This window comes from Deltaproteobacteria bacterium RIFCSPHIGHO2_02_FULL_44_16 (genome assembly GCA_001798185.1).
GTDB lineage: Bacteria > UBA10199 > UBA10199 > 2-02-FULL-44-16 > 2-02-FULL-44-16 > 2-02-FULL-44-16.
Genome location: MGRM01000006.1, coordinates 28976 through 84796 on the forward strand (window position 1 = coordinate 28976; position 55821 = coordinate 84796).

At 44.7% G+C, this 55821-nt stretch carries 63 protein-coding genes, 2 tRNA genes and 2 pseudogenes (2 of these 67 only partly in view); 34 read left to right on the forward strand and 33 right to left on the reverse strand.

Going from position 1 to position 55821, the window contains the following annotated elements; all coding sequences use genetic code 11:
• The 6 genes and pseudogenes from A3C46_03350 to A3C46_03375 all read left to right on the forward strand — a co-directional run.
• Positions 1–208, forward strand: a pseudogene (locus tag A3C46_03350) (hypothetical protein) (it extends 1325 nt beyond the left edge of the window).
• 112 nt (positions 209–320) lie between these two features.
• The gene (locus tag A3C46_03355; GenBank protein ID OGQ23162.1) at positions 321–683 is read left to right on the forward strand and encodes a hypothetical protein; all 363 of its coding nucleotides are present in this window, start codon (positions 321–323) and stop codon (positions 681–683) included.
• 9 nt (positions 684–692) lie between these two features.
• Positions 693–2141 carry a hypothetical protein gene (locus A3C46_03360; protein OGQ23163.1) on the forward strand — a complete coding sequence of 483 codons (1449 nt, stop codon included), beginning with the start codon at positions 693–695 and terminating at the stop codon, positions 2139–2141.
• Positions 2142–2171: 30 nt separating this feature from the next.
• A complete protein-coding gene (locus A3C46_03365; GenBank protein OGQ23164.1) occupies positions 2172–3029 on the forward strand; it encodes a membrane protease subunit, stomatin/prohibitin in 858 nt (285 codons plus the stop codon).
• 51 nt (positions 3030–3080) lie between these two features.
• Positions 3081–3290, forward strand: a complete 210-nt coding sequence (locus A3C46_03370) for an antitoxin (protein OGQ23165.1) — start codon at positions 3081–3083, stop codon at positions 3288–3290.
• Entirely contained in the window at positions 3287–3640 is a 354-nt protein-coding gene (locus tag A3C46_03375) for a ribonuclease (protein ID OGQ23166.1), read from the forward strand. Before A3C46_03370 ends, A3C46_03375 begins: the two co-directional genes overlap by 4 nt.
• On the opposite strand, the gene A3C46_03380 is transcribed toward A3C46_03375, so the two are convergent.
• From A3C46_03380 to A3C46_03390, 3 genes are all read right to left on the reverse strand, one after another.
• On the reverse strand, positions 3637–4104 hold the full coding sequence (locus A3C46_03380; protein ID OGQ23167.1) for a hypothetical protein: 468 nt from the start codon (positions 4102–4104) through the stop codon (positions 3637–3639). The two genes, A3C46_03375 and A3C46_03380, sit on opposite strands and share 4 nt — an antisense overlap.
• Before the next feature lie 51 nt (positions 4105–4155).
• On the reverse strand, positions 4156–5298 hold the full coding sequence (locus A3C46_03385; protein OGQ23168.1) for a hypothetical protein: 1143 nt from the start codon (positions 5296–5298) through the stop codon (positions 4156–4158).
• 179 nt (positions 5299–5477) lie between these two features.
• Positions 5478–6302, reverse strand: coding sequence for a methylisocitrate lyase (locus A3C46_03390; GenBank protein ID OGQ23169.1), 825 nt, complete (start codon positions 6300–6302; stop codon positions 5478–5480).
• 295 nt (positions 6303–6597) lie between these two features.
• On the opposite strand from A3C46_03390, the gene A3C46_03395 reads away from it, so the two are divergent.
• Both A3C46_03395 and A3C46_03400 read left to right on the forward strand, forming a co-directional pair.
• Positions 6598–6792: a hypothetical protein gene (locus A3C46_03395; GenBank protein OGQ23170.1), complete on the forward strand. Its 195-nt coding sequence runs from the start codon at positions 6598–6600 to the stop codon at positions 6790–6792.
• A gap of 53 nt (positions 6793–6845) precedes the next feature.
• The gene (locus A3C46_03400) at positions 6846–7109 is read left to right on the forward strand and encodes a hypothetical protein (GenBank protein OGQ23258.1); all 264 of its coding nucleotides are present in this window, start codon (positions 6846–6848) and stop codon (positions 7107–7109) included.
• A 158-nt stretch (positions 7110–7267) separates the two neighbouring features.
• On the opposite strand, the gene A3C46_03405 is transcribed toward A3C46_03400, so the two are convergent.
• Positions 7268–8239 (reverse strand): hypothetical protein, encoded by a 972-nt coding sequence (locus A3C46_03405; protein OGQ23171.1) that lies wholly within the window; start codon positions 8237–8239, stop codon positions 7268–7270.
• 65 nt (positions 8240–8304) lie between these two features.
• On the opposite strand from A3C46_03405, the gene A3C46_03410 reads away from it, so the two are divergent.
• Positions 8305–9057, forward strand: coding sequence for a hypothetical protein (locus A3C46_03410; GenBank protein OGQ23172.1), 753 nt, complete (start codon positions 8305–8307; stop codon positions 9055–9057).
• Here A3C46_03410 and A3C46_03415 read toward each other — a convergent pair.
• Both A3C46_03415 and A3C46_03420 read right to left on the reverse strand, forming a co-directional pair.
• Entirely contained in the window at positions 9023–9958 is a 936-nt protein-coding gene (locus tag A3C46_03415; protein OGQ23173.1) for a hypothetical protein, read from the reverse strand. The genes A3C46_03410 and A3C46_03415 overlap by 35 nt on opposite strands.
• Positions 9942–10691: a hypothetical protein gene (locus A3C46_03420; protein OGQ23174.1), complete on the reverse strand. Its 750-nt coding sequence runs from the start codon at positions 10689–10691 to the stop codon at positions 9942–9944. The genes A3C46_03415 and A3C46_03420 overlap by 17 nt, the downstream gene beginning before the upstream one ends.
• 53 nt (positions 10692–10744) lie before the next feature.
• On the opposite strand from A3C46_03420, the gene A3C46_03425 reads away from it, so the two are divergent.
• The 8 genes from A3C46_03425 to A3C46_03460 all read left to right on the forward strand — a co-directional run bounded on the left by A3C46_03425 (position 10745) and on the right by A3C46_03460 (position 15859).
• On the forward strand, positions 10745–12061 hold the full coding sequence (locus A3C46_03425; GenBank protein ID OGQ23175.1) for a glutamate-1-semialdehyde-2,1-aminomutase: 1317 nt from the start codon (positions 10745–10747) through the stop codon (positions 12059–12061).
• Positions 12048–12296 carry a hypothetical protein gene (locus tag A3C46_03430; GenBank protein ID OGQ23176.1) on the forward strand — a complete coding sequence of 83 codons (249 nt, stop codon included), beginning with the start codon at positions 12048–12050 and terminating at the stop codon, positions 12294–12296. The genes A3C46_03425 and A3C46_03430 overlap by 14 nt, the downstream gene beginning before the upstream one ends.
• Positions 12274–12633, forward strand: a complete 360-nt coding sequence (locus tag A3C46_03435; protein OGQ23177.1) for a hypothetical protein — start codon at positions 12274–12276, stop codon at positions 12631–12633. The genes A3C46_03430 and A3C46_03435 overlap by 23 nt, the downstream gene beginning before the upstream one ends.
• 57 nt (positions 12634–12690) lie before the next feature.
• Positions 12691–13350, forward strand: coding sequence for an ATP synthase F0 subunit A (locus A3C46_03440; protein OGQ23259.1), 660 nt, complete (start codon positions 12691–12693; stop codon positions 13348–13350).
• A gap of 197 nt (positions 13351–13547) precedes the next feature.
• Entirely contained in the window at positions 13548–13874 is a 327-nt protein-coding gene (locus A3C46_03445) for an ATP synthase F0 subunit C (protein ID OGQ23178.1), read from the forward strand.
• Between the two features lie 6 nt (positions 13875–13880).
• Positions 13881–13954, forward strand: a tRNA-Arg gene (locus A3C46_03450).
• A 114-nt stretch (positions 13955–14068) separates the two neighbouring features.
• Entirely contained in the window at positions 14069–14527 is a 459-nt protein-coding gene (locus A3C46_03455) for a hypothetical protein (protein ID OGQ23179.1), read from the forward strand.
• Between the two features lie 195 nt (positions 14528–14722).
• A complete protein-coding gene (locus A3C46_03460; GenBank protein OGQ23180.1) occupies positions 14723–15859 on the forward strand; it encodes a hypothetical protein in 1137 nt (378 codons plus the stop codon).
• A 67-nt stretch (positions 15860–15926) separates the two neighbouring features.
• On the opposite strand, the gene A3C46_03465 is transcribed toward A3C46_03460, so the two are convergent.
• Positions 15927–16622 (reverse strand): hypothetical protein, encoded by a 696-nt coding sequence (locus tag A3C46_03465; protein OGQ23181.1) that lies wholly within the window; start codon positions 16620–16622, stop codon positions 15927–15929.
• Between the two features lie 199 nt (positions 16623–16821).
• Between A3C46_03465 and A3C46_03470 the strand changes: the two genes are divergently transcribed.
• The 4 genes from A3C46_03470 (at position 16822) to A3C46_03485 (ending at position 22686) form a co-directional block, all read left to right on the forward strand.
• The gene (locus A3C46_03470; GenBank protein OGQ23182.1) at positions 16822–17283 is read left to right on the forward strand and encodes a hypothetical protein; all 462 of its coding nucleotides are present in this window, start codon (positions 16822–16824) and stop codon (positions 17281–17283) included.
• A complete protein-coding gene (locus A3C46_03475; GenBank protein ID OGQ23183.1) occupies positions 17280–20366 on the forward strand; it encodes a hypothetical protein in 3087 nt (1028 codons plus the stop codon). Before A3C46_03470 ends, A3C46_03475 begins: the two co-directional genes overlap by 4 nt.
• A gap of 171 nt (positions 20367–20537) precedes the next feature.
• The gene (locus A3C46_03480; protein ID OGQ23184.1) at positions 20538–21386 is read left to right on the forward strand and encodes a hypothetical protein; all 849 of its coding nucleotides are present in this window, start codon (positions 20538–20540) and stop codon (positions 21384–21386) included.
• A 13-nt stretch (positions 21387–21399) separates the two neighbouring features.
• Positions 21400–22686, forward strand: coding sequence for a hypothetical protein (locus A3C46_03485; protein OGQ23185.1), 1287 nt, complete (start codon positions 21400–21402; stop codon positions 22684–22686).
• A 6-nt stretch (positions 22687–22692) separates the two neighbouring features.
• Here the strand turns inward: A3C46_03485 and A3C46_03490 are convergent, their stop codons facing one another.
• The 11 genes and pseudogenes from A3C46_03490 to A3C46_03540 all read right to left on the reverse strand — a co-directional run bounded on the left by A3C46_03490 (position 22693) and on the right by A3C46_03540 (position 31902).
• Positions 22693–23013: a hypothetical protein gene (locus A3C46_03490; GenBank protein OGQ23186.1), complete on the reverse strand. Its 321-nt coding sequence runs from the start codon at positions 23011–23013 to the stop codon at positions 22693–22695.
• Positions 23010–23411, reverse strand: a complete 402-nt coding sequence (locus tag A3C46_03495) for a nucleotidyltransferase (protein OGQ23260.1) — start codon at positions 23409–23411, stop codon at positions 23010–23012. The genes A3C46_03490 and A3C46_03495 overlap by 4 nt, the downstream gene beginning before the upstream one ends.
• A 56-nt stretch (positions 23412–23467) precedes the next feature.
• Positions 23468–24013 carry a hypothetical protein gene (locus tag A3C46_03500; GenBank protein ID OGQ23187.1) on the reverse strand — a complete coding sequence of 182 codons (546 nt, stop codon included), beginning with the start codon at positions 24011–24013 and terminating at the stop codon, positions 23468–23470.
• Between the two features lie 101 nt (positions 24014–24114).
• Entirely contained in the window at positions 24115–24615 is a 501-nt protein-coding gene (locus A3C46_03505) for a hypothetical protein (GenBank protein OGQ23188.1), read from the reverse strand.
• 175 nt (positions 24616–24790) lie between these two features.
• Complete coding sequence (locus A3C46_03510) at positions 24791–25414, reverse strand: hypothetical protein (GenBank protein ID OGQ23189.1); 624 nt, start codon at positions 25412–25414, stop codon at positions 24791–24793.
• A 125-nt stretch (positions 25415–25539) separates the two neighbouring features.
• Positions 25540–26228, reverse strand: a pseudogene (locus tag A3C46_03515) (hypothetical protein).
• Positions 26186–26950, reverse strand: coding sequence for a hypothetical protein (locus tag A3C46_03520; GenBank protein ID OGQ23190.1), 765 nt, complete (start codon positions 26948–26950; stop codon positions 26186–26188). The pseudogene A3C46_03515 and the gene A3C46_03520 overlap by 43 nt, the downstream one beginning before the upstream one ends.
• Positions 26951–27166: 216 nt before the next feature.
• The gene (locus A3C46_03525; protein OGQ23191.1) at positions 27167–30100 is read right to left on the reverse strand and encodes a hypothetical protein; all 2934 of its coding nucleotides are present in this window, start codon (positions 30098–30100) and stop codon (positions 27167–27169) included.
• Positions 30101–30300: 200 nt separating this feature from the next.
• Entirely contained in the window at positions 30301–30648 is a 348-nt protein-coding gene (locus tag A3C46_03530) for a hypothetical protein (protein OGQ23192.1), read from the reverse strand.
• Positions 30645–30872: a hypothetical protein gene (locus tag A3C46_03535; protein OGQ23193.1), complete on the reverse strand. Its 228-nt coding sequence runs from the start codon at positions 30870–30872 to the stop codon at positions 30645–30647. The genes A3C46_03530 and A3C46_03535 overlap by 4 nt, the downstream gene beginning before the upstream one ends.
• The gene (locus tag A3C46_03540; GenBank protein OGQ23261.1) at positions 30856–31902 is read right to left on the reverse strand and encodes a glycerol-3-phosphate dehydrogenase; all 1047 of its coding nucleotides are present in this window, start codon (positions 31900–31902) and stop codon (positions 30856–30858) included. Before A3C46_03540 ends, A3C46_03535 begins: the two co-directional genes overlap by 17 nt.
• A 107-nt stretch (positions 31903–32009) precedes the next feature.
• On the opposite strand from A3C46_03540, the gene A3C46_03545 reads away from it, so the two are divergent.
• Both A3C46_03545 and A3C46_03550 read left to right on the forward strand, forming a co-directional pair.
• On the forward strand, positions 32010–33011 hold the full coding sequence (locus tag A3C46_03545; GenBank protein ID OGQ23194.1) for a hypothetical protein: 1002 nt from the start codon (positions 32010–32012) through the stop codon (positions 33009–33011).
• A gap of 7 nt (positions 33012–33018) precedes the next feature.
• Positions 33019–34749, forward strand: a complete 1731-nt coding sequence (locus A3C46_03550; protein ID OGQ23195.1) for a hypothetical protein — start codon at positions 33019–33021, stop codon at positions 34747–34749.
• Here the strand turns inward: A3C46_03550 and A3C46_03555 are convergent.
• From A3C46_03555 to A3C46_03565, 3 genes are all read right to left on the reverse strand, one after another.
• On the reverse strand, positions 34716–35363 hold the full coding sequence (locus A3C46_03555; protein ID OGQ23196.1) for a ribulose-phosphate 3-epimerase: 648 nt from the start codon (positions 35361–35363) through the stop codon (positions 34716–34718). The genes A3C46_03550 and A3C46_03555 overlap by 34 nt on opposite strands.
• A 139-nt stretch (positions 35364–35502) precedes the next feature.
• The gene (locus A3C46_03560; GenBank protein OGQ23197.1) at positions 35503–36429 is read right to left on the reverse strand and encodes a methionyl-tRNA formyltransferase; all 927 of its coding nucleotides are present in this window, start codon (positions 36427–36429) and stop codon (positions 35503–35505) included.
• Complete coding sequence (locus A3C46_03565; GenBank protein OGQ23198.1) at positions 36426–36926, reverse strand: peptide deformylase; 501 nt, start codon at positions 36924–36926, stop codon at positions 36426–36428. Before A3C46_03565 ends, A3C46_03560 begins: the two co-directional genes overlap by 4 nt.
• Positions 36927–37071: 145 nt before the next feature.
• Between A3C46_03565 and A3C46_03570 the strand changes: the two genes are divergently transcribed.
• Complete coding sequence (locus A3C46_03570; GenBank protein ID OGQ23199.1) at positions 37072–38238, forward strand: hypothetical protein; 1167 nt, start codon at positions 37072–37074, stop codon at positions 38236–38238.
• 4 nt (positions 38239–38242) lie between these two features.
• On the opposite strand, the gene A3C46_03575 is transcribed toward A3C46_03570, so the two are convergent.
• Positions 38243–40303, reverse strand: a complete 2061-nt coding sequence (locus A3C46_03575) for a hypothetical protein (GenBank protein ID OGQ23200.1) — start codon at positions 40301–40303, stop codon at positions 38243–38245.
• 174 nt (positions 40304–40477) lie between these two features.
• On the opposite strand from A3C46_03575, the gene A3C46_03580 reads away from it, so the two are divergent.
• From A3C46_03580 to A3C46_03620, 9 genes are all read left to right on the forward strand, one after another.
• Positions 40478–40819: a hypothetical protein gene (locus A3C46_03580; GenBank protein ID OGQ23201.1), complete on the forward strand. Its 342-nt coding sequence runs from the start codon at positions 40478–40480 to the stop codon at positions 40817–40819.
• Positions 40820–40826: 7 nt separating this feature from the next.
• A complete protein-coding gene (locus tag A3C46_03585) occupies positions 40827–41756 on the forward strand; it encodes a hypothetical protein (GenBank protein OGQ23202.1) in 930 nt (309 codons plus the stop codon).
• A 292-nt stretch (positions 41757–42048) separates the two neighbouring features.
• Positions 42049–43314, forward strand: a complete 1266-nt coding sequence (locus A3C46_03590) for a hypothetical protein (protein OGQ23262.1) — start codon at positions 42049–42051, stop codon at positions 43312–43314.
• Positions 43314–44033, forward strand: a complete 720-nt coding sequence (locus A3C46_03595; protein ID OGQ23203.1) for a hypothetical protein — start codon at positions 43314–43316, stop codon at positions 44031–44033. The genes A3C46_03590 and A3C46_03595 overlap by 1 nt, the downstream gene beginning before the upstream one ends.
• Positions 44034–44187: 154 nt before the next feature.
• Entirely contained in the window at positions 44188–44613 is a 426-nt protein-coding gene (locus tag A3C46_03600; protein ID OGQ23204.1) for a hypothetical protein, read from the forward strand.
• On the forward strand, positions 44607–45113 hold the full coding sequence (locus tag A3C46_03605) for a hypothetical protein (GenBank protein OGQ23205.1): 507 nt from the start codon (positions 44607–44609) through the stop codon (positions 45111–45113). The genes A3C46_03600 and A3C46_03605 overlap by 7 nt, the downstream gene beginning before the upstream one ends.
• Positions 45094–45738 (forward strand): hypothetical protein, encoded by a 645-nt coding sequence (locus A3C46_03610; protein OGQ23206.1) that lies wholly within the window; start codon positions 45094–45096, stop codon positions 45736–45738. Before A3C46_03605 ends, A3C46_03610 begins: the two co-directional genes overlap by 20 nt.
• Positions 45739–45740: 2 nt before the next feature.
• A complete protein-coding gene (locus A3C46_03615; GenBank protein ID OGQ23207.1) occupies positions 45741–46304 on the forward strand; it encodes a hypothetical protein in 564 nt (187 codons plus the stop codon).
• A 13-nt stretch (positions 46305–46317) separates the two neighbouring features.
• On the forward strand, positions 46318–46935 hold the full coding sequence (locus A3C46_03620) for a hypothetical protein (protein OGQ23208.1): 618 nt from the start codon (positions 46318–46320) through the stop codon (positions 46933–46935).
• A gap of 4 nt (positions 46936–46939) precedes the next feature.
• Here the strand turns inward: A3C46_03620 and A3C46_03625 are convergent, their stop codons facing one another.
• The 7 genes from A3C46_03625 to A3C46_03655 form a co-directional block, all read right to left on the reverse strand.
• Positions 46940–47494 carry an ATP:cob(I)alamin adenosyltransferase gene (locus tag A3C46_03625; GenBank protein OGQ23209.1) on the reverse strand — a complete coding sequence of 185 codons (555 nt, stop codon included), beginning with the start codon at positions 47492–47494 and terminating at the stop codon, positions 46940–46942.
• Entirely contained in the window at positions 47478–47981 is a 504-nt protein-coding gene (locus A3C46_03630) for a hypothetical protein (GenBank protein OGQ23210.1), read from the reverse strand. Before A3C46_03630 ends, A3C46_03625 begins: the two co-directional genes overlap by 17 nt.
• Positions 47918–50251 carry a hypothetical protein gene (locus tag A3C46_03635; protein ID OGQ23211.1) on the reverse strand — a complete coding sequence of 778 codons (2334 nt, stop codon included), beginning with the start codon at positions 50249–50251 and terminating at the stop codon, positions 47918–47920. The genes A3C46_03630 and A3C46_03635 overlap by 64 nt, the downstream gene beginning before the upstream one ends.
• 10 nt (positions 50252–50261) lie before the next feature.
• Positions 50262–51578 (reverse strand): hypothetical protein, encoded by a 1317-nt coding sequence (locus A3C46_03640; GenBank protein OGQ23212.1) that lies wholly within the window; start codon positions 51576–51578, stop codon positions 50262–50264.
• An 11-nt stretch (positions 51579–51589) separates the two neighbouring features.
• Positions 51590–52777, reverse strand: a complete 1188-nt coding sequence (locus A3C46_03645) for an SAM-dependent methyltransferase (GenBank protein ID OGQ23213.1) — start codon at positions 52775–52777, stop codon at positions 51590–51592.
• A 111-nt stretch (positions 52778–52888) separates the two neighbouring features.
• Complete coding sequence (locus A3C46_03650; GenBank protein OGQ23214.1) at positions 52889–53227, reverse strand: hypothetical protein; 339 nt, start codon at positions 53225–53227, stop codon at positions 52889–52891.
• Between the two features lie 12 nt (positions 53228–53239).
• Positions 53240–53614 carry a hypothetical protein gene (locus A3C46_03655; protein OGQ23215.1) on the reverse strand — a complete coding sequence of 125 codons (375 nt, stop codon included), beginning with the start codon at positions 53612–53614 and terminating at the stop codon, positions 53240–53242.
• Between the two features lie 65 nt (positions 53615–53679).
• On the opposite strand from A3C46_03655, the gene A3C46_03660 reads away from it, so the two are divergent.
• Positions 53680–53901, forward strand: a complete 222-nt coding sequence (locus A3C46_03660) for a hypothetical protein (protein ID OGQ23263.1) — start codon at positions 53680–53682, stop codon at positions 53899–53901.
• Positions 53902–54213: 312 nt separating this feature from the next.
• Here A3C46_03660 and A3C46_03665 read toward each other — a convergent pair whose 3' ends face one another.
• The 4 genes from A3C46_03665 to A3C46_03680 all read right to left on the reverse strand — a co-directional run.
• Positions 54214–54504: a hypothetical protein gene (locus A3C46_03665; protein ID OGQ23216.1), complete on the reverse strand. Its 291-nt coding sequence runs from the start codon at positions 54502–54504 to the stop codon at positions 54214–54216.
• Positions 54501–54914 carry a hypothetical protein gene (locus A3C46_03670; protein ID OGQ23217.1) on the reverse strand — a complete coding sequence of 138 codons (414 nt, stop codon included), beginning with the start codon at positions 54912–54914 and terminating at the stop codon, positions 54501–54503. The genes A3C46_03665 and A3C46_03670 overlap by 4 nt, the downstream gene beginning before the upstream one ends.
• A gap of 502 nt (positions 54915–55416) precedes the next feature.
• Positions 55417–55506 (reverse strand) — tRNA-Ser (locus A3C46_03675).
• A 112-nt stretch (positions 55507–55618) separates the two neighbouring features.
• A protein-coding gene (locus A3C46_03680) for a hypothetical protein (GenBank protein ID OGQ23218.1) crosses the window boundary here: on the reverse strand, positions 55619–55821 show its 3' portion. The gene runs 1450 nt beyond the window's last position; 203 of the gene's 1653 nt are visible here — the last part of the coding sequence; its start codon lies beyond the right edge, outside the window; the stop codon is at positions 55619–55621.

Consider the following 55821-nt stretch of genomic DNA (forward strand, 5'->3'; position numbering starts at 1 on the left):
TAATTCAGCTCTCGTCTATGAACACGCTGTGCTCAAACCCTTCTCGGAACGTTTTTTGATGGAAGTTCCTCGCAATCATCCTTCGTTTATTGAAGCGATGCGTCTTGCTCGTTTTTTCAATCTTTTCATTCCCATCCTTCCGATCGAAGTCCCGCGAACATCGATCATACGTGAGTTTATTGGCGATAGCGCTTTTCGATACGGATAAAAAATTTCTCAAAAAAATAGCACGAGAAGAAACTTCAGCTCCTTTCTCAACCGATAATAACAGTGAGAGTGAAGTTCACATACACTGCTTGGGGAGAGATAAAGGAGCTCCTATGAGCAGAACAAGGATTCTCACCACCACGCTTCAAAAAGAGAAGATTCAAATCGAAGTCACGGAAATTCCTCGAAATAAAATCGAAACAACAAGTGAAGCAAATGTCTGGAACGGCGCTTATGACCTCTATTTATGCGCTGAAGAGAGTTGTTATCACGCAACTGTACCCAAAGGATCACTTTCTATGGCCAAACTCTTTCAAGCTTTTAGCGCTCAAGTAGAACAACGGCGTTCAGAAAAAATTACTTTCTATGATGAAGAGGGGAAAGCGTACCGACTTCTTCAAATGGATAATGGCGCAGAACTTTCGACCGAGAAAAAGCGCCAGCTTGAAGAACTTGAAGCCATGATGAAACGATAAAGGAATCTTATGTCAGTGCCCAAGCCAGGACCCATCAACAGCTTGGGGGGAGAAGCCACATCGGTTTCGGTAGAGAGTGACGCTCTTTTGATAAAAGAAAGAGCTTCGAAGGAAGAAGAGAGTTTTCCACCGACTGTGCAAGGAACGCTCACCTCTTCACTTTCAGCACGTGTCAGACGCTTTCGTGCTGAAGCAGCCTGGATGCTCCAACCTCTCCTTCGACTCGCAGAAACTTATTACGCACAAGCCACAAGTTATCGCGCCATGCTCGATCAAGGATATAACATGATCTATGGTCCCTCTGTCGATGTCGCTTCAGGAAGCAAAGAAAAACGAGAACAGTCCACACTCTGGAAACAAAATCGCATTCATACATGGCGCCCCGATATCGCCACTCTTTTCGGAAGTCTCACGGTTGCATCGACGCAGAACACCAAGAATCCCGGATTTTTCATTCTCAAACATGCTCCAGGATATGGAACACTAACAGGAAGCCTGGAATCGTGCATGAACTTTGCCGTCGATGCTCGAAGCAGCGATGAAATCCTACGTGACGTGACACCCTTTCGAGAGATGGTCGAGCGCTTTGGACCACGACACGTGGGGGTCATGGTTTCAGGTGTGGTCGTTCCCGAACTTCATCTCGAAGAGAGTTCAGGAGGACCGACTCCATTCGCTCTCTCCTCCCGTGGCATCGCATGGCTCCGAAAAGAACTTGGAGCGTACGGGAAAGAGGTCGTGGTGATTACGGATGACATGGGCGCTCCCGTATTTTTTCCTTATTATAAAAAGATGCTCGGGAAAAAATCGAATGAGTTTGTGTTTCAACAAGAGCGATGGCGCTATCTTCTCAAACAACTCACGAACGCGGATGTGGATATGATGGTGTATTTCGATGCGCCTCCCACGCAGCGCTTGCAAACCTACCTTGATATCGGACGTGAGCTGCTTGCTTCTGGTGAGATTACTCGAGAACAATTGGAAAAATCGGTCTTTCGCATTCTTGCGGTCAAACGACGCATGTATCCCTCTCATTCGCGATTACAAGACCTCCATCAAACGGTCAAAGCCATGAGGGTCGAAGAACTCTTAGCGCAAAAACTTGTTCTTGCGGGAGCTTGGGAGGGGAGTTCAACGCCCGAACGTCTTCGAGAAATCAAAGAGGCAACAGTCATGGGCCTTGGGGGGCTCAGTTTTGAAGGAACACAGGCCCTGATTCATCTGGTTCAGCCGATGATACTCAAGATGAGTGAAGAGGGAGTCATCCCCCCTTTTCTTGCAAACAATGCCTCACGAGAGCTCGAAGATCATCTTCATGGGGATGAACCGGGATACGTTTCAGAAAGTGTGGTCATCCGTGAATTCACCGCCATCATGGATCGTTATTTTCCAAATGCTTCACCCTCTTCTCTTCTTCACGAGATCTTTCTCGATATTGCCTCGTCACCTCCAAAATGAATTTCGGATTCTCCTTGCAGGACCAGAAGCATTCTCCTAAAGATCAGCTTCATCCATCTTCAAGGAGGAATTATGATGCCAGCAGGAATCAATCTTACACGGAAGCAAATTGGCTTTATCTCCATCGCGATCGCTCTTTTTATTCTCTTCACCAAAGCAGTGGTGGTCATTCCTGCAGGACATGTCGGTGTCATGACACTTTTCGGAAAAGTCTACGAACAGAGTCTGCGGGAAGGTATTAATGTCATTAACCCTCTCGTCAAAGTGCATAAAATGAGTATCCGCACAGAACAAATTACTGAGGATGCTACAGTCCCCTCGAAAGAAGGCTTAACGGTTGGTGTTGATTTCTCGGTTCTCTTTTCTCTCGATCCGGTCAAAGCGCCGGAAGTCTATCGTACCGTGGGACCAAACTACGTGAGCATCATTGTCACACCACAAATTCGTTCCGTCATTCGTGGGGTGACCGCAGAGTATGAAGCAAAAGCGCTCTATACTGCTGAGCGAGAAATCGTCACCGAAAAAATGTTCACGCAACTTCAACCGATGATTGAACAACGTGGTATCCGAATTGAAAAGGTTCTTATTCGTGCTGTGAAGCTCCCACCAATTCTTTCCACTGCAATTGAAAAAAAATTAGAAGCAGAACAGCAAGCGCAGCAGATGCAGTTTGTTTTGCAACGCGAAAGCCAAGAAGCAGAACGAAAACGAATTGAAGCCAAGGGTATCTCTGATTTCAATAGTATTGCATCACAAGGACTTTCAGAATCCATTTTAAAACTCCGCGGTATTGAAGCAACCCAAGCGCTTTCGAAAAGCGACAATACAAAGGTTGTTATTATTGGATCCGGGAAAGAAGGTCTGCCGATCATTTTAGGACAACAATAAAGAGAAAAATCTCTCCTTGACGATATGCATAAAATATGCATAATGATCTGCATGAGAACAACCCTCAATCTCGATCCGGAACTCATCGAAAAAGCCAAATCTTTAACAAGAATCCGCGAAAAAACAGCGCTTATCCACGCTGGCCTTGAAGCGCTTATCGCGAAACATGTGCGGGAACGTCTTATCTCTCTTGGTGGTAGCGAACCATTGCTTCGGCCTGTCAAACGTCGCCGACGTTCAAAACATCAAAGGACATCATGATCCTGGTTGATACGTCGGTGTGGATCAATCATTTTCGGCGTACCGACTCAAAACTAGTTTTTTTGCTTCAGAATGATGGAGTGCTCATTCATCCGTTGATCATTGGAGAAATTGCGTGTGGTCATCTCAAAAACCGTTCTGAAATTCTTGACCTTTTAATGCGACTTCCAAAAACCCTGATAGCCACTGATGAAGAAGTCTTAGCCTTTATTGAACATCAAAAACTTTTTGGAAAAGGACTTGGATTTATTGACATTCATCTCCTTGCTTCAGCCAAGATGACCAAAGTGAAACTTTGGACGTTCGATCAGCTCCTTCATAAATACGCGGAAGAATTTGCATCGATCTAATTTGATTTTACTAACCGTATCCTTTGACGAAGGCCGTAATCAAAGGGACGTAAAATCGGAATGTCGATCATGAGAAGACGCTGCATCACTGGATCTCCGCGAAACTCCGACTTGATCTCCTGAGCGTATTCAAAACTCATGAGCACTTCTTCGATGCAGTAATCAATATATTCATGTTCATCTTCATCGCTCTGTCCACACTTCTCAGCTCGTTCAAGAAGAAGGGTTGCAAGGGTGGCACAAAAATGCGCTTCGCGTTCGCGTTGAAGTTTTAAAAAATGATCGGTTAAAAGCCGGCCAATAATGGTTCGGAGATCACCGATAATGTCACGAAGCACAACGATCGATTTTCCAAAACCTCTTTCCACTAAATAAAATTCAAACATCTCGAGAAGATTTTTGACTTCGTCTTCGGTCGAGAGAAGAGAGCTATCGAGAACCACTTTTTGGAGTTTCCCTGACACGGCGCCAGTATAACACGAAGTGCTTTCCGTATGAGAAACATTTTTACCAGTTTATTTTCGTTTGTCGATGGAGACATACGGCTGAAGTTCAGGACCTTCATAGATCGATTTTGGTCGAATGAGCCGATTCTTATCGAGCTGCTCAATAATATGAGCGGTCCAACCGCTCATACGCGCAATGGCAAAAATCGGAGTATACAAAGGAATCGGAATTTCCATTTGATAGTAAATCCAAGCCGATGGCAAATCGACATTCGGATAAATTTTCTTTTCACGCACCATGACCTCTTCCATGGTTTGCGCCATGTCATACCATTTCATTTCTTTCTTTGACGTCGCATAAATCTTTCCGAGTTCTTTTAATGTGGGAACGCGGCTATCCCCTGTTTTATAAACGCGATGTCCAAATCCCATGAGCTTTTCTTTTTTTACAATCGCCTCCAAAATATATTTTTCCGCTTTTTTGGGATCGCCAATTTTCAACATCACTTCCATCGCTTTTTCATTGGCTCCGCCATGCAGCGAACCTTTGAGCGTTCCAATGCCTGCCACAACCGCACAATACATATCTGCAAGCGTTGATGCTGTCACACGACACGCAAACGTCGAAGCATTAAAACCGTGTTCTGCATAGAGAATGAGAGAAGCATTAAAAACTTTTTCTGTTTCAGGTGTTGGAATTTCGCCATGTAACATCCAAAGAAAATTTGCGGCATAGGAAAGATTTGGATCGGAAGAAATGGGTTCTTTTCCATTTTGAATTCTCCATCCTGCTGCAACGATTGCTGGCGTAAATCCCATAAGTCGTGTTGCTTTTCGGATATTCGCATCGTGTGAAAGATCATCGAGATCCGGATCACTTCCTGATAAAAATGAAATGCCCGTGCGAAGTCCATCCATGGGATGTTTTGTTTTGGGAAGTAAACCGAGCATATCAATCAGTTCACGATGAAGATGCATGTGTACTTTGATTCGCGCTTTAAAATCATTCAGTTCTTTTTTTTTGGGAAGATGACCGACAATTAAAAGATATGCCACTTCTTCAAAAGAAGCTTTCTTCGCGAGCTCTGTCGCATCATAACCACGCAGTGTTAAGACCTGTTTTTCAGGATCAACGCGTGAAATGCTGCTCACGCCTGCAATGACTCCCTCGAGTCCGGGACTATAGTTAGGATATTCTTTCTTTTCTGGCATTTCTTACTCCTTTTCAAAACCGCGCGAGGGTAAGGCTTTCGCAGGGTATCTCGAGGCAAATTTTATCAGCCGGGATATCATAAATAAAATTTCCGAGAGCTAAGCAAACGCTGTGGGACGACCCACAGCGGAGCGGCCCGAGAAAGCTTACCCGAAGCAGGTTTTGAACATGTAATACCTTATGGATTATATTTCAAGAGTTTATACAGCTCTTGTCGTGTCTGCATCTTTTCTAATATCCCTTTTTGCGTCCCTTTTTGCTTCAGCTCGACAAGAGCCTGCTGCATGGACTTGGCAGCGACCCGAAAAAGGGTCATGGGGAAAATAACCATGTTCATACCAAGCGCTTCAAATTTTTTAATCGACAGATACGGGGTTTTTCCAAACTCAGTCATATTTGCCAGGAGAGGAATTTTTATGGCTTGGCGAAATGCAGCAAATTCTTTTTCACTCGTCAGAGCTTCCGTAAAAATCGCATCTGCTCCTGCATCTTCATAGAGTTTCGCTCTTTTGAGAGCCGCATCAAAGCCTTCAACAGCCGCGGCATCAGTCCTTGCGATCACCAGAAAATTTTTATCTTTTTTCGTTGTGATCGCTTTCTCAATTTTTTTCCCCATCTCTTTCGCAGAAATAAGCTTTTTTCCTTCAAGATGACCACAACGTTTGTCGGTTTGCTGATCTTCAAGATGAATACCGGCAACACCACTTGCCTCAAATGTTTTGATCGTTGCTGAAATATTTTCAAATCCTGTATCCGCATCGGAAATGCCGGGGATGGAAACAGTCTGATCAATACGGCGTGCATGCTCGGCCGCTTCTGGAAGCGTCGGAATGCCGATGTCCGGGACACCGAACACAGCGTTCGCAAGGCCCGCACCTGAAATGTAATAGGCCGAAAATCCTGCTTGTTCGATGAGTAAAGCGGAGTAAGCGTTAAAGGCCCCGGGCATGATCACGAGACCTTTGTGAAGCAACTTTCGAAATTGAGACGTTTTAGTGTTCATTTTTCTTCTTTTAGCGTGACAGGATCTGAACGCAAGCAAAAGTAACCGATGGGGGTAGTCAGGGGGAGAGCTAGGATCTCCCCCTGACTTTAGCGAGTCGCGGATTCACTCCGCGCGAGCGAAAAGTGGAGCGAATATGTACAGAATGTTAAAAAACGCTCCACTTTTGAAACAGCGGTTCGCACTCCTCTTCAAATAACTTACCGAAAAATCAGGCTCTTGCACATTTGGCATGTTGGCACGCGATTTGCTTTTCTCCATTTCACAAGAAGCATCACACAGAAAGGAGTTTGAGATGTCAGAACAAAACATGAAAGACGTTTTTCAAGTTTTAGATGGTCAAGGAAAAGAGGGAAAAGCAAAATGGATTCGTATTGGAGCAGCATTTGTCAATCGCGATGGCTCGCTCAATGCCTTTCTCGATGCATTTCCCCGAGACGGAAAAATTCACATTCGTGATCGCAAACCAACTCAAAAGGAGGAGTCATGAGGTACAACGTAAAACGATGTTTCATTATCAGTACAGTTTTTCTGTTTGTCGGAATTGCAACATTTGCACAGGGAGCACAAAACAAAAGTCTTACAGGGCAAATTAATGTGAATACTGCATCTCTCGAGCAACTGATGCAACTCCCCGGCATCGGTCAAGCAAAGGCTGAAGCCATTACAAAAGGAAGACCCTACAGCCAGGCTTCTGATCTTCTCAATGTCAAAGGCATTGGAGAAAAACTTTTAAGCCAACTCAAACCGTTTGTAGTTGTGACCGGAAATACAACGCTCGCAACATCTTCCACTCCTACTCCGTAAACCCTGGCGCAGCAAGGACGGGGGAATGCATCCTCCTCCTTGTAAGAGCATTTCACGGTGACGAGCAAAAGCTCGTCACCTGATGCTCGTTTTCTTTCTCCTTACTTGTGAGGAAAAAGAAGAACTGGTCACAAATTGTGACCGGTTCAACGTGTTGATTAATCCGATCGGTTCACAGCATAATCAGCAACAGCAACAAGAGCTTCGCGCTCAATGGAGGGTTTAAAAAGAGCCAAATGGGATTTGGCTTTTTCGGCATATTGTCTGGCAAGATCAAAAGTAGCTTCGAGTGCATTATATTTTTTGAGAATAGAAAGGACGAGCGCGAATTGAGTATCAGAGAGATGATCCGAAATGAGGGCTTCTCGAATAATATTGGATTCCGTAGCATCGGTCTGTGTGAGCGCAACGATCAACGGATACGTGAGTTTTCCTTCACGCAAATCTCCACCAGCTTTTTTGCCAAACGTTCCTTCATCAGAATCATAATCAAGAGCATCATCCGCAAGCTGAAATGCGATGCCCAAATCCACACCGTAACCTCGAAGAGCAGACGAAAATTGTTCGGAGACATCAGCCGCGATCGCTGCTCCTTCAGAACAACTCGCAAAAAGAGCGGCTGTTTTATGGCGTACGATTTTTAAATATTCTTCATGGCTCATCGTCAGATCGTGATGACGACCGATCTCTAACAGTTCACCTTCCGTAAGCGCGGAAATAGAACGAACCACAAGTTCTAAAAGTTTTTGATGTCCATAAAAAACCAGAAGCGATGTTGCTTTCGTCCAGAGAAAATCTCCCACCAACACGCTGACTTGGTTTCCCCACTTCGCTTTCGTGGAAGGTTTTCCACGACGAAGAAGAGCGTCATCGACCACATCATCATGAAGAAGACTTGCGGTATGCAAAATTTCAAATGAAGCTGCGAGTCGGGGTCTCGCTTCATCATTAAAACCGACGAGTCGCGAACAGAGTAAAAAGAGCGCTGGGCGAAGACGTTTGCCACCGTTTTGAATCACATACTGTGACACATCCGTGATGATCGGAAGTTCAGAGCGAAGATGAGTTTTTAAGACCTCTTCCACCGCCACAAGTTCATTCTTAATCGAAATGTAGAGCGTTTCAAGCATGGGGGGTTTCGTGCCGCACCATCGTCTCCTTGTCAATCAGCAAAAGGAATGTTATTTCAAACACAATGAAAGCATGTCTTGTGGTCCACGGCCTCACCGGAACACCAGCAACTGTTGCGAGTCTCTCTGTAAAACTTGCTGCACATGGTTTTAACGTGGTGACGCCGCGGCTTGCTGGACATGACACTCTTAAAAACCTCGAAAGAGTTACGTGGCAAGAATGGTATCAATCTGTTCTCGATGCCTATCAGAGCCTTCGACAAGAAACCGATCAGATCTCTTATGCAGGTATTTCTCTTGGTGCGCTTCTTGGTCTTCATCTTGCCGCAAACGAAGGGAAAGAACTCCGAGCTTTAGCTTTACTCTCAACCCCTTTCCATCTCAATTTTTTGAACACATTTCTTATTTATTTGGTCCGTTATACACCTTTGAGATTTTTGATCACATCAGTGGCAAAGGATCCCCTACGAAGTGTTGCAGATCCTGAAGGACGAAAGTTTTATATGGAACATTCACTGAAACGTATACCTGCTCATGCAACCTATGAACTTATCGATCTTCAACGAAAAATACGGGAAGAACTTCCACATATTAAAAATCCTCTCCTTCTGGTGCATGCTGATCATGACCAAGTCTCTCCTTCTTCAAATGTTCGCATCATCAAAAAATTATGTGGTTCACAGCATATTGAAATCGCTCGTTTCCCACGATCACACCACGTCATGACACTCGACTTTGAAAAAGAATTGGCGGCAAATGCTACTTTAGAATTTTTTAACCGATTTACTTCGGCAATCCATGTCCCCACAACGCGATAAGCGGCGAAAGATCTGCTGTCATCTGAAATGTCGTCCCTTCTGAAAAAAGAACAGTAGAATTGAGCACAGAAGTAATGGATGGATTGTCTTGATGTTGAAGAAGAAGGAGTGATTTAAAACCGGAAAGGAAAAGTTTTAACGCCTCTACTTCTTCGAAGCTGCTACAAGGAACTTCGGCTTGCAATTGTTTTCCATCATTGGAAAAAAATCGTGCTTCATGCAGCGAAGCAAATTGATGAGGAAGAATTTTTTGGAGTCGCGGCACAAAAAGAATGCGACCAAAAAGAAACGCATTTCCTTTTTGTTGAAAAAGAGACTTCTTCGGGATATCAGAAAAAAGTTTTAAGATAACATCGTGCGATCCAATAGCCCAGTGGGCTCGATCCAGAAAAGCAAATGCGAGAGGCGCTTCAGATTCCTTTTCAAAATAAATTTCTGCTTTTCCGACGTCATGTTTTTCAAGAGTAATTCCTTCGGCAGTTGCTGCTTCTTCAATCATTTTTTTCAACTGATCCGGATCAAAAGCTCCTTGCATGACGACCGCTGCTTGCGGTTTATCCGCTTCATCATAATGCGCAATGACTGCAAGCATGCCAATATCCGTCGATTCCAAAAAAGGTTGAACAACACCGTTTGCAAAACTATCTCGACGCATCACATCGCTCAGAAGCGCAGAAAGAAAGGTGTCTGCTCGAATGAGATTTAAATCTAAGACCGTAACCAGAGCAGTATGATCTGGAATCCAGCGATGTAAACGCTTCAGTTTTTTTTCAGTCGACTGATGAACCAGCTCAGAACCATCTTTGAGATAATCACGGGCATTACGAAACACGAGCAGCGTCGCACCAAGCAGAAAAATGGCGAGAAGAATTCGGACAAAAATCTTACGTTGGTTTTGCATAAATCCATGCCTCCACAAAATGAGTCAGAACTTCTCGCGCTTTTTTGGCACTATACATGAGTTCGGGAAGTTTGAAGATCTGTTTTGGATCTGCAGCTAAAAACTTCAGAAATGGGAGTGGTTTTGGTCGGCCCGCACTGTCAAGCGTCCCCTCAACTGCAGGCAATTCACATTCAAGAGGATCAAAAACAGAACGGACAACACAGGCAGGAATGTCATATTGAAGCGTTAACTGGAGAAGAGAAAAACTTTCCATATCGACCGCAATGGCGCTCTCCGAAGTTCCAAGAAAAGCTTTTTCGTGTTGACGGCGAACCACGTGAGGACTGGTCACAATTTTTCCTTGTCGATAGCGAAAACGATGTTCTTCACAAAGCGACACAGCTTTTTTTACCTGCAACGCATCGAGAACGATCTCTTCTCCTTTTGGAAGAACACTGATGGTGTCAGCAATCACCAAATCCCCAACATTCAGTTCTGGATCGGTTGCCCCGCAAAAGCCGATTCCAAGAAGAAATCCGGGATGATAACGTTCAAAAAACATCGGAAGCGCTTTTTCGACTCGATGAGATCCCACACCACTTCGCACTAAAACCACATCATGTTCACCCATCCGTCCTTCAATGAATTGGCACGACTCGTCATCGTGAGAAATTTCAATTTGCATCTTCTCCCGAAGCGATCGAATCTCCTCTTCAAGTGCGCCCACAATGGCAAAGGCAACTTTCTGCATGCAGTCCTTGTAGAGGTCTCCGGCTGAAGAGTCAATGAGGCTTGCAAACTCTTATGGGCTATGAACGTATCTTCACTATTATGCAGCACACAAAATCAAAACAAGCCTATGAACATGCGAAGCGTTTTTTCCCAGGTGGCGTGAACTCTCCTGTTCGCGCTTTTGGATCTGTCGGTGGCACGCCCCCTTTTATTCTCAAAGCACAAGGTTCGCATCTTTGGGATATCGATGGAAATGAATATATCGATTACGTGGGATCGTGGGGTCCTGCGATTTTAGGACACGCGCATCCCAATGTCAGCGCCGTGCTCACGCATGCAGTGACAACAGGAACGAGTTTCGGTGCGCCAACGCTTCTGGAAACAGAACTTGCCGAACTGATCACACAAGCGCTCCCTTCGATGGAGATGCTTCGTTTTGTCAACTCTGGAACCGAAGCGACGATGAGCGCCCTTCGACTTGCGCGCGGTGTCACAAAACGAAAGAAGATTTTGAAATTCGAAGGATGCTATCACGGTCACGCGGATAGTTTGCTCGTGAAAGCGGGCTCTGGAGCTGCAACTTATGGTGAGTCGACATCCGCTGGTGTGCCGGATATGCTCGCTCATGAAACGATTGTCTGCAGTTATAATGATCTCGAACGCGTCACAACCATCATGACGGAGATGGGAAATGAAATTGCCGCGATCATTGTTGAACCTGTGGTCGGAAATATGGGCTGCGTTCTTCCAGCATCGGGATTTCTAAAAGGGCTGCGCGATCTCACGACGAAACACGGCACGCTTCTTATCTTCGATGAAGTCATGACCGGTTTTCGTGTGGGGTTCACGGGAGCGCAAGGAAAATATGGGATCACTCCTGATCTGACGTGCCTTGGCAAAATTATCGGAGGCGGACTTCCTGTGGGTGCTTATGGGGGGAAGCGTCAATTCATGGAACAGATAGCCCCGCTAGGGGCTGTCTATCAAGCAGGGACACTTTCGGGAAATCCACTTGCCATGAGTGCTGGCATTGAAACGTTAAAACTTTTGTCGCATCCAGAAACCTATACAACACTTGAAGAGAAAACAGTGAAGCTGACTTCTGAAATCAGCCGTGTCCTGACACAAGCTGACATTGCACATCAGATCAGTCAGTGTGGATCGATGTGGACCCTCTTTTTTACAAAAAATCCTGTGATTGATTTTGATTCCGCATCAAAGGGAAACAATGATCGCTTCAAACGTTTTTTTCATGCCATGCTTGATGAAGGCATTTATCTTCCTCCTTCACCTTATGAAGCAGCGTTTATGTCGCTTGCTCATACGCAAAGTGATATTGAGAAAACATTAGAAGCTGTACAAAAGTGGATTTCGCATGAATCAAAATAGAAATTCGACTTATGTCGCCTTTGGCATTTACGGAGCTGTCGGTTTTCAGCTTGCAGCTTCTGTGATTGTTGGACTTCTGGGTGGAGCATGGATCGATAAAAAAATCGGCTCCTCTCCATGGCTCGCCGTCCTCGGACTCACTCTCGGTTTTGTCGGAGGGCTTTGGAATATGATCCGCATTCTTAATTGGCATAAGCAAAAGAAGGATTCAGATGACAGTTCTCAAACCTCTTGAACAAAGATCCCTCCTCTTTGCCCTGATCGCTATCATTATATGTGCTCTCAGCGGTGGAACGCCTTCGGCGCTTTCAGCTTTAGCTGGCAGTAGTCTCATGTTGATGAGCCTCCTTTTCTGGCGCTATGCGATTACGCAGTTTTTATCTGGCCAAAACTCCTCAAAAATCCTCGTTTTTTTCCTTTCTCTCTTAAAAATGGCCGGAATGACATGGGCTATCTGGTATCTCATCATAAAAATCTCGATTGAACCCCTTGCTTTTTTAATTGGCTTATCCTCTATAGTGGCCTCCCTTTTCTTCAGCATGTTCCAATCACAAGGAACAAAGGAGTCGTAAACCGTGTTTAATTTGTTTCTTTGGCTCGGCACCCATCTCGGAATTTCTCACACCTGGATGGAACATCATCTCCATCAAGTGACGGCTACATTTGTCACGAGCGTCATCGCTCTTTTGAGTTTCATTGCCTGGCAACGTCTGCGGCATCCTGAAAAGTGTCTCGTTCCTCAAAAGAAACTGACTCTTTCAGGACTTTTTGAGTTTATGGTTGCATCACTCCTGAAACTGATGCGCGATGTGATGGGAGAGCGAGCTGATCGCTATTTCCCACTGATCGGATCTCTCTTTATCTATCTCCTTTTCTCAAATCTTTTGGGACTTATTCCGGGATTTTTGCCACCAACGGAAAATGTAAATACCAATCTCGCATGTGCCTTGGTAGTTTTTGTTTATTACAATGTGGTTGGCATTAAAGAGCAGGGAATTAAAAATTACATTAAGCATATGGCTGGCCCGATCATCTGGTTAGCGCCTTTGATGCTGGCGATTGAAATTATTAGCCATCTCGTACGACCGGCGTCACTTTCAATTCGTCTGTTTGGAAATATTACTGGAGATCATCTCGTTTTAGAAATCTTTAGTAATCTCGTGCCGCTGGTTGTCCCCATCATTTTTATGCTGCTTGGAATTTTTGTCTCGTTTATTCAGGCCTTTGTCTTTACGCTTTTGTCGATGGTCTATATTGCACTGGCAACTGAGCATGAGGCACATCATTAATAAGAGGATTACCAAAACTGATTCACATTTTCTCTCGGGGTACAGACGCTGCGGTTACGCTCCTCGCGTCTTCTGTTTCCATCGGCGCGATCTTTTAAATTTGCATCGACGCGCCTCAGTCAAAGGCCCCCTGCGAAAAAATCTTCACCAGTTTTGGTAAAGATAACAATTAAAACTTACTTACAAGGAGGAGAAGGATGAAACGAATGTTCACGTGGTTAGGGGGAGTTGTGGTATCGATGTTTGCATCAAGTGCAGCTTTTGCTGAAGAAGCAGCAGCTCAAGCAAGCAGCGGAAACATGGGATCAGCATTGGCAATTGCTGCTGGATTTGGCATCGGCATTGCTGCTTTCGGTGGCGCGCTGGGACAAGGCAAAGCAGCAGCAAGCGCCCTTGAAGGCATTGCTCGTAATCCAGATGCTGCTGGAAAAATCCAGACACCGATGATTATCGCATTGGCACTGATCGAATCACTCGTCATCTACGCTCTCGTCATTGCATTCTTATTGATGAACAAAATTTAGTTCAGTGCGCTCGTAGCTCAGTGGATGAGAGCATCTGACTACGGATCAGAAGGTCGCAGGTTCGAATCCTGCCGAGCGCGCAGAAAATTTGGCGCAGACAAATTTTCCCCGACGAACGAAGAACGTCAACGAATAACGGCGCCAAATTTCGTTTTTCGCTCACGTAATTCGTTCTTCAAGAAGAGAAAGTTCCTTTGTTATACAAAGCAACACTCATTGAGTTTACTCAGGCCTTCAAGGGCAGAAGAACATGGCTGCACGCAGATGTGGATGAGTCGGTTTCCCACTATCCCGGTGATCATGATTCAGATGCCATACACGTGGGAGTTTTTTTCAAACAAACCCTGTTCGTAGGAATCGGCTCATTATTGCCGGATTCCAATCATAAGCTCGTACGTCCAGGTGCTTGGCGTGTGCGTGGCATGGCGATAGCGCCGGAACATAGGGGGCACGGAGCTGGCGCTGTTTTGATGCAGCATCTGCTTGCCATAGCGAAGCAGAAAGGTAGGAGCGGATTGTGGCTAACCGGTCGCGAAGATTCCACCGGGTTTTACAAAAAATTTGGTTTTGAGACACAAGGCAAACCGGTTTCGCATGTTGTTGGCAAACTTTTTTTTATGCAAATGTCTTTATCGACAAAAACGTCCGAATGATCATAAAAAATCAGGCCGCCAGCTTGGCCATTTCAGCACACACCGCTCTAAAATCGTCGCCGAGCACGCAATCTTTATATCGAAATCCCAAAGCTCACCTTAAATTTCTCTTGCGACTTCCAATAAAATATGAGTAAATTTCGCTCTATCACAAAAAACTCATGTGTTTTTTACGATAAGGATTAAAAAATACATATGGAAAGATATATTAAACAAGGTGTTTTCAAGGATTTAAACAGAAAAATGGTTTTTGTCGGTGGTCCACGGCAAGTGGGAAAAACAACCTTTGCAAAGAACCTCTTAGAAACCTGGCCAGATCAACTCTCTTCAACCGTGCAACGTTATTATAGTTGGGATGATGATCGTGATCGCGAATTTTTGCTCGCTAAACAGCTCCCTTTTTCTCCTGGTCCAGTCATCCTCGATGAACTGCACAAATATCAAAGATGGCGTTGGCTTCTCAAAGCACTGTATGACAAGCGGGGAAATGAGTTGCAGATTTTAGTGACGGGGAGTGCAAAGCTTGATTATTACCGACGAGGGGGCGATTCTCTTCAGGGACGATATCATTATTACCGCCTCCATCCCCTTTCGCTCAAAGAACTCTCTTCGCAAACAACATCATCGCTTCGCGATCTGTTGATGTATGGCGGATTTCCCGAACCTTTCTTTTCAGCTTCAGAAACAGAAACGAGACGTTGGAGCCGAGAATACCGGTCTCGTGTCCTGCGCGAAGAGCTTCGAGACCTTGAAAAAGTGAATGATATTTCGCTGATCGAACGGATGGCGATACGCTTGCCGACGCTTGTTGGAAATCCTCTTTCACTCAATGCTCTGAGAGAGGATTTGCAAGTGTCGCATCAAACCGTCGTACGCTGGATGAATATGCTCGAACGACTCTACAGTATTTTTCGCATTTATCCCTTCGGAGCTCCCCATATTCGCGCCGTAAAAAAAGAAGCAAAACACTACCACTTTGATTGGGCACAAATTCCGGAAACAGGATTTCGTTTTGAAAATATGATCGCCTGTCACCTTTTGAAATGGTGCCATTTTTTTGAAGATACCGAAGGATGGGACATGGATCTTCGATATTTTCGAGATACGGATAAACGAGAAGTCGATTTTGTAGTGCTCAAAGAACGAACACCGATCCTTTTTGTGGAGTGTAAAATATCTTTTCAGGAAGCAAGCGGTCATTTGAAGTATCTCTCCAGAAAGTTTCCCGGTGTCGAGGCTGTGCAGATTCACTTCGACGGGGACGAAGATATCAAAACGGATGAGGGTATTCGACTTTGTCCAGCAGCAACATTTTTGAAGCGCTTTGTTTGATCCTGCTTGAAGCAAATATGGCGTGGCAATCCTGCCGTGCGCGCAAAGAAATTTTAAGTATTAAAACTCATCTGTCTTGTTGCGTTTTTTTCAAACACCTTTTTCGCCAACCATCCCCGTGAGAAAAACCAAAAACTTCTGCTCCAAGACAGAGGTCGCGTTGCATGCGGGTGTCATAGGTGTCGGAAGAATCAAGAAACAATCGAATTTCGTCTGCAGTGACTTTTCCGTCATTCTTGCCTTTTTGCGCTTCAGCATTTGCGTCGTTTGGTCGCTTTGCCTTGTCAATTCTTGTGAGGTAATCAACTTTTATAGGGAGTTTGGAACGATATGATACGAGGCCGTTAAGGGCAGCAATGATGTCGTCTCTTATATCAAATTTGTTTTGGGCAGTGATACCTCTGGAAAGCCTGTCCACTTCACGAACTTTACCGATCATGTGGAGAACGATTTTTAGAGGAGGAGAAAATTCATCGTTGAATTGAAATGCTTCATCGAGCGAAAGCTTTCGATCTCCATCTCCAAAGAATGATTCATACGTACGAAGCGCTGAAAAAGTTCCCGCTGGTGCGGAGGGAAATTTTTGTTGAAATGTTTCAGCATTTTTCAGGCTTATCCCCTCAACGCCTGTGTACTGCGTAAGGTCACTTCTAGAAAGATAGCCATCTGATTGGCCGGGACGTCTTTTCCCATTTACTCCATCAGGTGCTTTATCAAGCACATCAAGCATCGATGCAAACTGTCGGATAACGATATCAACCATTGGGTTTCCTCCATGCATTCTCGAATCATAATCGACCCTCTCTTAAAATAGTTGCTCCTTTTATCTTCTCGAGAAGACTGATTTCAAAAAGATTCCAACAAGTTAGATGAAAAAAAGATTTTTAAAATGATTCTTGAAGAGAGAACGAATCTGCATCATATTCTGCGCAACTTCTTGGACGCAATCACGATAAACGGATATGGCTGATAAAGTTCAAAATACAGTCATCATCGCAACAACCCTTCCTCCTCGTCAGGAACCAATATCAATCGAGGTTCCCAATGCCTTTACAGGAGAGCTCCAACAACAACCAACTCCTGAACAATGTCTTCAAATTTGTCAAAATGCTCTGGCGCAAATAAAAAAATTACGACTTCCAAATACTCCACCAGGGAAACTTCTCTCGCTTCCAGCTTTTGAAGCTTTGAGTTTTCCCGAGATACCAGTCGTACTAACGCCAGAGGATTTTTATGAATGCTTGCGCGGTCACCCCCAATTTACTCAGATCAATACATCTACTCAGGCCAATGTAGCAGATACTTCAGCACAGATTTGCTTTGGAATCAGTAAGGTACCCGAACCTCGGGAACCTGATCTCTTCCCTTTGAAAGATTTGCCCATAAGAGAAGTGCATCCGGAAAGAAAAAAAGAGGGAAAATGATTTCACACTTGTTTCAAAAACTGAGTCTTTATTTTTTCCTCCTCTTCTCCATCTCATGCGGATCAGGATTGATGTTTGACGAGGAACAAAATCCTGAAGTAGTTGAAGATATCTCTTCTGCAGCTGACGAACCTGTCTCCATGACGGCAAAAGACATGATTCCCTCAACGGAGGCAGATTTCTCCCTCAACACGGTCATCGGCATTGAAACCTCCAATCGTTTTTTGGCGGTTGCCCTCAAGCTTGAGGCAACGGATCAAGATTTTAGAGAAATCCAGACAAGCGTCCCTGAGTGTCGTGTGGGAGGCATGGTTCCTCTGGCAAAAATATTTCAGCTCGATTGCCAGTCGATCGTAGGCAACTTTGAGCAACTGAAAACAATACGCGATCGACTTGCGTCTCATCCAAAAATTTTAGCTGCAGCATTTGATTCAAGGGTTCATGGGAACTCTCTTCCTCCACATCCTCCAACGGTCTACCGAAACTGGAAAGATCCAAGTGGCCCAACATGGGGGCTTCGGGCCATCGGTGCTCCGCAAGCTTGGAGTCTCAATAATCAACTCAAAAAATTGAACCGCCCTCTGACGGAAGTCATGGTCATCGATATCGGCTTTTATCCTCATCCCGATCTTCTTCATCTTACTTCCATCGGAACTTCTGTTACGGAAACGTGTCCCCATCCTGCCGGCGCATCAGGTCTCGATAGGTGCGAGCATGGAACACTTGTCAGTGGGATCATTGGAGCGAATTGGGAGAACAAAAAAGATGTGGTGGGAGTCAGTCCTTTTGTCAACGTGCAGGCAGCGGACATAAGTTTGTTTGATGATCCAAATGCTTCAATAGGAGATTTTAGTGCTCCAAGCTTTCTTGACGTGGCCTCTGCAATTTCTGTTATTCATATCCTTCCATCCCGCCCTCGGATTGTAAATATGTCCATCAGCGATTTTCCCGATTGGAATACTTCCTGTTTTACCGTTCCAGGTTCTTCTCGCAAAGCTCGCTGTGACCCGCGCTTCATCAATCGCGTTCAGGATGGTGATGCCTGTGATCCGCATCTGGTGGAACAGGAGATACAAAGTAAGGCAAACATATTTGCACAAGTTATTGATCAATTGAACTTTAACTCTCCCAAAACTTTTTTTGTGGTTTCAGCTGGAAACGAATCGGGAATCGACTTTGCGCCAACCGAAATTTACTGTTCCGCTCAATGCGTCTCGGGAGGATCATGCCTCAAAAAAGGACTTGGCAATTTTCCTGCGGATTTGAATTCCTCCTTTACGAATGCCTTAATTCATCTTCCTGCAGGACAACATGGAATCGTGGTGGAGGCGCTTCAACCACTACGAAATCGATCTGCCTACAGTAATGTTGATAGCGGCGGTGTCTTTGCTCCAGCTGATGAAATCGCAAGCCTTGGGAAGAGTGGCAATACTTTCACTACTGTCATTCGTCCCTATGGCGGAACGTCGAGCGCCGCTCCTCACGTCAGTGGAGCAGCTGCCTTTTTGCTCGCAATTGAACCTGAGTTAAAGAATCAGGATATCAAGATTCTTTTAAAACAAAATATTGGAGGATTTTCCTGCGCCACAGCTCTTTCTCAAGCTGGAACATCGACCGCCACCATGGTCAATCTCTTCAAAGCTTCGCACTGCATTGATCTTCTTCTTCGTTTTCAAAATCCTACCGGCCGTCTCAGTGTTGGAGAGATGTATGCAGATGTCAGCGATGGAAGTGCTGATGGAAATGAAATCATTCCTCTTGATGACAACAGCTCTCCCATTTCCAACCGTTATCATGTTCCGACCTGGGGTGATGATGTCATTTCCATTCGCGACTTTCGTGTCTTGCGTGATCATCTTCTGCTTCATGAAGATGTTTCTTATCAATCTTCTGCGCAGGTTGTTGCCGCTCTTGCCGCCCAGAGCGATCGCCTTGATCTGAATGAAGATCTTGAAATCATCGATCTCACTTTTAATCCCGATGGAGAAAACTACTCACGCGCTGATTTTAATGGAGACGGGAAAATCAGCAGTTCAGCAACAACCTCTTTTGCGGGAAATCAACTCACTGATCTCGATGTTTTTCTTTTAAGTTACCGAAAAAATAGGGGCTATCAAAACGATCTTCCGTCATGGCCACCTGATGCTCTTGCGGGACTTTTGAAATCAGCAGATATCTGGATACGTCCGGATAGAGGTGTTGGAGATCTTGAAATCGAAATACAAGGAGATAGGGGAGTGATAGAGCCTGCTGATGTAAGTCCGCTCCGAGGAATTCGCATTCCATCGGGAACAACTGAGGCTGTTCTCACCACTCCAAGGCTTCTGAATCCAAAACTGCTTGTCACACAAGATTGTGATGATGTCCCGCGTCAAACAACGTATGAAATAGCACTGAATGATCTTGCACCTGGAGAAGACAGAGTCGTTCCGATTCCCACAAAAAACTGCAGCCGCTGGACGAGAAGGCGTGATGCCCCGAGCGGTAATCCGCGGTCTGTGGCCGTCGATTACAACGGCGGTGCTCAGACCATCAACATGGAAGAGCATCAATTCTTCCCCCCTTCCGGTTCATTTCCTGCCTTTGATGTTCTTTGGGACACCGACATCGATTGCGCTGCCAATACCTATACGAAAGTTGAATATGTCAATGGTCGGCCGAATAATCGACACTTTTTTTCGAACTACAGTCCCGGATGTCCCGTGCCTGATCTCCCCGGACTTCAGAGGGCCAATACCTTTAACGTTCACATAAGCTGCGACGGAGGATTTCAGAATAATCTCACTTTCACTCAGGATGACGGACAAAGCTATTCGTATACTTTGCCCAATGGGGTAAGCGAAACCTATCAGTGCATCGGGTGCCAACAACCCGACCTCTCACAAGCCTGTCACTGCGATCCCTCGCTTGCTGTGGGAAGTCTTGATCCATCCTTTATTAGCTGTCCCACATGCACGAACTGCATCCCGGAATTTCCTCGGCACCGGTGCACCTTCCAGAAGACCGTCGGTATACGAGCACTCGAACCGATCTGGTCCTTTTATAAGGAATTGTGGGCAGTCAGCTGTACTCCGCTTCCTTAAAGAATCATTGTTCTTTCCCATGTGCTGTCCGAAGGAAACGATTTCCTACAGACATTTTGTCTGCGATTACTCTTAATTTTACAGACATGTCGTCTGTATTTTTATGTTATTTACAGACACTTTGTCCGTAAAATACTTGCGCTTGTTTTCAAAGAGCGTAGAGAAATAGTCATGATTCCAGGAACACTTTTTCAATATACCGATCCTCGAGAAATTCTCGTTCAGATTTTTCAGGATAAAAAAGAGCGAAACCCAGCTTACTCGATTCGCGCATGGGCTCGTCAGCTCGGATTCAAAACGCCTTCCTATCTTTCTGATGTTCTACGAGGTAAAACTCCACTCAAACCGGAACTTGCCCTCAAAATTGCACGAATACTTGATGTCCCTGAAGACGAACGCCGCTATTTTGAAACACTTGTCTTTCATGCAAGTGCTTCAAGTGATGGTGAACGTGAATTCTACGAAGCGACACTGAAAAAATATCGACCAGATGAACAAATTAAAGAATTCAGCAATGACTTTTTCGATCGCGCAAAAAGTTGGGTTTATTGGCTTACCGATGAAATGATCTTTCTTAAAGATTTTCGAGAAAACTACGCATATCTTGCAAAGCGCATCGGCGATGATGTGACACCCCAGATGGTGGAAATTGCCATGAAGGAAGAAGAAGAAATTGGACTTCTTCAACGCAACAACAAAGGGGAAATCATTCGTAAGGAACGTTATTGGGTTCCCCTTCGAGATACCGTACGCAAACAAAATATCTATCACGAAAAAGTAAGACGAAAATTTGCTGAGCGCGCAGTAGATGCTTGTACATCGCAGCCTCCTGAAGAAACTTTTTTTCTTTCGAGTGCGCGACCGATTCGAAAAAAAGATATCCCAAAAATAAAAGAATTTTTGATGCAGATGATTCGTGATTTGACACAAGAATTTCAGCCAAAACAGGGAGATGCAGATGAAGTCTTTGCCGTAGATGTTTCATTCTTTCGTTTAACGCTTGGCGAACCAGAAAAATAAAAAGGGAGGAATGATGAAACGACATATAACTCTTCCAAACGCAATCGCACTGGCGGTGAGCCTCGTCGTGGGGACCGGTATTGTGAGTCTCATGGGACTCGCGCTTGAAGTAGGTGGACCACACGGTTCCATCTTTGGATGGCTCGTTGCTGCCCTTGTGATTACCCCTTTTCTTGTCATCTTCAGCCATTTAAGCGGGCGTTCCCAAAATAAAAATGGGCTCTCCGATTGTGCTGCTGAAGCACTCGGTGAAAAAGTTGGTCGAGGTTTTCACCTTCTTCTTCTCGTTCTCATCTTCATTCTTCTTCCTGTTATTGCGTTGATCGGTGCAACATATCTTCAGGAAGCTCTTGGGCTCACTGAAACGTGGCGTTCATTTCTTGCGATCGCGCTTCTCTTTGCTGCCACACTGATCAATCTTTTAGGAGCGTGCAAAGCGAGTCTTCTCAATAAACTTTCGGTTACCATTCTCCTTCTCATGCTCCTTTCATTGATCCTCTATTACCACAACTATGCCGTTCTTGGGATTCAGGCGCTCATTTATCCAGAAGAAAACAGTGTGCCCATTGATTTGAGTCATGTCTGGAAAGTAGCAGCCCTTGTGATCTTTGCCTTTTTGGGTTGGGAAAATGTCATGCTTGCCGCACCGGAAATGAAGAATCCACAGAGAACGATACCACTCACCTTTGCAGGGAGTTTTGTCATCGTCGCTCTCCTCTATCTTCTTCTTGCACTTATCATGCTCGGAGCATCGATTGCAGGTCTGAAGACAACAGGACTGGCTGGTATGGCGATCCTTTTCAAAGGAATGCCAGGAGGGTTCATTCTTTCAGCAAGCATTGGGTTCATCAGTCTCGCGAATGCTTCATCATGGATGTATGGCTTAAGCCGCACAATACAAACGTCGAGCCAAAAAGGAGAACTTCCTGTTGCGCTAAGCGAAGTTTCACGAACAGGGGTTCCGTGCTTTGCGCTTCTCACGATTTACTTCATCTGTTCTTTGATGCTCTTCGCTTGTTATTCCGCAAAATGTTCAATCTCAAATCTTTTTCTCATCGTTGTTCAGTTTGAACTCGTCATTTATGGAATCAGTATTTTGACCTTTGTAAAACTTTTCAAAGGATGGAAGGTTTGGGTGACATCAGCGTTTGCAAGCATTGCGATGATCTTCCTCGTCTCAGGATTCAGTCTTGCCATGATTGCACCGATAAGTGTTGTTCTGCTTGGTGCATTTCAGCCCTGGAGAAAAGGAGAAAGAGCAACAAAACTCACTCGTCATGTCAAAGAATGTTCTTCATGATGTTCTTCATGATTCCGAAGGTTGGCGCTGATACAATATCTGTCCAACTTCTTCTATATGTTTGCGAAACTCGGGACGTTCGATGGTGACAGCATCGACAACATCAAAGTGATAAGGAAGAGGCAACTCCTGATTCAAAATCGTGCTGACGCGGGTCGTGCATACAAGCGAACCATCTCCATAAAGAGCAAGATCAACATCCGATCCGGGCTTAAAATTGCCAATCGCCCGGGAACCAAAAATACGTACCTCACGGACTTCAGGAAACTCTGCAAACGTCTTTCGCAACATTTCCAGATGCGACGGTTTAAGCCCCCATGGCGTCATGACGTCATCTTCTGCCGAAAGTAGCCCACCAGTTGCGATAACGCTGGCGCATAGCCCTTTCGAATAATGGTTAACGCCCGCTCTGCAGCAGCTTCATCATAGGTATGAGCCATCTGATTTCGCTTTTCGAGCATATCCATCCAGATATCGCCATCAACAATGAGTTGATAGTGAAACGCCTCTTTCATAACCTCGCGAGGAAACTGGACGGTAACATTTTGACTCTCCAGATAGTCCTTGAGAGTCTTCCATGCCAGTTCAAAGGTAAACTCAAAACTCTGAATGATCCCCTGTTTCTCGACGTCATTGGGAGTGATGATTGCAAGCCCTTTTTCAAGCTGAGCAAATGCATGTTGCAAATTGGTAAAGCGTTGTTGCCAGCGTATTTTTTTATTCATCGTTTCTTTCACTTTTCATATTCTATCTCTTTATTCAACGATTCTTTATTGAGCCCTCAATTGCTGATCTTGCCATGATTGCTTCTGCCTTCAAGTATCTCCTCTAATGCATACAATGTTTTCTGAGGAATACGGTCGAGGGGGTAATAGTGCTGAATGACGTCGAGCGCTTGCTGATAAGAATCGATATTCAGATATCGTAATAAAAAACGGACATCCTCGATATCGTAAAACTCTTCTCCAATACGCATCGCTAAACATTTCATGGCGAGAAGATATTCTGGCTTTGCTGTATAAACCCGAAGATGACTGAGCTCAAGATAAGGGGCATATTTTCCTTTATCAGATAAGTATCCTTTTACGGCATCGTTCAACCAGTTCCCATCAAGATTCATCTGATGTGCGACACGGAGAGCAGCTTGACGCATTTTTGCTGCAGGTTCAAAAAAACCATCAATGTCTTTTGTGGACGAACGAACTTTAAACACGAGACACATCACAGCGCCACCTACAAGATAAAGCTCACCTTGTTGATCGTCGCGTTTGAGTTCTTCATTTAAACGCTCAAATAATTTTTCTATGTCGTGTGAAGAGAGCGCCATCTCTAGATCCTCCCAAAAATCAGATGTCATTCCCGCGAAGGCGGGAATCTACTTGTTTATCAGCTTTTCTGGATCCCCGCTTTCGCGAGGATGACATTCATCTAGATCCTTTCTCCAATCGTGGCATCTATAAAAATATTTCGTCGTCGAAAAGGCACAGGACTATGTGCGAGAAGATAGAGCTGTAAATTTTTGAATGAACTTCCAAAATAAGGTTGTGGAAGTGGTGCAATTTCTTGAGTCCATGTTGGGACTTGAATTCCCTTCTGATGTGCGGCCACTTCGACCATTGCCACAACATAGTTTTGTTCAAGTTCTGACAATGAAGATAATTTCGGTTTGAAAAAAACTGCTTGCTCGAACTCCATCGCAGAAAGATTCTTTAAAAAATCGTGCAGTTCAGCATATGCCATTTTCTGCTCTGACAACTTCGCAAGTTGCTCCACAAGATGTTCAAATTTTTCTTGAAGTGGAGGAAAGAGACGAAGAAAAATCCACTCCGACATTCCAAGGCCTGCCTTTTGCGCTGCTGTCTGAATTTTTTTCTTGATCGATAATGAAATACGGATTTGAAGATATTCCGATTTTGCGTTCTTTTTCATGAGGTTACACTAACACCAATATCCATTGGTGTCAATACACATGTAGTGACAATAACAATCTCTCAAACAACTCCAAGTTCAAATCCTGCCAAGCGCGCAAAAAGAGAAGGAGAAAGTTCTTCCAAGCTGGTTCCCAAGTTGCGCTGTATGGCGCGGCGGCATGTTACATGCATCATTATTTTGGTGATGGTTCAACAGTTGTCGTTGTTGGGCTTCTCTCTACAGTATTTGTTGAGGGACCTCGTGCTGCTCTAAAACAACAGTGAGCTTCTGTTCCGTAAGCTAAAGGAGGTCGAGAGGTATATTCACCCTTCGTAATCACAACACTTTTTTGATGCTCTGAATAATCAAGACTACACGGACCTTGAACCGTCGGAGCAAAAGCAGCATTTCCCTTTTTTGCCCATACACAGCTATAGGCAACATCTGGTGCGGAGGCATTTCCTTGACAAACATTTTTCTTGTCATTGCCAACATACGCTTTGAAACCGGTGACACAAAGAGAATCGGACATCTTTTTTAACGCATCAGCATCTAACACTTTTCTGAGATCCCCCTCTTTGGTGGTCGAGGTTGTTGTATTTGATGTTGTCGTGGTCACTGGTATCTCTTTTTTCGCGGGACGAACAGCCGGCGCTGTTGACCTGGTTTGAGTGGTCGTCTGCTCAATCGTTGTTGTTTTCTTATTATTGTAAGTATCGGCCGCATGTGAAAGAGGACCACTGAACAAAACCCCTAAAGATAGGCCCACAACAACAAGTTGCACTTTATTCCACCTGAATATATTTTTTTGTGTCATTTTATTTCTCCCTTTTTGTTGACGTTTATCTCTCTTCGTCTCGAAGACCAGTGTAGAAGAATGACCTCTCATAACCAGCGGGGGAGATGGGATTTATAAATGGGGAATTTCCCTAAGATTATTTCCTATTTTTCCGACAGGCACCATTTCACGGCATGTCGAATAAGATCATGAGAATTTTTTAAATCGAGTTTATTTTTAATATTGGCATAATGAGATTCGATCGTTTTCACGCTTACATGAAGATGCTCTGCAATTTGGCGAGTAGAATAAGCCTGGCCGGTAAATTGGAGTACCTCCAGTTCACGGTCGCTCAAGCTGACCGCATAAGAATCATTTGTTGCCGGCGCTTTACCCACAAACTTATACATGAGTTTCTCTTTCCAATTGTCGCTCACATAAATACCGCCCTTAAGCACCTTACGAATAGCCAAAATGATCTGATCGCTTGCCTCTCGTTTTGTTAAATATCCTTTCGCTCCGGCTCGTAAGACGCGCTCTACGTAGACAGACTCGTCATACATCGAAACAATCAGCACTAACATGTGGGTTGTTTGGCTAAAAGAGTCTTGGTTAATTCAAGCCCGCTTGTTCCTTCTAAAGAAATATCCACGATCACGACATCAGGTTTTTTCTTCTCAATGCCGATGAGGGCTTCTGTTGCATCTCCCGCCTCTCCCACAAAGAACATATCCTCTTCATGATTGACAAGCTGGGCGATACCTTGCCTGAGCACGGGATGATCATCGACGATAAATATCCTCGCTTTGTTCACACAACACTCCTTTGGTTTGCAGGTCTTTTTAAATGACATTCTAAAAGAGACCCTTGAGGCAAATTGGGTTTAATGTGAAAAGAGGCGTTCATCATATGAGCTCGATATTTCATGATCTTCAAACCGATTCCCTTTGAATCTTTGAGATCATCCATCATTCCTATTCCATCATCTTTTATGGAGAGCGTTATGATTTCTTTATTTCGAGTAAGGCTCACTTCAATATTTTTGGCTTTTCCATGCTTGATGGCATTACTTATTCCCTCTTGTACGATTCGGTAAAGATGGGTGGCAATATTATTATCATCGATAAGGATCGGTTCCGGGCAATGAAACACACACAAAGCGCCTGTCGTTCGAGAAACCAATTCTTCCAGAGAATACATGAGAGACTCTCCTTCCAGCTCTCCGGGATATAACCCTCGCGCTGTATCTCTCGCCTGATCAACTGCGTACAGAAGCATATTTGAAATTTTCTTTAATTCGGCAAGTTCGAGTGTGTTATTCTTTTCCATCTTTTCGGCGAGAGCTTTAGAAAAAACCAAAATCGCGGTCAGTTCTTGACAAAGCCCGTCGTGAAGTTGTGATCCAAATCGTCGTTGTTCGGCGAGGGTAACCTCTAATATTTCTGCTTCTACTCGTTTACGTTCGGCAACTTCCGCCTTGAGCAGTTTGTTACTTTGAATGAGATCAAGCGACAACTGACGTAACTCCGCTTCAGTTTTCATTTTTTCTTTTGTTTCGCTTGTTGTGAGAGGCATAAAATACCTTCCTGTGTATACTGCTACTGGAGCCCAAGGGGAAGAACTATCAGGGAATATCGCATTCTTGACCGTTGGATTTCCCTCGTTCCACTTTACGTTTGTACCTTTCATCTTGTAAGCTGTTGAAAACTCTGTGAAAAGAAGAAATCGAAGAAGAAAAAAACCGCGGGGGTTTATTCCCGCGGTTTCTCTTTTCTCCTACCGTTGACTCTCCTATGGAAGGACAGTCGTTGGTTCAGACGCACTCGCCTGGTATGTATTCATTGGATCTACTAACCCCACAGAATCCCAGATATAGCTCGTGGTGTAGAGCCTGTTGGTTGTCGTCCCACTTGGGATTAAAGTCTCGTGCACCACATAAAGTGCTGTGTTTGGTTGCAGAACAACACTTGAGGTCATGTCAATCAACTGCAATCCAGCAGTACTATCATTGACCGTGTAATCACTCCCCGCTGTAAGAAGCACTGCTGTTGGGCTTGATGCATCCGATACAATGGAACCCGTGGCTGGATCTCTCACAGGAGCTGTGTCGAGATAAATTCTCGTCGAGACTGCTTGGAAGAGACCAGGAATTCCTAAAACAGTCGGACTCACAAGACCGAAACTATACTTCAGTCTATTCGAATTCACTCCCTCGTTGGAGAGTGATTCAACATAAAGTACCGAGAAATACGTAACGTTACTGTTCACCGCAATCGGATCACTGAGATCAACAAGTTGGGTTTGAAGTGCCGAGAAGGCCGGGACATTGACACAATCCGAAGCCTGCACGCTCGCAGCATTGCTGCTCGTAACCGTTGCTGTATCGCAGTAAATTCCACTTGCTGCGCCAAACGGGATGCGGCTTACCACAATAAAGGTCAAACTCTCTCCTGCGAGAACATTCATAGTGCTAGGAGACGTAACAACATTTCCGGAAAGCGCGCCGACCGCACCGTTCAAATTCGAACTCACGTAAATAACCTGCACATTGGCAGCAGAATTCAAACCGAGAACATCGCTGATGACAACGTTTTGAGCAGGAGCACTGCCGCTATTTTGCACGACGATCGTTGATGTATAGCTGGCACTTGGGATCACACTTTCTGGAGCGTTGACTTTTGTAATCTCAAGATTTGGCGTCGCTACGGTCAAACACGCGATATCGCTGCCAATCCCGATGGTCCCGGAAGTAGCCGAAAGGCTCGCAGTGTCACAATATATCCCATCAACTGATGCTTGAACTGTAAAGAGCATGGTCGATGTGGATCCTGCAGCAAGATCGCCGATGTTGTTGTCAAAACCATCGCTGCTATTGAGCGTTCCGCTTGAAATACTGTTTATCTGGAATGGGGCCATGTCGCCGCTTGTAAGTTCATCGTGAACCATGACACCTGTCGCAGAGCCTGTACCACTGTTGATCACTCGCACGCGGAGTCTTGCAGGCATATTGGCTGATACAGTCATCGACTCGCCAAGACTCGTCACATCATCAGCAGCAACAAAGTCTTTGATGATCGATACATTTGATTCGAGAGCAGTAAAGCATGCCTCTGCACTCAGATCGACTGGAGCCCACGAATTGTCACTATCACGATACAAAAGAATCTGCGATTTGTTGCAGTAAGTTCCGGGCGCTGTGACCGTGGCGGTGAAGGTGAGAATCTGCGTATTGTCCCCAGCAGGGGCAAGTTGAGATGGAAGCGCAAAGGAATATGTGAAACCATCACCGACTGCAGTACTCCCTGCAGGACGTGAGTTAAGCGAGTAACTTGCTTCTGCGCCTGATGACAAGATGTCACTCAGATCGATGTTGGTGGCGTCACCATTGCCAACGTTCTGAATTGTAACCGTCCAGGTGGCTGAAGCCACACCTCCAACGAGGTGCACGATATCCGAGTTAACGGTCTTCGTAATCTCGAGTTCCGGTGCTGGTGCAAATTTCTTGTAGAAGATCTGTTTTCCAATCTCTTCTCCGTTGATAGTCGCTACAGCTGTAATGCGAGCTTCTGATCTTGCATCCGGTGAAAAGAGAGTCACCCAAGTGAAGCCATCGACAAATGGAGTACCAATGCCGCTCTGGTTGTAGAGTGGGTATTCAGTTCCGATAAGAGGGAATCGTTCTGCGGTCAGTCGAGCATTATTCGTGCGCGTATCGGCCTGGTCATCGAAAATTCCGTACCCAAGCGCGACTCTGTTATCATCAGATGTACCAAACTGCATGCTGTTGACTCTTCCAAACCACCACTGATCGATCTCCCAGCGGACATCGGCACCAATCACTGGACGAACAACCCCTGTGGAATCTGTGAAACCAACCCATGCGACAGCAAGATTCTGGGTAAAACTCGGAGCAGTTTCCATCTGCTCGATGGCCAAAGGTCTTCCGGGGTCACTCACCATGGAGGAAGTCAAATTGGCGGGAACAATCCCGTTTGGTTTATCTTGCTCCCAAGCGTAAAATACAAATCGACCAGACTGGAGCGTGCTCGAGTCGATCGGAATAAGATTTCCCTGATCGTTGCGGTAGACTGCGCGCGGCGCCTCGGAGATAATTGGCGTTGCGATGAGGACTAACGAAAGACTCGATGTATTGCCGGCAACAACATTGATTTGACCAACCGCATCGCCGAAAGCAGGCGCGGTTGCTGTCGCAACATACTGACCCGGCGCTAAATCGATGAGAAGCTGGTTACCGGTAAAAGTCTGTGTGAAACCATCTGGTCCTGTCACAACCACCGTAGCCGATGATGGATAGACGTTGATATTGAGAGAACCGACTGTAGATTCCGAAACTCCCGCACTCATAGCAAGAGAGGTCGACGCAAGGATTAATGAAATACTCGAGATCTGACCAGCAGCGACATTGATTTGACCAACTGCATCACTGAAAGCAGGCGCGGTTGCTGTCACTCCATACAGGCCTGGAACTAAATTGGTGAAAAGCTGGTTCCCGGTAAAAGTCTGTGTGAAACTCTCTGGCCCTGTCATCACCACCGTGGCTGATGTCGGATGAACATTGACTTGAAGAGAACCAACTGCAGTGGCCGTTCCGAGAGAACCGACCGCCGAAGTTGTCGTTCCGAGAGGATCGCCCGGAGTTGTCGTTGCTCCTCCGCACCCCAAAAACGTCATGGCGCATATGAGCCCCACGATGAACCCTCTCATAGTTCGCCCTCTATCTCTTCTCCATCTTCGTGATCTACTTTCATATTGCAACTGCGTATGTGTGTGGTTCTTCATTTTTGTTCTCCTTAGTTTCTGGTTGCTTTCATGGAGGGAGATTATGAAAGCATTGAAGGATGAACAATCGGGAGGAACTACATTTTTTACTGGGGAATTTCTCTACCAGAAAAGATGGAGGACAATTATGGGAGTTTGCGAAGGGTGAGAATATGGTGATTTTCTTTTTTTTCTTCAGACTCAAACGAAAACCGACCTTCAGCAGCACTCATCACTTCGCTTCGAAGGGAACCGGTTGCTCCTTGTTTTAACGTTCCAGATAATTCGATGACATCTCTCACTTCTCGCACGATCGTCATATTTTCAATCAAGGATGAACGACGCAGCGCTCGCATCAGCGCGTCGACATCAGAAAAGTGATGTGACTCAAGAAGCAAAAGTGTAAACGAATTTTTTGTTTCGCCATAAACGTGGAGCGAAAGCAGCGACAAGAAAAACAAGAGAACAAAAGAAATGAAGCGCAGCTTCTTCATGAGGAGATAAGCGAGAGTGAGGTGATACGTTCAAGTTCGATCATCGCGCGATCTTCATCGTCGACAATCACCGCAAGCCCATTATCAATATCGACGGATTCAAGTTTTCCAATATAGCTCACTCCAAATGCAAGGATTTCTACTTTTCGACCAAGGGCTTCGATGAGTCCCCGAAGAAGTGGATCCTCGGCAACAGCGGCATCCATATCACTTTTCTTCTTCATGGTTCTCTCCTTCTTGCAAAATTCCACTCAGTTCATCGCCAAGCGGCAGTGATGTAATTTCTTTGACTGCTCGGTCTGGTTTTAATTCTCCTGAAAGAATGCGATGAATCGCATTACAAATCGGAAGCGTTAAATGATGTTTCACTCGCACGTCGTCAACTGCTTTTGCGGTGACGACACCTTCGGCAACCATATGTTCTCCTAAAACCTCTTTGGCGCTTTTCCCTTCTCCGAGAGCTCGTCCCACGGAATAGTTGCGTGAAAGAGGTCCCGTGCAGGTAAGCACAAGATCACCAAGACCCGACAGCCCTGCCATGGTCAGTCGCTTTGCTCCAAGGGCAATCCCTACTTTCATGGTTTCATACACGCCCCGAGTTACAATGGCAGCACGGGCATTTGCGCCAAGTCCCAAACCATCACTCATTCCAGCGGCAATGGCGATGACATTTTTTACCGCTCCACCGACTTGCACTCCAATCACATCATCACTGGTAAAAGGGAGAAAAGATTGTGTGCGAAAGAGATGTTGAATTTTTTCAGTCACACTTCGATCCTCACCCGCAATGACGACAGAGGTCGGAAGCCCTGCAGCCACTTCCTTTGCAAAACTCGGCCCAGAAAGAACAACGCGCAACGATGAAGGATGATGAGGCAGAACATCATCCAGCACTTGACTCATCAGCTTCTGCGTTTTTGGTTCAATGCCTTTGGTACAACTGACAAACAATATATTCGGCAAAAGCAAGGGACTCGCTTTTTTCCACAATGCACGAAGAACATGGGAAGGGATCACAGAAACCACACACGAAACCTGACTGAGAGCCTCCTGAAGATCGGAAGTGACCTGAAGCGATGATGGTAAAAGAATGTCAGAAAGAAAAAGAGGATTTTTGCGATGACGTCGTACACCTTCGACGACCTCTGTTTCATACGCCCAAAGGAGAACAGAGTGACCGGCATCAGCCAGATGTTTGGCAAGCGCCGTCCCCCAACTTCCAGCTCCAATAACCGCTATCTTTTTCATCGCCATGTATTCATTCACCAGAGAGAATTTTTTCATCCTAAATCACCGATGGGGATAGTCAACAATTCTTTCTCCTTGAGAACTTCATATCAGAATGATACTGAACTACGTTTGTGAAACCGAAAAAATCCACACCTCGTTCCCTTCCTCTCACCGCATCTGAAGCTTTAGCAATGCTCTCCAGTATGTGGAAAGGAACCAAAAATAATTCGATTCGATATGCTTTTTCACTTCTCAAAGAGACGCTCAAAGTCCAAGTCGAGCCCAAAGAAATTTCGGAAATCTCTGACGAAATTTCACAGCCTTCTTCCTTTCATATGGTTCGACTTCTCAATGAAGTGCTTTCCGAACATGATCATAAATTTTTAAAACGACAACTCACGTATCAAATATCAGCAGATGCTTCGCTTCCCGAACTTTCGATTGATATGGAGATGATCCGTTTTATTCTCGATCATCTTCTTTCCTTTATTGCCGCGAGATCTCCTCATCGGGGAAACATTATGATTCGCGCCAATGAACGAACATTTAAAAATGAAGCGGGTATCGAAATTCTTCTCTCCGCTCCGGACGAACATCTTCATAAAAGTGATGGAACCGCTTCGCTTCGCGATCTTTACATTGCCCGCACATCCAACAGCAATACGAGTGTGCTGACGCTCTGTCGGCAATTCATGGTCAGTCAACGAGGGCATCTCTGGTGCGAGATTACCAAGAATCGTCGTGTCGATTATCATCTTTTTCTTCCCGTTGGCGCTTTTTTGCATAAAGGGACCAGCACCGCAGCGCAGACTTTTCAATATGACATTCACATTAAAAACTTCATGCGGTTGAGAAAACATTTTGGCATTAAAAAAAGCGCTGCTTTTGTTCAACAAGTAGAACGAATGATTCAAGGAATGATACGTCATCCTGTCGACGTGGTCCTCTCTTCGTGCGAAGAAGGCATTATCACCGTAATTTATGAATCTGGCGCAAGCGGCGCAGAATCTCTGGCAAGCCGCATTTCCAAACGTCTTTCGAATGAAACATTTCGTATCGGGAAAAAACTTATTAACGCGAATGTTCAATATTCATTGACTCCAATAGCTCCGCCCCAAAACAAAAAAACTTGAGGTTGCGATGAACATTCTTCTCTCTTTCCATGCTTTCTTCGAACCGTTCTGGAAAGAAACTGAGCTTCTCTTCTGCTTGATCTTTTTATATGCTTTGCCGCTTCTCAGACTCATCACTGCTCCTGTTTCATTTCGTGGAAGATTGTTTTTACCGATTGCTCGTATTTTAGGAACATGGGAGCGATTGATTTCTCCTTTGCGTAAAACTTTTGGCATTATTTTTCTTGCGACAGCGCTTCTTTGGTTTAGCATCGACGGGTTTTCGTTCTCCAATACTTTTTCTCTCACCATGCTTCCGATCATCCTCTTTCTCTTTGCCCTCACCTGGTACGCCCATGAAGAGCGAAGGCGATCTGTGTTCCATTTTCTTGAATTCGTCAGCTCTCATCCTCCCATGCATCCACGAGAATTTTTCGCTCTCCTTGCGTCTCTTTCAAGTCCTCTGCGATACCAGTTTCAAAAACCGGTGACGGTGGTCGTTCCACATTCCGTTGACTTTCGAAAAAAGGGAGGAACTTTTTTTCACTTTCCTCTTCTTTCAGGACTTTTTTCGACAATGACCCTTGCACGCATGCTCATGCTTTCCTCTCGCGTGAAAGGGAAAACATTTCTCCATAAAGTTGCTCCTGCCACCGTGATGATGTGGGGATTACGCATTTTGTACCTAACACGTTCGGCTCTCACGGTCGAAGGAGTCGATCGCCTTCAACAAAAACCGCGTTATGCTCTCTATCTTTTTAATCATGAAAGTTTTCTTGAATTTGCCATTGCTCCTCTTGTCCTCGGAACTCGTCTTCCACGTTTTCTGCTCGCAAAAGATCATTTTCGAGACAATCCCCTTCTTTATCGCTTCTTGGGAATTGGGAAAGTCGCTGAAGCCCTCGATATGGTTTTTGTCGATCGTTCGAAAGTAAAAACGAAAGAAGAAAAAATTCTTCGCGCCCGAAAAATAAGCAAAGAAACGGTAAAAAAACTCCTCGATGATCACATTCCCTTAGCTCTGTTTCCCCAAGGAACGCGTGCACGAAGCACCGTCACCGTGGATGGAAAAAGACTGGGTGCTGGATATTACACTGCCGGGAAACATGACCGCTTAAGCATTGAAGGGGGACACATCAAAAAAGGAGTAGCATATATTGCTATCAATGCTGCGATTGAACTGCAAAAAAGAAAAAGCACAGAACCGGTGACGTTTATTCCCATTGGCGTTACGGGAGCAGCTGTTGTTTGCCCGCGAAAAAGTTTTCGTGTGCACTATGGTGTCACCATTCATCTTCGTGTTGAACAACCGCTACTCATTACGCCAGATATGGTTCGGAAACTCAAACTTCCTGAACGAGATGATCTCCCTTCGCATGAATATCAAGAAGAGATCAACGATCTGTTAAAACGCATTGATCGCAGCCTCGTCCTCGCACTGAAACTTCACGGTGAATTGGAAGGACGATTTTTGGAGCTGGTACGCGAACGACGTGACCCGAACATGTTTGAAGAAATTTTTGTGGCGCTTCGTGAATGGCAGGGGAAAGAAGACAATCTTCTCTACGTCATTCTCGATTATATTTTCGCCACTCATCCCTCGAAGTGGCGTCCCTTCACAAATCAGTTAATGTATCTTCTTCTGAGTCAAGCACCGCGAGAACAGTTTGTGGAGTTGAAGCAGGCTGTGGCAGATGATCTCTGTCAGATCAAAAAAAAAGAGACTTATCGCCGTCTTAATTTTCGTACGGTGTCGTGATAATTATTGGTTTTAAAAAGCCCTGACCCAACCACGACCATATCAGCGCCAACTTCATGCACTTCAGAAATATTTTCGAGATTTATTCCCCCATCCACTTCAATCAAAAAGGGGAGCTTGCGCTCCTTTCTATATTTCACCAGTAATTTTACTTTTTCTAATGCTTCGGAGATAAGTCGCTGACCTGCAAATCCGGGGTTCACCGTCATCACGAGAATAAAATCAGCTTCAGGGACAAAGGGAAGAATTTTTTGAATAGGGGTTTCAGGGTTGATCACAGCCCCTGCTTTGCAGCCGAGTTTTTTGATTTTCGGAAGCACTTCCAAAAGATCACAGACTTCCAGATGGACAGACATCCAATCCGCACCTGCTTTTGCAAATGACTCAATAAATTTTTCTGGATGTTCGACCATCAAATGCACATCAAAAGGGAGTTTTGTAAGAGGTCGAATGGATCTGACAAGATCTGGTCCCATGGTCAAGTTCGGCACAAAGTGCCCGTCCATGATGTCGATATGGAGAATATCTGCGCCAGCTTTTTCAACAGCGCGAATCTCTTCGCCAAGCTTCGAAAAATCAGCTACTAAAATGGAGGGTGCGATAAGTGGTCCCATTAATATCTCTCTTCCAAACTGGTTCACATTTTCTCTCGGGGTACAGAAGCTGCGGTTATGCTCCTCGCGTCTTCTGTTTCCATCGACGCGCCTCAGTCAAAGGCCCCCTGCGAGAAAAACTTCACCAGTTTGGTCATAGTTATCCTAATTTTGTCCCCGATTTTATCTCATGCCCACGTAAAAACTCGATGGTCGACATTCTCTTTTTTCCTTCGAGCTGCACTTCAAGCAGATACAGATCCCCTGCTCCCGTTGCAACTGCAAGTTCATTCCCAACATGAAGCACCGTTCCTGGCTCCATCTCCAACTGGCTCTCAACAACTGCAACTTCATGAAGTTGTAATCGCTTTCCTCCCCAAAAGGTAAAGGCCCCTGGCCACGGCGTAAATGCGCGAACTCGATTGTAAATTTCTTCTGCGGAAAGCGTCCAATCGATCTTCCCATCTTCTTTGTTGAGGATCGGCGCAGAGGTTGCTTCGCTATGATGCTGCGGTTTCCTTGGAGCTGCGCCCTTTTCTATGGCCTCGACTGTTTTCTGGAGAAGTTCAGCGCCGAAGATCGCCAGTCGATCGTGCAAGTCTGACGCTTTTTCACACGCATCAATTTCCGTACGGCTGGAATAAATAATATCGCCCGCATCCATCTCTTCGCTTAAATACATTGTCGTCACGCCTGTCTCTGTCTCCCCATTCGCAATCGCCCAATGAATCGGAGCTGCCCCGCGATATTTGGGCAGAAGCGATGCGTGTACATTAATGCACCCTTTTGGAGGAATGGCTAAAATCTCTTTGGGAAGAATTTTTCCGTACGCCACAACGACAAAAAGATCAGCATGCAAACTTTTGAAATGTTCCTCTACTTTTTTTGACCGAAGCGTCTTTGGCTTCAGGGGTTGGCGTCCCTTTTCTTGGATAAGGACGGCAACAGGGCATGGAGTCAATTCATAGCCTCTTCCTGCCGGTTTATCCGGTTGCGTGACGATTCCGACAACATCATGCGATGACTCGAGAAGCGCTACAAGAGAAGGGACGGCAAAAACTGAGGAACCCATAAAGAGGATTTTCATTCTAATTTCCCCTTCTTGAGTTTGTTCGCATAGAGTTCTTGTTTTAAAGTGCTTACGGAATCGAGGATTAATTTTCCATCAAGGTGATCGATTTCGTGCTGAATGATGATCGCCAAAAGACCTTCAGCCTGGAGCTTGTGCTCCTTTCCTTGAGGATCGAGATAGATGCACGTTACACGTTCACTCCGCTTCATCATCGTCAAAAATCCCGGAAGAGAAAGACATCCCTCTTCCCATTCAATCTCACCTTTGCGTTCGATAATTTCGGGATTAATCATCTGATAGAGTTCATTTTGCTCTTCACGATTCGGATCGCAGACAATGACGCGATGACTGATCCCAACCTGGGGTGCTGCTAAACCGACGCCTGGAGCCGCATACATTGTCTCTGCCATGTCATCGAGAAGTAAGCGGATCTCCTCGGTCACTTCCTTCACCTTCGCCGCTTTTTTGCGAAGCACGGGGGCAGGATAAACTTCGATGTTTAAGACCGTCATGTGCTGCTGCTATCAATGCTAAAGGAATGCGTCAATTGTGTTGTCGTTTCGATGATTTTCAAAAGAGGAAACAAAACTTCTCGTCATGCAAAAATGATTTGACATAACTCCTTTTAAATCGGATTATAACGGAGTTAATTCCATTATGTTCAAACGCAAACTCCACATCGAACTGCCTCCTCACCAGTCCACTTTTTTGTGGGGAGCTCGTCAAACCGGAAAATCAACCTATCTGACTAAACATTTTCCTCATTCACTTCGATATGATTTTCTTCAATCAGATCTCTATTTGACGTTCCTCAAAGAACCTCATCGGTTACGGGAAGAACTGATTGAAAAACCGGCTTCGCTTTTACGATATCCAATTATTCTGGATGAAGTCCAAAAAATTCCTCTTCTTCTTGATGAGGTCCACTGGCTCATTGAAAACAAAAAATTGAGTTTCATTTTGTGTGGATCAAGCGCTCGAAAATTGAAACGAGAAAAAGCGAACCTCTTGGGAGGGCGCGCCTGGCGCTTTGAAATGCACCCTCTTGTCTTTCCCGAAATCCCAAACCTTGATCTTCTGCGAGCCTTGAACCAAGGCCTTTTACCAACTCACTATACAACAGATTACCCTGAAAGATCGCTCAAAGCCTATGTCACAGATTATTTGACAGAAGAAATCAAGGCCGAGGGACTTAGCCGCAATCTTGCAGCCTTTGCCAAATTTTTGGAGGCGGCTGCTTTCTCTCACGGTCAATTGGTTGAATATAAAAATATTGCGAGCGACTGTGGCGTCGATGCCAAAACCGTGAAAGAATATTTTGAAATTTTAAAAGATACCTATATTGCCTCTTTTCTCGCACCGCTTCCAAAGAAGAAGGATCGAAAAACTATCACGGCAACTCCAAAATTTTATTTTTTTGATCCTGGTATTGCAAATTTTTTAACAAAAACGCCGTTGCTTCAACTCAAAGGAACTCAGGCGGGGACAAGTTTTGAGAGTTATCTCTTCCATGAAATTCAGACATATCGTGCCTACTCCGAAAAAAATTTCGAACTCCACTATTGGCGTACAACAGCAGGCCACGAAGTGGATTTTGTGATCAACGAAGATGAAATTTATATCGAAGCAAAAATTTCAGAAAACATAAAACTTGCAGACCTTGTTGGATTAAGAAATCTGATGCATCAAACTCCCGCAAAAAAAGCGTATGTCGTCTCACAAGAAAAAAGACCGCGCCTCCTCACAACTCCTGAAGGGGCAAAAATTCATATTCTTCCCTGGAAACACTTTCTCGAAGCTCTCTGGAACGAAGATATTGTTTAAATATTTATTCACTCCCTGAAGAAATAAATTCCATCCTTACTGCAGCAACACCTGAAGGAAGAGAGAGCTCAGGAAAATACTTTTGTTGCAGTTCGAAGAAAGCATTCCAGTCACTTCTCTCCATTTCAGAGGCAACCAGCTGAGCGACTTTTTCTGAATGATGGAGTGCCACAAAAAGACGATAGGCTGCTTCACTGTCTCCCATGTAGGACATCCATCCTTTGCCTCCAAGCTCCTGCAATATTTTGATGCGAATCGGTCCCATTGCCTCCGAACGCCAGAGTTCACTCTGAAAGAGACTCGTGGGAAGAATATGTTCTTCGAAGAGATCGACAATCGCATCATCATCGAGTTCATGGCGCTCATCTTCTGCAAAATATTGAAGACGTTGACGATCCTGTTGTTCCATTGCCTTAAATAAATTTTCAGCAACTCGATTTTCTTCTGCTTCTGCGTGTGTCCCTTGAGCAGTGAACCCTACTACAATACCTCCAATGACGAGAACAACGGCTGCAGTTCCTCCTGTCCCGATAAAGAGCAGTATGCCTCCAGCAAGTCCAGCTCCTCCGGCTAACATCTCGCTGACCGATGAAGCTTTTTCTACCCCGCTTGTGATTTCAAAGTCGCGCATGTCATCATAGGTATGTTTGATGCCATAAGCGAATTGTGTCGCACTTCCAAGAACCGCGGAACCGGAAGTCGCAACCCGCGCAACCCCAAGCACTTCAGCTCCTTGCGGAATTCCAGGCAAAAGAAATCCTGTAACATACAATGTGGAAGATCCGATGGCTGCGGTTGCTGCAGTCATATTCAGCGTCACATCAAGACGATCTTCAACAGGATCATCGATTGAGTTCGCTGCACTGATGACATCAAAAACAGCAAAACTGCTTGCGGTAAGTCCAAGGGCATGACTTGAAGCAAGAAAGGTTCGATTATTCATGAACGTGTAGGAAGGAGTCCTATGAAGTCTCTCTACATCCAAATCCAGTGATGACGGACGGGCTGTTTTGATACTTGGCATCATTGTATTTTCGCCCGTGACAGAATATTGGTTATATTGTGGAGAACGAACCGCGAGGGCAGCGGCAAGTTCGGCACGGTTGATTCTCTCAAGCTCGAGAATAACAAATGGTCTTCCAAACCGCTCAAATGTCTCTTCCGAAAAACGAAACAAGGCGGCTGTCTGGGCAAATCTCCGGAATAAAGCTTCTTGCAAAAAGATGAAATGTGCCTGTTGATCCCGCGCTCCAGAACCAAAGCGGGCGAAAGGATTCCAAAAATAATCACGTCTCATCTGTGCATAAGCTGCAACGAAAGTTTCTCGTTGCGAAGGTGTAAGACGCTCAAAAAAAGGCTGACCACGCAAATGTCGATAAAAGGCAGCTTCAGCGTTTGTGGTTTGAGAATTGGCAATACTTAAACTTTCGCCTAATTCTCTTCTTACAATGACAGCTAATAGATCTTCAACCGATTCAACCGAATCACGAGAAATTGAATCCACACCCAAAAAAGATCGAAAATTCTGAGGAGAAGAAAAACCACGCTCAAAAAATACTTTTACACTAGCGTGTTGCATCTCTGAAAGAGCACGTTCAAATTCTCCAACATATACTCGAAGAACTCGCTCTCGTTCAAAAAAATGAAAAGGAACCGCACTGTCTCGATGTGATGATATTCGTAGATTTTGTGGAGGACTTACATCGATAAACTGTACGGTAACGGTATGTAACCCTAGTCGTTCAAGAACGCTCGCAAGATATGGTCCAAGAATTGTTTTCCATCGTTCATTCGTTATTGGTCCTTCTCCAAAAGAGAGGGGAGTGTTTCTGACAATAGCAGCAATCTCTTCGAGTCTTACCATATTGACACCACGAAAGAGCATACTCGTCATGAACCCGTGAGCATAAAGAACTGGTACTCTCCCACCTATCCACGCATCTTCGGATGGATCTACCTGCCGCCTTGCCTCTTCAAGCATTGCAGCTCCCCAAGGTTCATTATCTGTAACATTCTGTACAGCTTTCGCTGAAGAAGATGTGACTGTTATGCCATCGCCTGCCATAAAGCTCCTTTTGCAGATTCTTCGTCGTAGAAAAAAGAAAGTTGCTAGAAGGAAAGGCGCAACTTTTTTGGGAAAGAGGCGAAAAAAAGGTGAAGTTTTCAATTACCAATAACTGACAGTCAGTTATTGGCAAAGAGCTCTCGACATTTTGATGACCCGAGGTATAAAAGTATCATGCTGGCACACGACGAACGACGACAAGATCCACGAGTGATGATCAATAAACCCGTTATCTTAAGACATGCCGGAAGACTTCTTCCCGCAACTGTTCTGAATGTGAGCCGTAGTGGAATGCGCCTTACCTCCTCTGAGAAAAATTTTATTCGTAATACTTCTGTAGAAGTTATCTTTGATCTCGACAGTGAACGTCGGGATCTCTCCTTGCGTGGACGAATTATTCGTGTAGAAATACCGAGCGGGGGAGATATCGGGATTCAATTTTCAAATGCGTTTTCCACGAGCAATCAACAACTCGAATCCTATCTCGACGAACACCTCCCCTTAAAAGTGGCTTAAACAAATTATGGCAAGCATTGGATCGGTCGGTTTGTGGATTTGGTTTACTGTTTTTATTCTCATTCTTTTAGCGCTCGACCTCGGTTTTTTTCACCGCGAAGCCAAAGAAGTTCGCGTTCGCGAAGCGCTTCTCTGGAGTCTGATCTGGATTTCGCTCGCTCTTCTTTTTAATGCCTTTATTTATTTCTGGTTTGGACCGCGACCTGCTCTTGAATTTTTGACAGGCTACATCATTGAAAAATCTCTTTCCGTCGATAACCTTTTTGTTTTTATCGTTCTCTTTTCTTATTTTTGCGTTCCCAAAAATCTTCATCATCGCGTTCTTTTCTGGGGAATTCTCGCAGCACTTGTCATGCGTGCTGGGTTTATTGCGATGGGAGCAGCGTTGGTTCATTCGTTCGGATGGATGCTCTATCTCTTCGGTGCGTTTCTTGTTTTCACCGGCATCAAACTCTTCTTTCAAGATGAGATCGAAGTCCACCCTGAGCGAAACTGGATCGTCAAACTCTATCAACGCTTTGTTCCTGCGGTCAGCTCTTATCATGAACATCACTTTATGATTTTGAAAGATGGAAAATGGTTTGCAACTCCTCTTCTGTTAGTGCTTGTCGTCATCAATATTACCGATATCATTTTTGCCGTTGATTCCATTCCGGCTATTTTCGCCATCACCACCGATCCTTTTATTGTTTATACCTCGAATATTTTTGCAATCTTAGGGCTTCGTGCCCTCTACTTTTTACTGGCGGGCATGATTGGGAAATTTCATTATCTGAAAATTGGTCTCGCGATTGTCCTCATTTTTATCGGAACCAAAATGTTGATCGTTAAATGGTTCCCCATTCCAATTGTCTATTCTCTTCTTTTTGTCGTCTCAGTCATTGCTCTTTCCATTCTGGTTTCTCTGTTAAAACCGAAAAAAGAATTGAATCTTTAAAAGAAACTATCTTCAAAACTGACAAATAATTCGGGTGGCTCCGACGCCGGATCCCAGGGGCGCCCCACCCACGATTTATGGGTGGGGAGGTGGAACGGCGGAGGTGACAGGACCCGTGCCAGCGAACGTTTTGAAATAGTTTCTTAAACGCCTCCGAGAAACTTTTTAGCTTTTCTCTTGAAGAATCGTGCAAGACGACATACACCCGCCGCATCAATATAGAGGAGAGAGATCCATGGGTTCCCCAAAACCACCATCACTGAAAAAAGCCTTAAAAAAACGAAACCTCGACATGGGACTTCAATCAACCACCGCATTTGAAAATGCGATGACCCAGTTTGACGATGCTGCCGGTATTTTAAAATTGAGTAAGGACCAAATCGCACTGATTAAACAACCGCGTCGCATTGTGGAAACGAAACTGACCGTCCGCATGGACGATGGTCATATCGAAGTCTTCACTGCCTACCGTGTTCAACACAATATTGCGCGCGGCCCTGCAAAAGGTGGCGTTCGATTTCATCCCGATGTCTCACTTGACGAAGTCAAAGCCCTCGCTTTCTGGATGACGGTCAAATGCGCTGTGGTGAATATTCCCATGGGTGGTGCAAAAGGAGGCGTCATCGTCGATCCGACCAAACTCTCTTACGGCGAACGCGAACGTCTCTCTCGACTTTACTTTACAGAAATGATCGACATGTTTGGTCCTGATCGCGACATTCCTGCTCCTGATGTGGGGACAGACGCGCAAGTGATGGCGTGGTTTTTGGATGCTTATTCTCATCATCATGGAAATTATGTTCCTGCCGTGGTCACCGGAAAGCCCATTGAACTTGGTGGATCACATGGCCGGGTTCAGGCAACAGCTCAGGGGATGATTTACTGTTTGCACGAGGCAGCTGAGATCCTCAATTTCTCGATACCCGGCACAACCGTTGCCATTCAAGGATTTGGCAATGCTGGCTCAAATGCGGCAATCCTTCTTCATGCAGCCGGCGCAAAAGTGGTCGCTATCTCCGATATGTCTGGAGCTTTTTATAATCCTGACGGCCTCGACATTCCTGCAGCGCTTGCCCATGTCAAAGAGAAACACAAACTGAAAGGCATTGAGAAGACCATGAAGTGTACGTTGATGGATGATCCCATGGAGCTTCTCTTTCTCCCTGTCGATATTTTGATTCCCGCAGCCCTCGAAAATCAGATCGTCTCGAGAAATGCGGATAAGGTACAGGCAAAAATTGTGGCCGAATGCGCGAATGGACCCGTTTCTCAGAAGGCCACCAAAATTCTGGAAGAAAAAGGAATTTTCATCATTCCTGATATTCTCTGTAATGCCGGAGGAGTCACCGTTTCCTATCTGGAGTGGGTGCAAAACAGACTCGGATATTATTGGACCAAAGATCGTATTCAAAAAGAACTGCGTCGCTATATGGTCGATGCGTTTACTACGATTCACAAAGCGTCTCAGGAATATAAAGTCGGTATGCGACTCGCTGCTTACATCGTCGCTCTCGATCGTGTCTTGACAGCTTCAGAGCTGCGTGGGTTGTACGGATAATGCCTATTGAGAAAATAAACACCCAGCTTCTTGGTCTTCCGCCTGCGTGGATGAGCCGTGCGGTCCAGCGCGGCGGAGAGATGGGGAACTCCGAGGCTATCAAGAAACTCCTCGGTGAACCAATTCCCCAACTGGTGGATCCGAAAAATCTGACTCCACACATCGCTCAATTTTTCCGACGCAATGGGACCCTTGAAAGAATCCGAAAAAAACTAGCGCTTATCTCCAGAAAAAAGGGGGGCGCCTTTATTCCAGCTCGTGGCACGATTGCGTCTGTCGATGAAGACGACAATATTTATGTCGGCGTCGATTTTCTCGAACAGTTTGGCGATGACGAAAATCTCCTCGCTGCAATTCTTGCTCATGAATGGGGTCACATGATGAGCGATCGGCGCAAAGTCGACTGGTCCCATGTCACGATTGACGAACTCTTCGCCATTCGTCGCGACGAAGAGGCCGAAGCTGACGCTTTTTCCGGGCGCGCACTTTTTCTTCTCGGATATTCTCCTGATTCGATGATTCATCTTTTGGAAACACTTCGAAATCAAAAGAAAAAACGAAAATTTGAATCACGGAAATATCATAACACCGCAACACGCATCGAAATTTTTCGACAATCTTATAATGCCGTCAAACGAGCACTCGAAGTCGCTCGCCGCCTCTTCTTTAGTTCAGGACACACAGCGCCAAAGATGGGTCAAATTATTGGGGAAGGTTAACACTTGGAAAATGCATTTCAAAACTGACAAATGATTCGGGTGGCTCCGACGCCGGATCCCAGGGGTGCCCCGCGTCAGCGGGGAGGTGGAACGGCGGAGGCGACAGGACCCGTATCAGCAAATGTTTTGAAATGCGTTTTTCAAAAGGATAATGATGAAAATCATCGTCGCAAGTGATAAAAAAACCGCCTTAACGGATATGGTGATCAAAACACTTCATCAGAAGAACCATGAGGTCATCTTGGCAGGAGATTTGGTCAAAAAAAATGGGAAATGGGCTGAAATTGCAATCGATGCCGCTCAGCACGTTGTCAGCGGTGAAGCTGATCAGGGCATTTTTTTCTGTTGGAGTGGAACAGGGATTTGTATTGCCGCAAATAAAGTGAAGGGTGCACGAGCAGCCCTCTGTTCAGACCCAGAAACAGCGCAGATGGCACGTAAATGGAATGACGCCAATATTCTCTGCTTAAGTCTCCGCGCAACATCAGAAGCAACAGCAATAAGCATTCTCGATGCCTGGTTTTCAACAAAATTTGATGAAGAGGGTTTAGAGCAAGCACATATGGTAGATCGTTGGTAAAAGGATTTGAATTCTTCAAAAAAATCTATTATCGAAAACCAGTGTGGTCAAAAAACCAAAAAGAAACGATTTATCTCAAATGGGGAATTTCAACAGGCATAGGAGTTGCCCTTCTCGCGTATCTTGTTGAGTGGGTCTTTGTTTTGCTCGATGTGTCTCTTCTTCTTCCCTCAGACACAGAACTCAATATTACTTTTGGCATTATAAGGGTATGGATCTTGTCTCGTTTTACTTTTTTGGTTTTTTATCCAATCATTTTATTGGTCATTTTAAAAAAAATTGACCGCATTGCCCCCCACATGAACAAATATTCCGTTGCTCTGTATTCCTTATTCGGAATCTGGGTTACAGATATGGTGATTAATTCCATTGTTCTTGAAAAATTCTCTTTTTCCACACCTGGACTTCTGACTTTTGTTGTCGGGTTGCTTGTTGCTGTTTGTTATAAAATATCCAACAAACCTGCCTTAAAGGAGAAAAATGAAGAAAACACTTTGTAACATTCTGCTGATGCTTTTCTTGTTCGGCTGCACGGACGATGCCACACAAAGTATTCCTCCCACACAACAGAACCAAAATAACCCTGTTGCTCAAGCGAATACAAAAAACACGAAATTGGATTGTCAAGCACTGCTTTCTATAGATGAATATGTCAATGATTGTAATCGAGCCGTATTGGATCATAAATACAAATACTATGTCGGCGAATATGAAATTTCACAGCAGGTTGGTTGCGATTTAGTACAGTTATACCAAGGTCATGATGGGCAGGAAAAAGAGCAGGGCATGTATAGTTTTAGTTTACATTCGTACAATGATGGAGATGGAATTGATTTTGATACTGTAGTGGAGAAAATTATCAAGGGAAATGAGCTTATTGGTGGATTGAAAAATGAGCTTAAAGGGAGCGCCGGCATTGGGAACAAATCAGCTCTCATTATAAATTGGCGTGAACCTCCACACGGCGATTATATTATAGTTGAAAACAAGAAAGGTGATGGATTCATACGTTTCACGTTCTCAGCATGCGGAAAGTTATCAGAAAAGTTGGAAAATATGAAAAAACCGGCGCAGCGTATATATGACAGGTTGGAGTTACTTCAGCCAGTTTATCCAAGGGAATAAGGTTGAAAGAAGCTTCTGGCATTATACTGACAATTCTTATTCTTATTTGGTCTGTTTCTGCTTACTCATACCATCTTTCCGGATTTATTCTTCTTCGAACTCTCTCCAAGGAAATACAAGCGCAAAGGATTTCACCATCAAGACTCATCAGCAAATATCAATTCAGCACAAATTTTATTTTATTTGGTGCTGTCATCGGTTTTTTTGGTGGTTGGATTGGCGCCCATTTCTGTCTTTTCCTGTTTTTCATATTTCCAAAAATGGGAAGCGGTCCTCTTTTTTTCAAAATGAACCATATGGCGATTGCAATCCTGTGGATTCATACTGTCATTATTGCCTTTCTGGCAGCGAGTATACGACCTGAGAGCGTAAAACGAATGGTGCTAGACACCCCCAATCGATTGCTTGGTTTGAAGAGCTATGAAGTGACTTGTCATCCAAAATGGAAACAGATCGTTCTTTTTACATTTCCTGTTTGGGCAGTGGGTGTTTCCGTAACATTTTTGTTGATTATTTTTATCATTTGGAAGATTTATGAATTCATTTGCCATCATTCATTATTTTAATGAGGAGATATTTATGAAATCAACATCGCTCTTGAGTATTTTTTTCTCTCTTGTCGTCTTTGCATTGAGCAGTACTGGCCAGGCACAAACCGTTGCTGTTTATCCTGTCAAAACAGAAGGATTTAAACTGAATGAAAGTGAAGTGATTGAAATGCATCGTATTGCCATGCAATCGTGTTTTGATGCAGGACTTACGTGCAGTGGCCGTGGTGGCACAACAGGAAATGTTCAGCGTGAACAGGGATTTTCAGGTGGAGGCGGTGCCATAGCAGCAGCACAGTATGTTGCTGAATGTTCACTCGTTGGAAAAACCGAAGATCGTTATAATGTCGGCACCAAAAAAGGAGGATTACCAATTATAGGCGGCGCTGCCGGAAAAATTGGCGACACTCGTGTTTTTGGTGGAACAAGAGTCAATCTGAGCGGTATCCGTATCGGTGGCAGTGGAATGAACCTCGCGTGCCAATTCTCACGAACAACAGATGGTGTGCTTGTTTTTTCTGAATCCAATGAAAAAATGGGACTTTCAGGAGAACTCGTTGTCTTTGAAGCGCGTTCTTCAAATGTCAAAAAACTTCAAGGCGCATTTACCAAAATGTTTCAAAAAGCAAAGCCGCGCCTCGCAATATAAAAAATTATTTATCACTCATATTTTTAGCGTCAAAAATGATGCCCAATTCCATCTCCACGGCACGAGCAAGAAGAAAACAATAGTCAGAGAGTCGATTGAAATAAATCAGCCCTTGTGTGTTGTCATAACCACCACTTTTAGAAAGCGCGATAGCGCACCGCTCAAAGCGTCTGGCAATAGTACGTGCAACATCGAGGTGAGCTGAAACCGGATGCGCACCCGGTACAAGAAATGATTTTGGAAGTTTCAATTGCGATTCAATGTTTTTCATCCGCGCTTCGATCCATGCCACATGTTTTTCTGTGGTCGGTTCAATCCATGAATGTTTTTTTGGATCGATACACGCAAGTTCTCCTCCAATGCGAAAAAGATCGACTTGAAGTTCACGAATTTCGTCGGCTCGTTTACTTTTCGAAAGCAAACTTCGTGCAACCCCGAGCTGAGACACAAGCTCATCAAGCGTTCCATAGGTTTCAAGTCGCAAGTCATCTTTCGAGATTTCTTCGCCTGAGAAAAGTCGCGTCGTCTGACGATCGCCAACTTTAGTAGTAATGCTCATCTGCTCCACTTTCATCAGAAATTGTTTTTCCGGTGATTTTATTTTGCAAAAGTTCAATCTGTTCGTGCCAATAGTCATCGTCTTCTTCCACAAGTGACTGAGCTTTGTCGAGAAATCCAAGGGCTTCATCAGGACGATCATTTTCAAAAAGAACCTTTGCAAGATAGAAATACGCAATGCCGTTTGTTGTGTCGACATTGATCGCTTCATGAAAATATCGTTCAGCCTTCTCAAGATTTTCTGCATTCATAGCTGCGATGCCCTTTTCCACAAGTTGTGCTGATGCTTTTCGTTTGGGAATATTTACTTCCCGTTTTTCAGGAGGTTTTTTCATATCAGGGACAGGATAGGCTCGCTCTTCAGGAGAACGTTTGGATTGTTTGGTCGTTGCGCAATGAACGCAAAAGAAAAGGACAAAAATACTCAGTAAGATTCGTTTTGCGATTCTTTTGGTGGAAGTTCGTGTGAAATGTCGATGTCGTTGCATGACTCAGTCGGCTCAGTTCCTTCAATAAAGGCTTCATACAAATAATCTGGACATCGGGAGGTTGCAAGCCCTCCTGTATCGTGATCCACCTTTATCAAAACCACATCGTTCGGACGAGTGAAATCTTGTGAGCCTGGACGAATGACTTTTTTCATAAATGCTGTCCACATGGGAAGTGCAGCGCGCGCGCCGCTCATTTTTTTCATCTCGGCATTATCATCAAAACCAACCCATGTAAGTGCCAGCAGATCAGGAGTAAAACCGACAAACCAGGCATCGCGATAGTCTGAAGTGGTTCCGGTTTTTCCCGCAACAACTCCCGAAAGACCAAGTGCACGCGCGCCGACACCCGTCCCCCGATCCATCACCCCTCTCAGCACATGTGTTGTGACATAGACGGGACGAGGATCAAAACGGCGCTGCATTTTGACGCGTCTTCGCTCAAGAACTTCACCTTCTTTTGTGACTACATGCAAAAGAGAAATCGGTTCTGCTCGAATTCCGCTATTCGGAAAAAGTGTATACGCAGACGCAAGTTCCAAAGGAGTTACTTCAAACGCACCAAGCGCAAGAGAAGGGACAGCCAAGAGATTACCGTGAATGCCTGCTTCGCGTGCTGTTTGCACCACATTCTCAAGTCCTGTTTGAATGGCGAGTTTTGCGGTTGCGATATTGTAACTATTTTCAAGAGCTGTGCGTACGGTGATGGTTCCATGTTCCTCTTCATCATAATTTCTTGGGCTCCACGGTTCACCGCCAGCTTCTACCGTAAAAGAACGATCTTCAATCAGCGTTGAGGGCGTCACTGGGACCTGACTTCGCTCCTGATCAAACGCTGTTAAATAAACAAAGGGCTTAAAGGTTGAACCTGGCTGACGATGGGCTTGCGCACATCGATTAAATTGACTCCGCTCATAATCACGTCCTCCCACCATCGTCCGAATATATCCATTGGAGGGTTGAATTGAAATCAAACAGGTTTCCAATGGATCAGGATGATTTTTTGGAAGAAGAGAAGCATAAGCTGTTTCAAGTTTTTTAAGTTCTGTATCAATCACTTCTTCGGCGACAACCTGGGCGTGCATATCAAGCGTTGTAAAAATGCGTAATCCCTCGCTTTCAAGGAGCTCCTCAGAAAAATTTGCTGCGAGTTCCTGTTTCACAAAATCGATAAAAAAAGGAGCTGTCGCCCGTTTCATTTTCTGTTTGGGTGAAACAACGACTTCATTTATTGCCATGTGATATTCTTTTTCGCTTAAAAGTTCTGCTTTGAGCATTTTCATGAGGATTTGATTTCGGCGGGAAATACCTTTTTCAAGATTGGTAAAAGGACTATAACGTCCTGGAGATTGAATCATCCCTGCAAGATAGGCTGATTCTGCAACTGTGAGTTGCTTCACATTTTTTCCGAAATAATATTTTGCTGCTTCAGCAACACCAGAAACAGAAGATGCGCCGCGTTGGCCGAGATAAATTTCATTAATATAGGCCTGAAGAATTTCTGATTTTGAATGATGGCGTTCAAGTTCAAGCGCCATAAGTTGTTCGTTGATTTTTCGTAAAAAAGATTTTCGTGGATGAAGAAAGAAATTTTTAATGAGCTGCTGTGTCAGTGTTGATCCTCCCTGAACAATGCCCACTGCTTTGATGTTTGCAACCAGAGCACGAGCAATGCCGACAGGATCAATACCATGATGTTTAAAAAAACGTTCGTCTTCAATGAGAATAATTGCTTCAAGAAGTGAAGGAGGAACTTCTTCAAGTGTCACAACTGTTCGATCTTCCATGCGCTCATCAAAAATAGAAGCAACGACCTCCGGTTCCAGACGAGCAAGTTCCAGCTCTTTTTTTTCTTCGCGGTGAAGGAGCTTTACAATGACCGTACGATCAAGTTCAATTCTTAAAGGAAAACCGCGAAAGCGGTCGCCAGGGTAATCAAAATCGTGAAGATAAATATCAAGATGCTGACGAGCCTTCGCATAATCGCCAGGGCCTTCAATGCGACTTCCGGTATTGCGATATCCAAGGCGATCGAGTTTTTCAAGGAGCTTGCGAGTATTGATATCGATACCGGGATAGAGATATTCGGCATCAGAAAAAACACGTGACGGGAGATTCCACTTTCGCGCGCGATCAAATTTTTCTTCAATTTGATACGCAAGATATTTGGAATAAAGAAAAAGTCCCACTCCTCCACAAAGAATCAGGAGTAAAAACCGCTTCACCCATTTTCGCTTTCGCTTCGGTTGTTGTTGATAACGTCGTCGCATAAAGATTGTCTTAATCGAGTACCAGCAGATACACTTCGCGTTGTTTCTCCAGAGTTTTTGCTATTTTCCTGGCGCGCCCTTCAGTGTCGCCGCTTTTCTTGAGATCTTCTAAAGCTTGTTCTATGACCTCTTTTGCTTCCTTATATTTTTTTTGCGCCGCATAACTTTCAGCCCACACAAGCGCCGCGCGCGGTTTTGCCACAGCTTCTGAACGTTCATAGCCGCGTTTTGCCATCTCTGCAGCGCGCGTTAACTCTCCGGCATCAAGAAGCGCCTGAGCATACATGCGATCCAGAGGCCAGTAATCGGGGAGCTCTTTCATCGCGCGCTCCAGAAACGCCATCGCCCGTTTTGCTTTTCCTCCCTTACGATAAAAATAGGCAACATTCCCGATCATATGACGATTTTTTGAAAGCCCCCCTTGTCGATCGATCAGTTTTTCTCCAAGACGCGCTCCTTCTAAAGAAAGAGCCGGAATGCGGTCATACATTTCAAGTTCTTTCACGATATCGATGAGTTGAAAGAGATGATCATCAACAAGAACCCATGCCACTTTTGGCGAAAGATCCTCGAAATGATCGATACGACTTTCGATCACCTCTTTTGCCTGTTGCAAATAAAATTGCTTGATGACGGCAGAATCAAAAAGCATTCCTAAACGATGATAAAAATCAGGAAGCGAAACAGAAGAGGGAAAGAGATCAATCGCCTCTCGCAGAAGAAGGAGCTTTTCTTTTCTCTCGAGTGATTCAAACTGAGTGAGTGCATACAGCACATCTTCGAGGAACGGATCTTTTCTCTCTTTGAAGATCGTGTAGGCTTCCTGATATTTTGCGAGTGCCTCTTTTTCTTTTCCTTCGTCTTCAAAGGCTTTCGCTTCAGCAAATTCTAGATAACCAGGCGTTTCCGATTTTGCCTTTGTGACACGTGAGAGAAACTCTTCTGGCGTTGCAATCGTATTCAATCGTGTCAGTTCTTTGAGATCAGAAGAAAAAAGAATGTAGGTCGGAAAACCAACGGCATGAAATTTTTCAATGAACGACTGCGTTTCCGGAAGATCACCATCAAGATGAAGAAGCACAAATGAAGCTAAGGTTTCTTGCACTTTTGGATCCGGAAAAATCCGCTCTTCGACATATTTACAATACTGGCACCACTGCGTCGACACTTCCACAAACAAGAGGCTGCGCCTCTTTTCTGTTTCGCTTACAGCTTCGTCCCAATTTTGATGCCACGAAAGGGTTTCGCCCTTTTCTGAAATTTTTCGACTACATGCTGTACAAAGAGAGAGACAGAACACGATCAGAAAAATTTTTTTGAAATTCATGGTCAATCTCCTCACGTGTGGAGCACAGCACATTTTAAATATCTGGTTTCAGGAATTGCAAGATGAACAGGATGATCAGACGCTTGTCCGCCACGCCAAAGGAGCTGCGCTGTATTCCCACTTTCATCACTTGCCTGAAAGAGCATGTTCATAAAATCATCGTCGGAAAGATGCATGGAACAAGAAGCACTCATGAGCAAACCATCAGCAGGAAGAAGAGAAAGTGCCAACTGATTAAGGCGTTGATAAGCTTTAAACCCAGCGCTCATGTCTTTTTGACGTTTGATAAAGGCGGGAGGATCAACAACAACGACATCAAACATTTTCTTTTGTGCAACCAAAGCACGCAGCACATCAAAAGCATCATCGCAAATAATTTTTACTCGATCTGTAACCTGATTTCGCTCAGCATTTTGTGTAAGCCAGTGTAAAGCGGTTTGAGAACTATCAACACAGACGACCTCTTTCGCACCATGAACTGCCGCTTCAACACCCCACGCTCCGATATAACTAAAAACATCGAGAATGCGTTTGCCTCGAACATGTTTTAAAAACCAAGCGCGGTTCTCGTGCTGATCAAAAAACCATCCTGTTTTCTGACCTTCCCAAATGGGAATGTGAAACGTTGTTTCATGTTCCGTGAGGAAAACTTCTTTCGGTGGATCACCATAGGCAGCAGCCACTTCGAAAGAAAGTCCTTCGAGTTCACGAAGTGACACATCGTTTCGCCACAAAATACTCTTCGGCTTGAGGACCGCACAAAGAGCTTCGACAATCATGGTTTTGCAGCGCTCCATGCCAGCGGTGGAAATTTGAGCTACAAGCACATCACCATAGCGATCTACAATTAATCCCGGGACACAGTCCCCTTCTGCAAAGAGAAGACGATAAAAGGGTTTCGCATAAAAACGCTCGCGCAGATGAAGTGCTTTTTGAAAACGTTCGATGAACCAAGCTGCTGTGAGCTCTTCAACTTTTCTGCTCATAAGCCGCGCACAAATAAGGGAATGAGGATTCACATACGCTGTTCCAATTTTTTTCCCGTTTGCACTTTCAACGGCAACAAGCTGACCCGGCTCAAACTGCTTCAGTGGTGTTTGTTCAGTATCGATTTCATTACTGAAGATCCACAGATGGCCTGCTTCAATGCGCCGCTCTTCGCGTTTTTTAAGTTTAAGAATGGGAAATGAAGGAGTCATGATATCTCCCTGTCTATTCGATTTCATCGAGTGAATGCAAGATATTGAAAGTTCTCTGGTCAAGAAAAGAGAAATCCGAGGGTGTTGCAAAACCAGAGGTTGAGAGAGTTTTTATTTCTTTTGATAACGATAGAGAAGCACGGTTGTTTTTTCGACGGTCACCAATCCTTCCTGAATCATCGTGTCAATCTGTTCGCAAAATTTATCAATCTTTTCTTCGGCATCAACAATTTCAATGACGATTGGCAAATCTGCTGAAAGTCGAAGAATTTTGGCGGTGTGAATGCGACTTGACGCTCCGAATCCTTCAATACCTCTGAGCACCGTACAACCAGCAAGCCCTTCTTTCTTGGCACGATGGACAATGGCTTCGTAAAGTGGTTTCCCTTCATAGCGGTCAGATTCACCGATAAAAATGCGAAGCAGTTTTCCATCCTCTGGAATCTTCATTCATCTCCCCTTTCAAAAAAGTCGCGCAAACAAGACACCGATCAACAATCCCGCAAAACAGAGGATAAGACTGCCAAACACATTGCATGCAGCGAAAAAAAATTCACCGGCTTTAAAAAGCATCCAGGTTTCATAGGCAAAACTGGAAAATGTCGTGAAAGCGCCAAGAAATCCGATGAAGACAGCCATACGAAAATCTGAAGCAAGAAAATATTTTTCGTCAACAAGAGTTCCGAGAAACCCGATGACAAAGCATCCAAGCACATTGACAACAAAGGTACCGTAAGGAAACTGTGCTCCGAAAAGAGCATGAAGAGAACCGCTGAGAAGATATCGACCGAGTGTTCCGAGCGCTCCTGAAATTGCTAACAGCAAAAACCTCGACATTCTTCTTCCTCTCTCCTACTTGATCTTCCTAATTGATGTTGAGAGAAAGTAAAATGCAAAAATCTCTGAAAATTTCTGTCATCGTAAAACCAAATGCGAAAAAAGTGTCGGTTGAAAAAATTGATGACCAGACTTATCGTATTTCTGTAAAATCCCCGCCCACCGAAGGAAAAGCCAATGAAGCAGTGATCAAAGCCATCGCTGAACACTTCTCCGTCGCACCATCATCCGTGCAAATTGTGAGAGGTTTTAAGGGAAAACGAAAAATAGTAAAGGTTCTCCTTTGAATAAAAAATCCGTATTTTTTCTGGTCAAGTGAACGCTTTGTGTGCTTAGAAGGAAGTGCGCCGAAAGGATCAACTATGGCGCATTCTCTTTTTCAAACCATTGATTACATCGATTTTGTGAATACGATCAAGTCTCGCATCAGAGACGCTCGAATTGCTGCATCTCGCAAGGTAAATAAAGAGCTGATTCATCTTTATTAGTCGATTGGAAAGACCATTGTTGAAAAGCAAGAACAACTTGGCTGGGGGAAAGCTGTTGTAGAAAAACTCTCGAAAGACCTCAGAAAAGAATTTTCGGGATCTACTGGATTTTCAGCCAGAAATCTTTGGGACATGAGGAGATTTTATGAAGAATATCATGCTGATATAAAACTGCGACAACTTGTCGCAGAAATTCCTTGGGGCCAGAATCTCCTTATTTTGAACAAAGTAAAAGATTTGCCTGCTCGCATATATTATCTTCAAACAACTCTCGAAATGGGATGGAGTCGGAACATTCTGCTTCACCAGATCAAATCTCAAGCCTACGAACGACAGCAACTCATTCCGAAACAACATAATTTTGACGAGCACATGTTTTCGGCAGCGAGAGTTGAAGTTCATGACGGACGCATCAGAAAAAATAATCCTGCTAAACAAAGGACAATGCCAAATATTTTCTCGAACGTGAGCCCTTGTTTAAAAAACAAAATCGCAATGGGCAAGAGGAGCAAAACAGAAATGGCATTCACGGTAATTCCAGCATAGCCAACATGCCACCCTGTGCGATATGCAAGTAAAAATCCAAGTTCAATGCCAATGATCCCGAGTGCAATACCAAGCATACTCCATGGAGCTTGCAACTGCTTTGAGCCTGTTGGCCACAACATCATTCCTGAAAGACAAAGCGCAAATGCCATGAAGTAAACAATGGCTAAAGAAAAAAGTGGATTGAGGCCTTGAGGCAACTTTTTCATGGAAAGATGATAAATGAAAGTGCCAGCAGCAGCGATGATGATGGCGAGATAGTACATACATTTTCCTTATTTTGCGCTCTCTTCATCATAAATCCGTATCAACTTCTTTTCTCGTTGATAACATTCAGCAGAACCGTAGTCGAAAAATTTTTCAATGTGAGCATGTTCGTGCATCCGTTTTCGCACATGCTTGATCGGACACCAGTGTCGTTCCGTGCGACCGCCAATCTCACGCGCATACGCAACGAGACCATTGAAGTAACTGCAATAGAGACAGTTCAGTTTTTCGATCGGTGTTAAATAGGGCAATTTGTGTCGATCAAAAATAAAATATTTTCGTCTCTCGATTTTCGGAATGGCAAAAATCGTAAAACAGATGCGATGATACATTTCCAGACACAGATCAAAAATCACCATCGGGAAAAAGAGCGAATAGATAAAAGGAATGCCGATCGCGACCCGCAACTTTCCAAGCATGGCTTTCCAGAATGAATCTGAATCGAGCGGAAAGGGACCTGTTATTTTTTCTTGAGTTGGCATATTTTTTCCGCAGTATTTTTGGCGGAGAGGGTGGGATTCGAACCCACGGTACCCGTAAAGGTACTCTGGTTTTCAAGACCAGCTCTTTCAACCGCTCAGACACCTCTCCAATTGGCAGCGCCCCGACGAACGAAGAACGAAAAACGTAAACGGTTCCTACCATGCTGATCTGATTTGTCTAGAGTGGATACGTACTGAGCGAGCATCTGCGAGTCGGAGCACTATTGTTGATCGTGAGGACAGAAGCCAGCTTCGCAGACGTAGAAGTTCATGCCAAAGGCGGTATTTTCCGGGTAAGGAAACTGGCCAAAGGGACCAGTTTGATTGGGCGATGCCAAGCCAAATTCCATATGTGCCATGTCATTGGGAGTCATGCGAACTTGTACAGGATTTCCTCCGCTTTCACAGTTGACGGGTTGGCCGC

What these genes read in the sequence shown, in the direction of transcription:
- A3C46_03620 (OGQ23208.1), top strand. Translation starts at nt 46,318, where the DNA reads ATGAAATCAACATCGCTCTTGAGTATTTTTTTCTCTCTTGTCGTCTTT.
- A3C46_03360 (OGQ23163.1), top strand. Translation starts at nt 693, where the DNA reads ATGTCAGTGCCCAAGCCAGGACCCATCAACAGCTTGGGGGGAGAAGCC.
- A3C46_03550 (OGQ23195.1), top strand. Translation starts at nt 33,019, where the DNA reads ATGAACATTCTTCTCTCTTTCCATGCTTTCTTCGAACCGTTCTGGAAA.
- A3C46_03525 (OGQ23191.1), bottom strand. Translation starts at nt 30,100, where the DNA reads ATGAGAGGGTTCATCGTGGGGCTCATATGCGCCATGACGTTTTTGGGG.
- A3C46_03520 (OGQ23190.1), bottom strand. Translation starts at nt 26,950, where the DNA reads ATGCCTCTCACAACAAGCGAAACAAAAGAAAAAATGAAAACTGAAGCG.
- A3C46_03585 (OGQ23202.1), top strand. Translation starts at nt 40,827, where the DNA reads ATGGCAAGCATTGGATCGGTCGGTTTGTGGATTTGGTTTACTGTTTTT.
- A3C46_03395 (OGQ23170.1), top strand. Translation starts at nt 6,598, where the DNA reads ATGTCAGAACAAAACATGAAAGACGTTTTTCAAGTTTTAGATGGTCAA.
- A3C46_03375 (OGQ23166.1), top strand. Translation starts at nt 3,287, where the DNA reads ATGATCCTGGTTGATACGTCGGTGTGGATCAATCATTTTCGGCGTACC.
- A3C46_03610 (OGQ23206.1), top strand. Translation starts at nt 45,094, where the DNA reads ATGAAGAAAACACTTTGTAACATTCTGCTGATGCTTTTCTTGTTCGGC.
- A3C46_03540 (OGQ23261.1), bottom strand. Translation starts at nt 31,902, where the DNA reads ATGGCGATGAAAAAGATAGCGGTTATTGGAGCTGGAAGTTGGGGGACG.
- A3C46_03595 (OGQ23203.1), top strand. Translation starts at nt 43,314, where the DNA reads ATGCCTATTGAGAAAATAAACACCCAGCTTCTTGGTCTTCCGCCTGCG.
- A3C46_03530 (OGQ23192.1), bottom strand. Translation starts at nt 30,648, where the DNA reads ATGAAGAAGCTGCGCTTCATTTCTTTTGTTCTCTTGTTTTTCTTGTCG.
- A3C46_03500 (OGQ23187.1), bottom strand. Translation starts at nt 24,013, where the DNA reads ATGGCGCTCTCTTCACACGACATAGAAAAATTATTTGAGCGTTTAAAT.
- A3C46_03565 (OGQ23198.1), bottom strand. Translation starts at nt 36,926, where the DNA reads ATGACGGTCTTAAACATCGAAGTTTATCCTGCCCCCGTGCTTCGCAAA.
- A3C46_03505 (OGQ23188.1), bottom strand. Translation starts at nt 24,615, where the DNA reads ATGAAAAAGAACGCAAAATCGGAATATCTTCAAATCCGTATTTCATTA.
- A3C46_03665 (OGQ23216.1), bottom strand. Translation starts at nt 54,504, where the DNA reads ATGAACTTCAACTCTCGCTGCCGAAAACATGTGCTCGTCAAAATTATG.
- A3C46_03560 (OGQ23197.1), bottom strand. Translation starts at nt 36,429, where the DNA reads ATGAAAATCCTCTTTATGGGTTCCTCAGTTTTTGCCGTCCCTTCTCTT.
- A3C46_03575 (OGQ23200.1), bottom strand. Translation starts at nt 40,303, where the DNA reads ATGGCAGGCGATGGCATAACAGTCACATCTTCTTCAGCGAAAGCTGTA.
- A3C46_03630 (OGQ23210.1), bottom strand. Translation starts at nt 47,981, where the DNA reads ATGCAACGACATCGACATTTCACACGAACTTCCACCAAAAGAATCGCA.
- A3C46_03580 (OGQ23201.1), top strand. Translation starts at nt 40,478, where the DNA reads ATGCTGGCACACGACGAACGACGACAAGATCCACGAGTGATGATCAAT.
- A3C46_03590 (OGQ23262.1), top strand. Translation starts at nt 42,049, where the DNA reads ATGGGACTTCAATCAACCACCGCATTTGAAAATGCGATGACCCAGTTT.
- A3C46_03430 (OGQ23176.1), top strand. Translation starts at nt 12,048, where the DNA reads ATGAATCAAAATAGAAATTCGACTTATGTCGCCTTTGGCATTTACGGA.
- A3C46_03535 (OGQ23193.1), bottom strand. Translation starts at nt 30,872, where the DNA reads ATGAAGAAGAAAAGTGATATGGATGCCGCTGTTGCCGAGGATCCACTT.
- A3C46_03510 (OGQ23189.1), bottom strand. Translation starts at nt 25,414, where the DNA reads ATGACACAAAAAAATATATTCAGGTGGAATAAAGTGCAACTTGTTGTT.
- A3C46_03480 (OGQ23184.1), top strand. Translation starts at nt 20,538, where the DNA reads ATGATTCCAGGAACACTTTTTCAATATACCGATCCTCGAGAAATTCTC.
- A3C46_03390 (OGQ23169.1), bottom strand. Translation starts at nt 6,302, where the DNA reads ATGAACACTAAAACGTCTCAATTTCGAAAGTTGCTTCACAAAGGTCTC.
- A3C46_03650 (OGQ23214.1), bottom strand. Translation starts at nt 53,227, where the DNA reads ATGAAGATTCCAGAGGATGGAAAACTGCTTCGCATTTTTATCGGTGAA.
- A3C46_03655 (OGQ23215.1), bottom strand. Translation starts at nt 53,614, where the DNA reads ATGTCGAGGTTTTTGCTGTTAGCAATTTCAGGAGCGCTCGGAACACTC.
- A3C46_03490 (OGQ23186.1), bottom strand. Translation starts at nt 23,013, where the DNA reads ATGACGCCATGGGGGCTTAAACCGTCGCATCTGGAAATGTTGCGAAAG.
- A3C46_03415 (OGQ23173.1), bottom strand. Translation starts at nt 9,958, where the DNA reads ATGCAAAACCAACGTAAGATTTTTGTCCGAATTCTTCTCGCCATTTTT.
- A3C46_03460 (OGQ23180.1), top strand. Translation starts at nt 14,723, where the DNA reads ATGGAAAGATATATTAAACAAGGTGTTTTCAAGGATTTAAACAGAAAA.
- A3C46_03555 (OGQ23196.1), bottom strand. Translation starts at nt 35,363, where the DNA reads ATGGGACCACTTATCGCACCCTCCATTTTAGTAGCTGATTTTTCGAAG.
- A3C46_03385 (OGQ23168.1), bottom strand. Translation starts at nt 5,298, where the DNA reads ATGCCAGAAAAGAAAGAATATCCTAACTATAGTCCCGGACTCGAGGGA.
- A3C46_03635 (OGQ23211.1), bottom strand. Translation starts at nt 50,251, where the DNA reads ATGCGACGACGTTATCAACAACAACCGAAGCGAAAGCGAAAATGGGTG.
- A3C46_03470 (OGQ23182.1), top strand. Translation starts at nt 16,822, where the DNA reads ATGGCTGATAAAGTTCAAAATACAGTCATCATCGCAACAACCCTTCCT.
- A3C46_03670 (OGQ23217.1), bottom strand. Translation starts at nt 54,914, where the DNA reads ATGTACTATCTCGCCATCATCATCGCTGCTGCTGGCACTTTCATTTAT.
- A3C46_03355 (OGQ23162.1), top strand. Translation starts at nt 321, where the DNA reads ATGAGCAGAACAAGGATTCTCACCACCACGCTTCAAAAAGAGAAGATT.
- A3C46_03640 (OGQ23212.1), bottom strand. Translation starts at nt 51,578, where the DNA reads ATGAATTTCAAAAAAATTTTTCTGATCGTGTTCTGTCTCTCTCTTTGT.
- A3C46_03425 (OGQ23175.1), top strand. Translation starts at nt 10,745, where the DNA reads ATGGGCTATGAACGTATCTTCACTATTATGCAGCACACAAAATCAAAA.
- A3C46_03465 (OGQ23181.1), bottom strand. Translation starts at nt 16,622, where the DNA reads ATGGTTGATATCGTTATCCGACAGTTTGCATCGATGCTTGATGTGCTT.
- A3C46_03435 (OGQ23177.1), top strand. Translation starts at nt 12,274, where the DNA reads ATGACAGTTCTCAAACCTCTTGAACAAAGATCCCTCCTCTTTGCCCTG.
- A3C46_03440 (OGQ23259.1), top strand. Translation starts at nt 12,691, where the DNA reads ATGGAACATCATCTCCATCAAGTGACGGCTACATTTGTCACGAGCGTC.
- A3C46_03645 (OGQ23213.1), bottom strand. Translation starts at nt 52,777, where the DNA reads ATGACTCCTTCATTTCCCATTCTTAAACTTAAAAAACGCGAAGAGCGG.
- A3C46_03405 (OGQ23171.1), bottom strand. Translation starts at nt 8,239, where the DNA reads ATGCTTGAAACGCTCTACATTTCGATTAAGAATGAACTTGTGGCGGTG.
- A3C46_03420 (OGQ23174.1), bottom strand. Translation starts at nt 10,691, where the DNA reads ATGCAGAAAGTTGCCTTTGCCATTGTGGGCGCACTTGAAGAGGAGATT.
- A3C46_03410 (OGQ23172.1), top strand. Translation starts at nt 8,305, where the DNA reads ATGAAAGCATGTCTTGTGGTCCACGGCCTCACCGGAACACCAGCAACT.
- A3C46_03475 (OGQ23183.1), top strand. Translation starts at nt 17,280, where the DNA reads ATGATTTCACACTTGTTTCAAAAACTGAGTCTTTATTTTTTCCTCCTC.
- A3C46_03570 (OGQ23199.1), top strand. Translation starts at nt 37,072, where the DNA reads ATGTTCAAACGCAAACTCCACATCGAACTGCCTCCTCACCAGTCCACT.
- A3C46_03600 (OGQ23204.1), top strand. Translation starts at nt 44,188, where the DNA reads ATGAAAATCATCGTCGCAAGTGATAAAAAAACCGCCTTAACGGATATG.
- A3C46_03370 (OGQ23165.1), top strand. Translation starts at nt 3,081, where the DNA reads ATGAGAACAACCCTCAATCTCGATCCGGAACTCATCGAAAAAGCCAAA.
- A3C46_03625 (OGQ23209.1), bottom strand. Translation starts at nt 47,494, where the DNA reads ATGAGCATTACTACTAAAGTTGGCGATCGTCAGACGACGCGACTTTTC.
- A3C46_03485 (OGQ23185.1), top strand. Translation starts at nt 21,400, where the DNA reads ATGAAACGACATATAACTCTTCCAAACGCAATCGCACTGGCGGTGAGC.
- A3C46_03445 (OGQ23178.1), top strand. Translation starts at nt 13,548, where the DNA reads ATGAAACGAATGTTCACGTGGTTAGGGGGAGTTGTGGTATCGATGTTT.
- A3C46_03495 (OGQ23260.1), bottom strand. Translation starts at nt 23,411, where the DNA reads ATGAATAAAAAAATACGCTGGCAACAACGCTTTACCAATTTGCAACAT.